This window comes from Streptomyces sp. NPDC097107 (assembly GCF_044762405.1).
GTDB lineage: Bacteria > Actinomycetota > Actinomycetes > Streptomycetales > Streptomycetaceae > Streptomyces > Streptomyces thinghirensis.
The window spans coordinates 1-57,671 of record NZ_JBIWEF010000010.1 but is presented as its reverse complement, the minus strand read 5'-3'; the positions used below and the strand labels follow the sequence as shown (position 1 = coordinate 57,671).

38 protein-coding genes and 1 rRNA gene (1 of these 39 running past the window's edge) are annotated in these 57,671 nt (G+C 72.8%); 23 read left to right on the top strand and 16 right to left on the bottom strand.

The window, feature by feature from the left end; all coding sequences use genetic code 11:
• Positions 1-509: the beginning of a serine/threonine-protein kinase gene (locus ACIQ1J_RS23880; protein ID WP_403559812.1), read on the bottom strand. The gene continues 1,216 nt to the left of window position 1, outside the view; 509 of the gene's 1,725 nt are visible here — the first part of the coding sequence; its start codon is at positions 507-509; the stop codon falls past the left edge of the window.
• 443 nt (positions 510-952) lie between these two features.
• On the opposite strand from ACIQ1J_RS23880, the gene ACIQ1J_RS23875 reads away from it, so the two are divergent.
• The 9 genes from ACIQ1J_RS23875 to ACIQ1J_RS23835 all read left to right on the top strand — a co-directional run bounded on the left by ACIQ1J_RS23875 (position 953) and on the right by ACIQ1J_RS23835 (position 18,853).
• Positions 953-4,978 carry an FHA domain-containing protein gene (locus tag ACIQ1J_RS23875; RefSeq protein WP_403560228.1) on the top strand — a complete coding sequence of 1,342 codons (4,026 nt, stop codon included), beginning with the start codon at positions 953-955 and terminating at the stop codon, positions 4,976-4,978.
• 178 nt (positions 4,979-5,156) lie between these two features.
• On the top strand, positions 5,157-6,554 hold the full coding sequence (locus ACIQ1J_RS23870) for an ABC transporter substrate-binding protein (RefSeq protein WP_403559810.1): 1,398 nt from the start codon (positions 5,157-5,159) through the stop codon (positions 6,552-6,554).
• Positions 6,555-6,558: 4 nt separating this feature from the next.
• Positions 6,559-7,905, top strand: a complete 1,347-nt coding sequence (locus ACIQ1J_RS23865; protein ID WP_403559808.1) for a carbohydrate ABC transporter permease — start codon at positions 6,559-6,561, stop codon at positions 7,903-7,905.
• Positions 7,902-8,819, top strand: a complete 918-nt coding sequence (locus ACIQ1J_RS23860) for a carbohydrate ABC transporter permease (protein WP_403559806.1) — start codon at positions 7,902-7,904, stop codon at positions 8,817-8,819. Before ACIQ1J_RS23865 ends, ACIQ1J_RS23860 begins: the two co-directional genes overlap by 4 nt.
• Positions 8,820-8,997: 178 nt before the next feature.
• Entirely contained in the window at positions 8,998-11,259 is a 2,262-nt protein-coding gene (locus ACIQ1J_RS23855; protein WP_403559804.1) for a CDP-glycerol glycerophosphotransferase family protein, read from the top strand.
• A 194-nt stretch (positions 11,260-11,453) separates the two neighbouring features.
• A complete protein-coding gene (locus ACIQ1J_RS23850; protein ID WP_403559802.1) occupies positions 11,454-13,658 on the top strand; it encodes a CDP-glycerol glycerophosphotransferase family protein in 2,205 nt (734 codons plus the stop codon).
• A gap of 7 nt (positions 13,659-13,665) precedes the next feature.
• Positions 13,666-15,924, top strand: a complete 2,259-nt coding sequence (locus ACIQ1J_RS23845) for a CDP-glycerol glycerophosphotransferase family protein (protein ID WP_403559800.1) — start codon at positions 13,666-13,668, stop codon at positions 15,922-15,924.
• On the top strand, positions 15,921-17,198 hold the full coding sequence (locus ACIQ1J_RS23840) for a hypothetical protein (RefSeq protein WP_403559798.1): 1,278 nt from the start codon (positions 15,921-15,923) through the stop codon (positions 17,196-17,198). Before ACIQ1J_RS23845 ends, ACIQ1J_RS23840 begins: the two co-directional genes overlap by 4 nt.
• Before the next feature lie 101 nt (positions 17,199-17,299).
• The gene (locus ACIQ1J_RS23835) at positions 17,300-18,853 is read left to right on the top strand and encodes a hypothetical protein (protein ID WP_403559796.1); all 1,554 of its coding nucleotides are present in this window, start codon (positions 17,300-17,302) and stop codon (positions 18,851-18,853) included.
• 18 nt (positions 18,854-18,871) lie between these two features.
• Here the strand turns inward: ACIQ1J_RS23835 and ACIQ1J_RS23830 are convergent, their stop codons facing one another.
• Positions 18,872-19,285, bottom strand: coding sequence for an organic hydroperoxide resistance protein (locus ACIQ1J_RS23830; RefSeq protein ID WP_403559793.1), 414 nt, complete (start codon positions 19,283-19,285; stop codon positions 18,872-18,874).
• 128 nt (positions 19,286-19,413) lie between these two features.
• Between ACIQ1J_RS23830 and ACIQ1J_RS23825 the strand changes: the two genes are divergently transcribed.
• Entirely contained in the window at positions 19,414-19,884 is a 471-nt protein-coding gene (locus ACIQ1J_RS23825; protein ID WP_403559790.1) for a MarR family winged helix-turn-helix transcriptional regulator, read from the top strand.
• A gap of 82 nt (positions 19,885-19,966) precedes the next feature.
• Positions 19,967-20,947, top strand: coding sequence for a UDP-glucose 4-epimerase GalE (gene galE, locus ACIQ1J_RS23820; RefSeq protein WP_210960769.1), 981 nt, complete (start codon positions 19,967-19,969; stop codon positions 20,945-20,947).
• A gap of 196 nt (positions 20,948-21,143) precedes the next feature.
• Here the strand turns inward: galE and ACIQ1J_RS23815 are convergent, their stop codons facing one another.
• Positions 21,144-21,764, bottom strand: a complete 621-nt coding sequence (locus tag ACIQ1J_RS23815) for a TetR/AcrR family transcriptional regulator (RefSeq protein ID WP_403559786.1) — start codon at positions 21,762-21,764, stop codon at positions 21,144-21,146.
• A gap of 164 nt (positions 21,765-21,928) precedes the next feature.
• Here ACIQ1J_RS23815 and ACIQ1J_RS23810 point away from each other — a divergent pair, with 164 nt between their 5' ends.
• From ACIQ1J_RS23810 to ACIQ1J_RS23795, 4 genes are all read left to right on the top strand, one after another.
• Positions 21,929-22,861: an ABC transporter permease gene (locus tag ACIQ1J_RS23810; protein WP_403559783.1), complete on the top strand. Its 933-nt coding sequence runs from the start codon at positions 21,929-21,931 to the stop codon at positions 22,859-22,861.
• 16 nt (positions 22,862-22,877) lie between these two features.
• The gene (locus ACIQ1J_RS23805; protein ID WP_403560226.1) at positions 22,878-23,726 is read left to right on the top strand and encodes an ABC transporter ATP-binding protein; all 849 of its coding nucleotides are present in this window, start codon (positions 22,878-22,880) and stop codon (positions 23,724-23,726) included.
• Between the two features lie 134 nt (positions 23,727-23,860).
• Complete coding sequence (locus tag ACIQ1J_RS23800; RefSeq protein ID WP_403559780.1) at positions 23,861-26,080, top strand: CDP-glycerol glycerophosphotransferase family protein; 2,220 nt, start codon at positions 23,861-23,863, stop codon at positions 26,078-26,080.
• On the top strand, positions 26,077-27,768 hold the full coding sequence (locus tag ACIQ1J_RS23795) for a glycosyltransferase family 2 protein (protein WP_403559777.1): 1,692 nt from the start codon (positions 26,077-26,079) through the stop codon (positions 27,766-27,768). Before ACIQ1J_RS23800 ends, ACIQ1J_RS23795 begins: the two co-directional genes overlap by 4 nt.
• A gap of 27 nt (positions 27,769-27,795) precedes the next feature.
• Here the strand turns inward: ACIQ1J_RS23795 and ACIQ1J_RS23790 are convergent, their stop codons facing one another.
• The 4 genes from ACIQ1J_RS23790 to ACIQ1J_RS23775 form a co-directional block, all read right to left on the bottom strand.
• Positions 27,796-29,241 (bottom strand): hypothetical protein, encoded by a 1,446-nt coding sequence (locus ACIQ1J_RS23790; RefSeq protein WP_403559774.1) that lies wholly within the window; start codon positions 29,239-29,241, stop codon positions 27,796-27,798.
• Positions 29,242-29,345: 104 nt separating this feature from the next.
• The gene (locus tag ACIQ1J_RS23785) at positions 29,346-34,295 is read right to left on the bottom strand and encodes an NAD-glutamate dehydrogenase (protein ID WP_403559771.1); all 4,950 of its coding nucleotides are present in this window, start codon (positions 34,293-34,295) and stop codon (positions 29,346-29,348) included.
• 772 nt (positions 34,296-35,067) lie between these two features.
• Positions 35,068-35,739 (bottom strand): HAD family hydrolase, encoded by a 672-nt coding sequence (locus tag ACIQ1J_RS23780; RefSeq protein WP_403559769.1) that lies wholly within the window; start codon positions 35,737-35,739, stop codon positions 35,068-35,070.
• Positions 35,740-35,819: 80 nt separating this feature from the next.
• Entirely contained in the window at positions 35,820-36,335 is a 516-nt protein-coding gene (locus ACIQ1J_RS23775) for a DUF6912 family protein (RefSeq protein WP_403559766.1), read from the bottom strand.
• 355 nt (positions 36,336-36,690) lie between these two features.
• Here ACIQ1J_RS23775 and ACIQ1J_RS23770 point away from each other — a divergent pair, with 355 nt between their 5' ends.
• Positions 36,691-37,515: an Rv3235 family protein gene (locus tag ACIQ1J_RS23770; RefSeq protein WP_403559764.1), complete on the top strand. Its 825-nt coding sequence runs from the start codon at positions 36,691-36,693 to the stop codon at positions 37,513-37,515.
• 102 nt (positions 37,516-37,617) lie between these two features.
• Here the strand turns inward: ACIQ1J_RS23770 and secA are convergent, their stop codons facing one another.
• Positions 37,618-40,464, bottom strand: coding sequence for a preprotein translocase subunit SecA (gene secA / locus ACIQ1J_RS23765; RefSeq protein WP_403559762.1), 2,847 nt, complete (start codon positions 40,462-40,464; stop codon positions 37,618-37,620).
• Between the two features lie 275 nt (positions 40,465-40,739).
• Here secA and ACIQ1J_RS23760 point away from each other — a divergent pair, with 275 nt between their 5' ends.
• Both ACIQ1J_RS23760 and ACIQ1J_RS23755 read left to right on the top strand, forming a co-directional pair.
• Positions 40,740-41,306 carry a GNAT family N-acetyltransferase gene (locus ACIQ1J_RS23760; protein ID WP_403559760.1) on the top strand — a complete coding sequence of 189 codons (567 nt, stop codon included), beginning with the start codon at positions 40,740-40,742 and terminating at the stop codon, positions 41,304-41,306.
• A 372-nt stretch (positions 41,307-41,678) separates the two neighbouring features.
• Positions 41,679-42,854, top strand: a complete 1,176-nt coding sequence (locus ACIQ1J_RS23755) for a winged helix-turn-helix domain-containing protein (protein ID WP_403559757.1) — start codon at positions 41,679-41,681, stop codon at positions 42,852-42,854.
• 71 nt (positions 42,855-42,925) lie between these two features.
• Here the strand turns inward: ACIQ1J_RS23755 and ACIQ1J_RS23750 are convergent, their stop codons facing one another.
• The 7 genes from ACIQ1J_RS23750 to mtnA form a co-directional block, all read right to left on the bottom strand.
• Positions 42,926-43,684: a response regulator transcription factor gene (locus ACIQ1J_RS23750; RefSeq protein WP_210960781.1), complete on the bottom strand. Its 759-nt coding sequence runs from the start codon at positions 43,682-43,684 to the stop codon at positions 42,926-42,928.
• Between the two features lie 225 nt (positions 43,685-43,909).
• A complete protein-coding gene (hpf, locus tag ACIQ1J_RS23745) occupies positions 43,910-44,602 on the bottom strand; it encodes a ribosome hibernation-promoting factor, HPF/YfiA family (RefSeq protein ID WP_403559754.1) in 693 nt (230 codons plus the stop codon).
• Between the two features lie 313 nt (positions 44,603-44,915).
• Positions 44,916-45,773 (bottom strand): ComF family protein, encoded by an 858-nt coding sequence (locus ACIQ1J_RS23740; protein ID WP_403559751.1) that lies wholly within the window; start codon positions 45,771-45,773, stop codon positions 44,916-44,918.
• A 133-nt stretch (positions 45,774-45,906) separates the two neighbouring features.
• On the bottom strand, positions 45,907-47,748 hold the full coding sequence (locus tag ACIQ1J_RS23735) for an LpqB family beta-propeller domain-containing protein (protein ID WP_403559748.1): 1,842 nt from the start codon (positions 47,746-47,748) through the stop codon (positions 45,907-45,909).
• The gene (gene mtrB / locus ACIQ1J_RS23730; protein ID WP_403559745.1) at positions 47,738-49,822 is read right to left on the bottom strand and encodes an MtrAB system histidine kinase MtrB; all 2,085 of its coding nucleotides are present in this window, start codon (positions 49,820-49,822) and stop codon (positions 47,738-47,740) included. Before mtrB ends, ACIQ1J_RS23735 begins: the two co-directional genes overlap by 11 nt.
• A 1-nt stretch (position 49,823) precedes the next feature.
• Positions 49,824-50,513 (bottom strand): two-component system response regulator MtrA, encoded by a 690-nt coding sequence (gene mtrA, locus ACIQ1J_RS23725; protein WP_193776289.1) that lies wholly within the window; start codon positions 50,511-50,513, stop codon positions 49,824-49,826.
• 4 nt (positions 50,514-50,517) lie between these two features.
• Positions 50,518-51,660 (bottom strand): S-methyl-5-thioribose-1-phosphate isomerase, encoded by a 1,143-nt coding sequence (mtnA, locus tag ACIQ1J_RS23720; RefSeq protein WP_403559741.1) that lies wholly within the window; start codon positions 51,658-51,660, stop codon positions 50,518-50,520.
• Between the two features lie 140 nt (positions 51,661-51,800).
• On the opposite strand from mtnA, the gene ACIQ1J_RS23715 reads away from it, so the two are divergent.
• From ACIQ1J_RS23715 to ACIQ1J_RS23695, 5 genes are read left to right on the top strand one after another with little or no spacing between them, the layout of a single operon-like run.
• On the top strand, positions 51,801-53,174 hold the full coding sequence (locus tag ACIQ1J_RS23715; RefSeq protein ID WP_403559738.1) for a glycerophosphoryl diester phosphodiesterase membrane domain-containing protein: 1,374 nt from the start codon (positions 51,801-51,803) through the stop codon (positions 53,172-53,174).
• A 7-nt stretch (positions 53,175-53,181) separates the two neighbouring features.
• Positions 53,182-53,964 carry a DUF4129 domain-containing protein gene (locus ACIQ1J_RS23710; RefSeq protein WP_403559735.1) on the top strand — a complete coding sequence of 261 codons (783 nt, stop codon included), beginning with the start codon at positions 53,182-53,184 and terminating at the stop codon, positions 53,962-53,964.
• Complete coding sequence (locus ACIQ1J_RS23705; RefSeq protein ID WP_403559732.1) at positions 53,961-55,181, top strand: DUF4350 domain-containing protein; 1,221 nt, start codon at positions 53,961-53,963, stop codon at positions 55,179-55,181. The genes ACIQ1J_RS23710 and ACIQ1J_RS23705 overlap by 4 nt, the downstream gene beginning before the upstream one ends.
• Positions 55,181-56,170 (top strand): MoxR family ATPase, encoded by a 990-nt coding sequence (locus ACIQ1J_RS23700; protein ID WP_210960804.1) that lies wholly within the window; start codon positions 55,181-55,183, stop codon positions 56,168-56,170. The genes ACIQ1J_RS23705 and ACIQ1J_RS23700 overlap by 1 nt, the downstream gene beginning before the upstream one ends.
• Complete coding sequence (locus ACIQ1J_RS23695; RefSeq protein WP_403559729.1) at positions 56,170-57,480, top strand: DUF58 domain-containing protein; 1,311 nt, start codon at positions 56,170-56,172, stop codon at positions 57,478-57,480. The genes ACIQ1J_RS23700 and ACIQ1J_RS23695 overlap by 1 nt, the downstream gene beginning before the upstream one ends.
• 103 nt (positions 57,481-57,583) lie before the next feature.
• Here ACIQ1J_RS23695 and rrf read toward each other — a convergent pair.
• Positions 57,584-57,671 (bottom strand): 5S ribosomal RNA (rrf, locus tag ACIQ1J_RS23690); the annotation flags it as partial.

Sequence of the window (57,671 nt, the reverse complement as noted above, 5' to 3'; positions counted from 1 at the left end):
GCGAGGCGGGCGATGCCGAAGTCGGTGAGCATCGGGTGCATCTCGCCGCCGGTCTGCTTCAGCAGGACGTTGGCCGGCTTCAGGTCGCGGTGGACGACGCCGTCGGTGTGGCTGGCGGCGAGGGCGTCGGCGATCTGGGCGGTGAGCAGGGCCGCGGCGACCGGGGTGAAGGGCCCGTTCTCGCGCAGGTAGCGGTGCAGGTCGGGGCCGTCGACGAGGTCCATGACGAGTGCCAGCAGCTCCCCCTCGACGACCAGGTCGCGGACCCGGACGATGTTGGGGTGGGTCAGCCGGAGCAGGACGGAGCGCTCCCGCAGGAAGCGCATCACGATGTCGGGATCGCTCGCGAGCTCCTCCTTGAGGACCTTGATCGCGACGGTCTCGCCGGGCTGTCCGGCCACGGCCGCCTCGGCACCCGCGGTCTCCCGCTGACGGGCCCGCCAGACGGTGCCCGTGGCGCCGCGGCCGAGGGGCTCCTCGAGGAGGTACTTGCTGCCTACCGGCCGCACGTCATGCGCTCCCTGTTGCTTGCTGGCTGTTCCGACCCACTGTAGTGCCGTGGTCCCGGCACCGGGTTGTCGTCGTTCTGTGGGGTTCCCATTGGTCCGCAGGTACGTCTTGCGTTCCGTGTCCGGTACCCGTTCAGGTGCATATTCGAGGGAAAGACGCTCGACCCGGTCCCTTGGTTGCCGGGCCCGGACGTGACCGATCTCAAGCGAACGCCATTCGATCACCGGGACGCCACCTGTCAGGCACTTTTGCGGGCAGAGGCGACCAATCAAGATCATTTGATGACGGGCGACGGGCGTGTTGTCAGTGGCAGGTGCGAGGATGCGTGCAGTACTGGCCGACGTGCTCGTGTGGCGGTGGGGGAAGTCCGCGGTGGGGGACCGTGGTAGACGGCTTCTGTTCCCGGCGCGCGGGCGCCCGCGCGAAGGGACCGCTGACGGCGATGCAGATCCGGCTGACCGTCGTAGACCCGCTGGGCCCGCATGCTTCGGTGGGGGGCCGCGCCGCGAGCTGCGACGTGCTGGTCACCGCACCGGCCGGCACGGCACTGGCCGCGGTCGCCTCCGCGCTGGCCGCGGCGCTCCCCGGTGGTGAGGGCACGGGCTCCGGCCAGGTGGTGCTCCACGCCGGCGCGCAGCGGCTCGACGCCCAGCGCAGCACCCTGGGCGAGCCCCCGCTGACCGACGGCGCCGTGCTCTGCCTGGGCGCCCCGGGCGAGCCCGACCCGCACACCGAGCCGGCCGACGTCCCGGCCCAGCTCCACGTGGTCGCCGGTCCCGACGCCGGCGGCGTCCACCTGCTGCACGGCGGCCAGATCCAGCTCGGCCGCTCGGCCGACGCAGACGTCGCGCTCGACGACCCGGACGTCTCCCGGATGCACTGCGCCGTGACCGTCGCCTCCGACGGCCACGTCTCGGTCGCCGACCTCGGCTCCACCAACGGCACCACTCTGGACGGCACCCGCGTGGGCACCCGCCCGGTCCGCCTCGTGCCGGGTGCGCTGCTGCGGATCGGCGAGTCGGCCCTGCGGCTCGTACCGGTCCCCCGGGGAGCGCAGGCGCGGGTGGCGACGACCCCGGACGGCGAGGGGCACGTACGGCTGTCCGGTGCACGGACACTCCCGTCCGCCGCCGGGACGGGCGCCGGCGACGAGGTGGTCCACGCGCGCGTGGCCGACGGGGAGCAGGGAGACGCGCCCTTGGGGGACGCGAGCACGGCGCACGGTCCCGCGCGTAAGGCGGGCGGCACGGACGATTCCCCGCACCCGACCCCTGCGACGGACGGCCCCGCGCGCACGACCGGGAGGGCGGGCACGCACCCACGCACGGCGGGCGGGACGGACGGGGCCCCGCACACGGCGGGCACGCCGGACGGCTTCGCGAGCAGGTCCGGCAGGCCGGACGGCCCGGCACGCGGAGCCGGGACCGACGGGTGGGACGGCCCCGCCGCCCGGACGCACCACGCCTACGGCACGGCGGACCACGGCACCGGTGCGGCGCCGGCCGAGCGCCAGGTGCCCGGTCAGGGCGGCGCGCCCCGCATCGAGAGCCACGGCACCGGCCCCACGGCGGGCACGCCCCGACCGGCCCCCGCCGGCGGCGACACGCACGGCGGCGCGTACGGAGCGGGCGCGTACGGAAGCGACGCTCCCGGCGCGGACGCCGCCGGGACCGCCCCCTCCGACGAGCCCGGACCCGCGGGTGCCCCCGGCCCGCACCCCGGCACCGGGCGCAAGGGAACGCCCCTGCGGGGCACCGACGTACCCCAGGGCGTGCGCAGGCGCGGTGGGCTCGGCGCGTGGGCGCGACGGCTGGCCGGCGGGCTTGGCTCCGCCCAGGACACCACCGGGTCCGGCACGTACGCGTCCGACGAGCCGCCCGCCGGACCGGCACCGACGGCCCCCGCGGGCACCTCCCGCGCGCCGGAGACCTGGCCGGACCCCGCCTCGTTGCTGCTGACGGCGCTCGGTCCGGGTCCCCGGCTGTGGGAGCGCGGCCCGGACCACCCGGAGGCGCTCACCGTGCGGCTCGGCACGGCCGACCGGGTGGCGCCCGGCGACGGCGCTCCGCTGCCCGCGGTCCCGGTGACCGCCGGGCTGCGCGAGGTCGGGGCGCTCGGGCTGGCGGGCCCGCGCGCGCGGCTCTCCGGGCTGGCCCGCGCGGTGCTGGCCCAGCTCGCCGCGCTGCACTCCCCCGACGTCCTGGAGATCGTCCTGATCAGCGCGGACCGCTCCCGTCCGCTCGACGAGCGGGTCGCCGAGTGGTCCTGGCTGGGCTGGCTGCCGCAGCTGCGCCCGGGACACGGCCAGGACTGCCGCCTGCTGCTCGCCTACGACCGCGAACAGGCCACGGCCCGCGCCCACGAACTCCTCCGCCGCTTGGAGGACCACCTGACGGACACCCGGACCGGAACACGGCCGACGGCCCCCGCCGGCACGATCCCGGCCCAGCCGGCGGCTCCGTCGCAGGGCGCCCACGGGGCGGGTCCCGCCGCCGGGCCCACTGCCGGGCGGACAGCAGCCACAGGCACCCCGCCGGCAACCCCCACGCAAGCCGCCCACCCGGCCGACCCCACCACCGGACGGGCAGCAACCGCGGACACCACCCCGCCGGCAACCCCCACACAGGCCGCCCACCGGGCCGACCGCCCCGTATCCGACCCCACCACCGGCCGCTCAGCAGCCACAGGCACCCCGCCGGCAACCCCCACGCAAGCCGCCCACCGGGCCGGCCCCGCAGCCGCCCCGGCAGCAGCGGGCGCCGCCGCCCGGCAGCCCTCCTGGGCGCGGCCCGACGACGGGACCGGACCGGCCGGCGGCTTCGCCGGGCCCCGCACCGTGGTCGTCGTGGACGGGGACCCCGGCGGTGCCGACGTGCGCGAGGCGATGGCGCGGCTGGCCCTGGAGGGTCCGCGGGCCGGCATCTACGTGGTGTGCCTCGCCGAGACCGCCGCGGCCTCCCCGACCTCCCCGGTGACGGAGACCTACGAGGCGGCCTGCGCGGTGTCGCCGGTGTTCCGGCAGTGCGGTGCCGTGGCGCTGCTCAGCGGCGACGTGGCGACGGCACTGCGGTTGCTGCGCATCGCGCGCACCGGCACCTCCCCCGGCGCCCCGGGTGCCCCGGGTGCTCAGGGCGCTCAGGCCGCTCAGGGCGCTCAGGCCGTTCAGGCCGCCCCCGCCGGCCCGGTCGGGCACGGCACCCTCGGCACGGTCGACGCCGTCTCCCTCGCCTGGGCCGAGCGGTTCGCGCGCGCACTGGCACCGCTGCGCACCGACGGCGCGACCGGCGAACGCCACGCGCGCGTGTCCGCACCACTGCCCCAGGCGGCCCGGCTCCTCGACGAACTGGGCCTCGCCCGGGCCACCCCCGCCTCCCTGATGGCCAGGTGGGCGGCCGCGGCCGACGACACGGAGGCCCTCGGCGGACGAGCGCAGGCCGTCCTGGGCGCCGGGCCGCGCGGCCCGGTCACCGTCGACCTCGCGGCCGAGGGACCGCACCTGCTGGTCGAGGGTCCGCCCGGCAGTGGACGCACCGAGCTGCTGCGGGCACTGGTCGCCTCGCTCGCCTCCGCCGAACGCCCCGACCGCCTCGGGATCGTCCTGATCGACGGCCGGGACGGCGTCAGCTCGGGCGGCGGGCACGGCGAAGGGCTCCGTGTCTGTACGGAGGTACCGCACGTCACCACCCACCTTGCCGCCAACGACCCCGTCCGCATGCGGGAGTTCGCCCAGTCCCTGAGCGCCGAGCTGAAACGGCGCGCCGAGCTGCTCGGACGGTCGGACTTCGCCGAGTGGCACACCGGGCGGGAGGTGTCGGGCCGGATGGTCACCCAGCGCACGGCGGCGGGCGCGGCCGGCCCCGGGGTGATATCGGACGCCGGGGACGTCGACTCCCCGCCCAGCTCCACCCTGCGGCTGCGTCCCGGTGCCGCCCGGCGCCGGGCGGCAGCCGTGCCGCCGCTGCCGCGGCTGGTCGTGGTCGTGGACGACCTCGACGCGCTCGTCACTCCCCCGCTCGGCTCGCCCGGGCGGCCCGCGGCCGGGTCGGTGATGCGGGCGCTGGAGGCCGTCGCGCGGGAGGGCGAGCGGCTCGGGGTGCACCTGGTGGCCGCCACCGGTCCCGGCGGGCGTACGGAACAGACGGAGCCGGCCCGCCGGGCGGCGCTGCGGGTCACCCTGGAGGCGCCGGTGCCGGGGCCGGACGAACCGGCGCCGGGGCGCGGGCGGCTGGCCTCCGCCGAGGGGCGGTCCCTGGTGTTCCAGGGCGGCCGGGTCACCGGGCGCATCCCGCGGACGGCGACCCTGCGGCCCACCGTCGTCCCCCTGGAGTGGCACCGCATGGGCGACCCGCCCACCCGGCGCCCGGTACGCGAGCTGGGCAACGGTCCGACGGATCTGGCGCTGCTCGCCAGCGCGTTGGAGCGGACCGCGCGCGAGGTGTCGGCGGCGGAGGTGCCGTCGCTGCTGTGACGCCGGGCGGACACCGCCCCTTCGACGTGCCCCGTCCGGCGTACCCACCTGGTCACGACGCGGTCACGATCCCCCGCTTGACAGCGGACGCGCTCTTGCCGCCCTCACCCCCCTGGCGTACACCAGATCGCACGGGACAGCGCCGAACGTTCGACGAGGAACGAAGAACGGGGCAGTGATGCGCACGAGCAGCACCATCCGATCAGGCAGGACCGTCAAGAGGACCACTCGGGCCGCCGCCGCCCTCGCCGCGGGAGCGCTCGCGCTCTCGCTCACGGCATGCGGTGGCGACGACGACAACGGCGGCGGCGACAACGGCGGTCAGGGGAGCGGCGACAAGGAGCCGGCCGCCGCCGTCACCCTCCCCGAGCTGGACGGCGAGAGCCTGGAGGTCGCCGCCGTCTGGACCGGCGCCGAGCAGGAGAACTTCAAGAAGGTCCTCGCCGAGTTCGAGAAGCGCACCGGCGCCAAGGTGACCTTCGTGCCCGCTCAGGACCCGATCATCAACTTCCTCGGCTCGAAGATCGCGGGCGGCGCCCCGCCGGACGTGGCGATGCTCCCGCAGCCCGGTGCCATCAAGCAGGCCGTCGACAAGGGCTGGGCCAAGCCGCTGGGCGCGGAGGCCACCAAGGAGCTGACGGAGAACTACTCGCCGGGCTGGCAGGAGATCGGCAAGGTCGACGGCAAGCAGTACGGCGTCTACTACAAGGCCGCGAACAAGTCCCTGATCTGGTACAACGCCCAGGTCTTCGAGAACGCGGGCGCGGCCGAGCCCAAGACCTGGGACGAACTCCTCACCACCGCCCGGACGATCTACGACTCGGGCGTCACGCCGTTCTCCGTCGGCGGCGCGGACGGCTGGACCCTCACCGACTGGTTCGAGAACGTCTACCTCTCGCAGGCGGGCCCGGAGAAGTACGACCAGCTCGCCGCGCACGAGATCAAGTGGACGGATCCGTCCGTCAAGGAGGCGCTCACCACCCTCGCCGAGATCTGGGGCAAGAAGGACCATGTCGCGGGCGGCGCGTCCGGCGCGCTGCAGACCGAGTTCCCGGCCTCGGTGACGCAGACCTTCACCGGCGGCGACCAGCCCAAGGCGGGCATGGTCTACGAGGGCGACTTCGTGCAGGTCAACATCGCCGAGACGGACGCCGAGGTCGGTACGGACGCGAAGGTGTTCCCGTTCCCGGCCGTCGGTGACACCGCGCCGGTGGTCTCCGGCGGCGACGCGGCGGTGATCCTGGAGGACTCGAAGGCGGCGCAGGCACTGGCCACCTGGCTGGCCTCGCCGGACGCGGCGACGATCCAGGCGAAGCTCGGCGGCTACCTCTCGCCGAACAAGAACGTGGACGCGTCGGCGTACCCGAACGACGTGCAGAAGAAGATCGCCGAGGCGCTGGTCGCGGCCGGCGACGACTTCCGCTTCGACATGTCGGACCAGGCCCCGCAGGCCTTCGGCGGCACGCCCGGCAAGGGCGAGTGGAAGGCGCTGCAGGACTTCCTGAAGAACCCGAAGGACATCGCGGGCACGCAGCAGCGGCTGGAGGCGGACGCGGCCGCCGCCTACGGAGGCTGACGCGATGACGTCGGACACGGCGGCAGGAGCCTCACGGGGCCCTGCCGCCCCCAAGTCGCGCAAGAGCGTGACCGGCACCCGCAGAACCGTGGCGGCCCTGTTCCTGCTGCCCGCCCTGGTGCTGCTCGGCGCGCTCGTGGTCTACCCGATCGGGTACTCGCTGATCCGCAGCTTCTACGACCAGTCCGGCGACGGCTTCGCCGGATTCGACAACTACCAGGCGCTCTTCACCGACGACGGCATCCGCACCGCCCTGAAGAACAACATCATCTGGGTGGTGTTCGCGCCCACGGTCGCCACCGCGCTCGGACTGATCTTCGCGGTGCTGACCGAACGGGTGCGCTGGGGCACGGCGTTCAAGCTGGTCGTCTTCATGCCGATGGCGATCTCGATGCTGGCGGCCGGCATCATCTTCCGCCTGGTCTACGACCAGGACCCGGACAAGGGCGTCGCGAACGCGGTGTGGGTCGGGGTGCACGACACGTTCGCCGAGTCGTCGGCGTTCCCGAAGGCGCACCCGGGCCGCGAGTCGCCGCTGGAGCCGGCCGGCGGCGGCGCGTTCATCACCAAGGAGCCGGTGAGCGCGGGCGGGACCGTGGTCCTCCCCCTCGTCGGTGTCGCCCCCGACATGATGCCGGACGGCGCGGAGAAGGCCGTACCCGCGAAGCCCGAGGACGGGAAGATCACCGGCACCACCTGGCAGGACTTCACCCGCGGCAAGGGCGTCGGGAAGCTCAACGGCGTCGACGGGGCCGAGCTGGGCTACGCCGGGATGAAGATCGAGGCCGTCAGGGACGGCGAGGTCGTCGCTCGGACCACGGCGTCCGGCGACGGCACGTTCACCCTGCCCGCCGCGGCCGACGGGGCGCAGCTCAGACTCCCCGCCGACAACTTCAAGGAGCCCTACAACGGCCTGAACTGGCTCGGCCCCTCGCTCGTCACGCCGGCCATCATCGGGTCGTACGTGTGGATGTGGGCGGGCTTCGCGATGGTGCTGATCGCGGCGGGGCTGGCCGGAGTCCCGCGCGAGCTGCTCGAAGCGGCCCGGGTCGACGGCGCCAACGAGTGGCAGGTCTTCAGACGGGTCACGGTGCCCCTCCTGGCGCCGGTCCTGGCGGTCGTGGCCGTCACCCTGATGATCAACGTCCTGAAGGTCTTCGACCTGGTGTTCATCATCGCCCCCGGCTCCTCCCAGGACGACGCGAACGTGCTCGCCCTGGAGCTGTACCGCAAGGGCTTCGCCTCCGACCAGCCGGGCATCGCCAGCGCCATCGCGGTGTTCCTGCTGCTGCTGGTCATCCCGGTGATGTGGTTCAACGTAAGGCGGCTGCGGCGGGAGGTGCGGCGATGACCACGGACGCGGGCTCCCCCACGAAGACGGCGCCGGCACCACCCGGGACGGCCCGCGAGGCGAAGCGGTCGCTGGGGTCACGGCTCGCCGAGGGCGTCAGCGGCGGGCTGGTCCGGGTGTTCCTGATCGTCGTGGGCCTGTTCTGGCTGGTCCCGACGATCGGCCTGCTGCTGTCCTCGCTGCGCACGCCCCGGGACATGGCGGCGAGCGGCTGGTGGGAGGTCCTCACCAAGCCGTCCCAGCTCACCTTCCGGAGCTACGAGGAGCTGCTGAGGAACGGCGACATCACCTCCTCCCTCCTCAACACCGTGATGATCACGGTCCCGGCGACGGTCCTGGTCGTGGTCATCGGGTCGCTGGCGGGCTACGCCTTCGCGTGGATGGACTTCCCGGGCCGCGACTGGTGGTTCCTGGCCGTGGTCGGGCTGCTGGTCGTCCCGGTGCAGGTGGCGCTGATCCCGATCGCCGAACTCTTCGGCAAGGTCGGCCTGTTCGGGTCGGTCCTCGGCGTGATCCTGTTCCACGTCGGCTTCGGCCTGCCCTTCGCCGTCTTCCTGCTGCGGAACTTCTTCGCGGAGATCCCGAGGGAGCTGCTGGAGGCGGCCCGGCTGGACGGCGCGGGTGAACTGCGGCTCTTCCTGCGGGTCGTGATGCCGCTGGGCGGGCCCGCGATCGCGAGCCTCGGCATCTTCCAGTTCCTGTGGGTGTGGAACGACATGCTGGTCGCGCTGATCTTCTCGGACTCCGGGAGCCAGCCGATCACGGTCGCCCTGCAGACGCAGGTACGGCAGTTCGGCAACAACATCGACGTACTGGCGCCGGGAGCGTTCATCTCCATGGTGATCCCGCTGGCCGTGTTCTTCGCGTTCCAGCGGCAGTTCGTCTCCGGAGTGATGGCGGGCGCCGTCAAGTAGTCGCCGCGACAGCACCCTTGAGGGGGCGGGCCGAACACCGGCCCGCCCCCTCCTTCGTACGGGGGCTTCCCGCGGGCACGGGGTCCCCCGAATGCCGCAGGAGCCGTAACCAAGTCACTCCATCGGCCGTTCCCGGGCCGAGCGCCCGCGCCGACCCCGCCGACCCATGGATGTTCCCGTGCCCAGGTTCAGTGTCATCGTCCCCGCGTACCAGGTTCAGGCGTATCTGCACGAGTGCCTGGAGTCGGTGCTGTCCCAGTCGTATCCGGACCTCGAACTGATCGCGGTCGACGACTGCTCGCCGGACGCCTGCGGCGCGATCGTCGACGAGTTCGCGGCCCGCGACCCGCGCGTACGCGCCGTGCACCTGCCCGAGAACCAGGGCCTCGGCCCCGCCCGCAACGCCGGGATGGAGCGGGCGAGCGGCGACTACCTGGTCTTCCTCGACGGCGACGACACCCTCGCCCCGGACGCCCTGCGGGCCATCGCCGACCGGGTGAAGGAGACCGGGGAGCCGGACGTCCTGGTCTACGACTACGCGCGCACGTTCTGGTCGGGCGACGCGGTCCGCAACCGGGCCGCCCGGCACCTCACCGAGCGGGGCCCGGCGCCGTTCCGGCTCACCGACCGGCCGGGGCTGCTGAAACTGCTGATGGTGGCCTGGAACAAGACGGTGCGGCGGGAGTTCGCCGAGCGCGAGGGCTTCACCTTCCCGCCCGGCTACTACGAGGACACACCGTGGACCTACCCGGTCCTGCTGACGGCGGACTCCATCGCCACCCTGGACCGGGTCTGCGTCCGCTACCGGCAGCGCCGGCGGGGCAGCATCCTGGGCACGCCGAGCGAGCGTCACATGGACGTCTTCGAGCAGTACGACCGCGTCTTCGCGTTCCTGGAGACGCACCCGGAACCGGCCCGCTGGCGGCCGGTGCTCTACCGCCGCATGGCCGACCACCTGACGACGGTGTTCACCCGCCCCGACCGCCTCCCGCGCTCCCTGCGCGGCGAGTTCCTGCGCCGGGCCCGCGTCCACTGCCGCCGCTACCGGGTCCCCGGCGCCCCCGCCCCGCTGCCGGTGCGCCTGCGCCACGCCCTGCTCCGGCTGGGCCTGCGCCGCACCTACGAGGCCCTGCGACAGGCGTCGGCCCTGCGCCGCCGGACGGTGAAGGGCGCCGCCAAGCTGCTGCGCACCGCGCGGACCGCCGCCCTGCGCCTGCACTACCGCGTCCAGCGCCGCCTTCCCCTGCGCGCCGACCGTGCCGTCTTCGCCGCCGACGGGGGCCGGGGGCACGGCTGCAACCCGGGCGCGCTGGAGGAGGCGCTCCGCGACCTCGCGCCGCACATCCGCACGGCGTGGGCCGCCGACCCCGCGCACCACCACACCGTCCCGACCGGCACCCGGCGCCTGACGCCCGGCACGGCCGCCTACTGGACGGCGCTGGCCCGCTCCCGCTACCTGGTGCACAACGCCTCCTTCGACGCCGGCCTGGTCAAGCGGAGGGGCCAGGTGCTGATCCAGACGCAGGCCGGGACGCCCCTCAAGCACATGGGCCTGGACCTCCAGGAACGCCCTGCCGCCGCCGTCGGCACCGACTTCGCCCGGCTGCTGCGCGACGTCGACTCCTGGGACTACGTCGTCTCCGCCAACCGTCACTCCACCCTGACCTGGGAACGCGTCCACCCCGGCGGCTACACCACGCTGGAGTACGGCCAGCCCCGCACCGACGTCCTCCAGCGGGCGACGCCCGCGGACGTGGCCCGGCTGCGCGAGACGCTCGGGATCCCCGAGGGCACGGTCGCGATCCTCTACGCGCCCACCCACCGCGACTACCGGCGCACCCAGCGCGCCGCCCTGGACCTGGAGCGCGTCCTCACCCGCCTCGGCCCCCGCTTCATGGTGCTGGCCCGCGCGCACCCCCGCCACGGCGGTCCGCTCGCCGAGCCCGGGGGCCGGATCCTCGACGTGAGCGGCCACCCGAGCGTGGAGTCGCTCTGCCTGGCCTCGGACGCCCTCGTCACCGACTACTCGGCACTGATGTTCGACTACGCGGGTCTGGACCGGCCGATCGTGATCCACGCCGATGAGCCGGAGGCCTACGAGGCGACTCGCGGCACCTACTTCGACCTGCGCGCCTTCCCGCCGGGCGCGATCGCGCGGGACGAGGACGAACTGATCGGCATCTTCGCCGGCGGCCAGTGGCGCGGCTCCCGGTCCGCCCGGCTCAGGGCCGCTTTCCGGGAGCGGTTCTGCCCGCACGACGACGGCCGCGCCGCAGAGCGCGTCGTACGCCGCGTGGTGCTGGGCGAAACGGACCTCCCGCGGGTCGTGCCGCTCGCCGAACGGCACCCCGCGCCCTCGGCCGCCGCGGCCCTGGCCCGCACCCCGCTGGCCACGGTGCCGCAACCCGCCGGCCCCCGCACCGTCACCGACAGCCTCTGATCGCCGTTTGCCCACCGGGAGTTCGCATGCCCCGCAGTCCGTCGCGGCCCACTCCGACCCGGCCGCCCACCTGGCGGCCGACGGGACGGCCGGGCCGCCGGACGGCACGAGCGGCGGGGGCGGCTTCCGCCGGGCGGGGGCTCCCGTCCGACGGGTGACTCCCGCAGGACCAGTGGAACGAGAGAAAGAGCAGTATGCCCCGCTTCAGCATCATCGTCCCGTCCCATGGGGTCGCGGGGCGGCTGTCCCAGTCGCTGGACTCGGTCCTCGCCCAGTCCTTCGGCGACTTCGAGCTGATCCCGGTCCACGACGCCCCGGACCTCGTCGCGGCGGACGTCGCCGTGGAGCGCGCCGAGCGGGACTGCCGGGTGGCGCCCGTGCACTCGCCGCCGTCGGCCGGGCTGGCCGGAGCGCGCAACGCCGGGATGCGGGCGGCGACCGGCGCGTACCTGCTGTTCCTCGACGGCGACGACGTCCTCGCGCCGGGCGCGCTGGCCGCGCTGGACGCTCGGCTGGCGGACACCGGCGGCGTCGACGTGCTGCACTTCGAGCACGAGCGGGTGCCCTGGTGGGAGGGCGAGCCGACCAACCCGGCCGCCCCGCTGCTGGCCAAGGCACCGGACGGCGTCTTCGCCCCCGGCCGCGCCCCGCACCTCACCGGCGTGCGGCTGCCCGCCTGGAGCGCGGTGTACCGCCGTACCTTCCTCACCGAGCGGCGGCTGGACTTCCCCGACGGGCACTTCACCGACGTCGGCTTCGGCGCCCTGGTCGCGGCGCGCGCCGAGCGCGTGGCCGTGCTGCGCTCCGTCGTCGTACGGCATCTGGTGCGGCGGCAGGGCAACCGGCTGAACCTGCCCGGTGAGCACCACGCCGACCTCCTCGACCAGGCCGAACTGGCGCTCGCGCACGCCGCCGGGCGGGGGCTGCCGGACGAGCGGCGCGGACCGCTGTTCGAGCAGCTCTTCGCCGCCATCCTGAAGACGGCCACCCATCCGCGGCGCCTGACCCGCCGGGAGCGCCGCACCTTCTTCCGCCGGGCGAGCCGCCTCTACCGGTGCCACCGCCCCGCCGGTTTCCGGCCCCCGGGCGGCCGGCTCGGCGTGCAGCACCGGCTGCTGGCGTCCGGTTCGTACGCGGGCTTCCGCGCCCTGCGCGCCGCCAACCGGGCGGCGACCGGCGTCCTGCGGCGCCTGCCGCGCCCGCACGGACTGCGCACCCGCCTGCGCTACCGGCGCGCGCTGCGCCGCCCGCTGGACGCGGGCCTCGTCGTGTACTGCGCGTACTGGGGCCGCGGCTACGCCTGCAACCCGGCCGCGATCCACGCCAAGGCCCGCGAACTCGCCCCGCACCTGCGCTCGGTGTTCCTGGTCGAGCCCGACCAGGCGCACACGGTCCCCGACGACGTCGAGCACGCCGTCATCGGCAGCCGGCGCTACTGGGAGGTGCTGGCCCGCGCCAAGTACCTGGTCAACAACGCCAACTTCGCCGAGGGCGTCGTCAAGCGCCCCGGCAGCGTGCACGTGCAGACGCAGCACGGCACCCCGCTGAAGACCATGGGCGTCGACCAGTCGACGTACCCGGTGGTGGCGGCGGCGAGCGGCAGCTTCGCCAAGCTGCTGGGCCGCGTGGACCGCTGGGACCACAACATCTCGTCCAACCGCCACTCCACCCAGGTGTGGGAGCGCGCCTTCCCGGGTTCCTACGAGCACCTGGAGTACGGCTATCCGCGCAACGACGTCTACTGCACGGCGACCGCCGGCGACGTCGCCCGCGTCCGGCGCGAGCTGGGCGTCCCGGAGGGGAAGACGGCCGTCCTGTACGCGCCCACGCACCGGGACTACGAGAGCGGCTTCGGCGCGGGCGGCCCGGACCTGGAGGCCTTCTGCGAGGCGGCGGGCGAGGACGTGGTGGTGCTGCTGCGCGCCCACTACTTCTACGACCGGGGCGGCAGGCGGGGCAGCGGCCGGATCATCGACGTGACCTCGCACCGTTCCTCCGAGGACGTGTGCCTGGCCGCCGACGCGCTGGTCACCGACTACTCGTCGATCATGTTCGACTACGCCAACCTGGACCGTCCGATCGTCGTGTACGCCGACGACTGGGACGTCTACCGGGAGACCCGCGGCGTCTACTTCGACCTGCTGGCGGCGCCGCCCGGACCGGTGGCGCGGACGCCGGAGGAGCTGGCCGGCGTCTTTCGCGACGGCTCGTACGCGGGTCCTCAGTCGGCGGCGCTGCGGGCGGCCTTCCGGGAGCGGTTCTGCGAGTTCGACGACGGCCGGGCCGCCGAGCGCGTCGTGCGCCGGGTGCTGCTCGGCGAGCCGCCCGAGGCGCTGCCGCCCGTGATCCCGCTCGCGGAGCGCGTCCCGGCCCCCGCCGCCACCCTTGTAAGGAGCTGACCCCGCCGTGCCCCGCTTCAGCGTCATCATCCCCTGCTTCAAGGTGCAGGGCTTCCTGCGCGAGTGCCTCGACTCCGTCCTGGACCAGTCCTACCGGGACATCGAGGTCATCGCCGTGAACGACTGCTCGCCGGACGGCTGCGGCGCGATCCTCGACGAGTACGCCGCCCGCGACGAGCGGGTGCGGGTGCTGCACCTGGAGGAGAACGTGGGCCTCGGCCGGGCCCGCAACGCCGGGCTGCCGCACGCCACCGGCGACTACCTCTTCTTCCTCGACAGCGACGACACCCTCACCCCGGGCGCCCTGCGCGCGATGGCCGACCGGCTCGCGGAGACGGAGGACCCGGACGACCCGGACGGCCCGGACGGCCCGGACGTCCTGGTGTTCGACTACGCGCGCACCTACTGGTGGGGCGGCACACGGCGCAACGTCCTGGCCGAGGTGCTGGCCGAGGCGGGCGACGGCACCTTCACGGCCGCCGAGCACCCCGGGATCCTCGACCTGCTGATGGTGGTCTGGAACAAGGTCTACCGGCGCGGCTTCGTCGAGCGGGAGGGCTTCACCTTCCCGCCGGGCTACTACGAGGACACGCCCTGGACCTTCCCGGTCATGTTCAGCGCCGGGCGGATCGCCACGCTGGACCGCATCTGCCTGAACTACCGGCAGCGCCGCCAGGGCAACATCCTTTCCACCACCAGCCGCAGGCACTTCGACGTCCACGCGCAGTACGAGCGGGTCTTCGCGTTCCTCGACGCCCGCCCGGAGCTGGCCAGCTGGCGGCCGTTCCTGCACGCCAAGATGGGTGAGCACTGCCTGGACATCCTGTCCAAGCCGGACCGGCTGCCCCCGTCGGACAAGGCCGAGTTCTTCCGCCGCACCGCCGAGATGTTCCGCGCGTACCGGCCGGAGGGCGCCGAGATCCCGGCCGGGCTGCGGGTACTGAACGGCGGATACGCCGCCTACCTGGTGCGGCGGCAGTCCGGGCGGGCCGGCCGGGAGCTGGAGCGGCGGGCGCGGCAGGCGCGCGCGGTGGCCGCCGGGCGTGCGGGGCGGGTGCGGACCGCGGTGAACCGCCGCCGCCCGCTGGACGCCGGCCTCGCCGTGTACTCGGCGTTCTCCCACCGGGGTGTGCTGGGCGACCCCGCGGCGGTCTACCGCAAGGCCCGCGAGATCGCCCCGCACCTGCGCGGGGTGTGGGTGGTGCGCGACGAGGAGTGCGCGGCGGACACGGCGGCGCTGCCGCCGGACACGGAGCACGTCATCCTGGGCAGCGCCGCCTACCGCCGGGTGACCGAGCGGGCCACGTTCTTCGTCAACAACGTCAACTGGCCCGGTGCCGTGGCCAAGCGTCCCGGCAGCGTCCACATCCACACCCATCAGGGCACCCCGCTCAAGTACATGGGCGCCGATCTGCTGGGGCGGCCCGGCGCCCGGTACGGCGTCGACGTGCCGCAGATGCTGCGCCGGGCCGACCGCTGGGACTACAGCCTGGTCGCGGGCCGGTACGCGGAGCGGGTGTGGGAGCGGGCGTACCCGTGCCACTTCACGTCCGTGCACACCGGCAGCCCGCGCAACGACGTGCTGGTCGGCGCCGCCCCGGAGGACGGCCGCCGGGTCCGCGAACGGCTGGGCGTCCCCGAGGGGCACACCGTCGTGCTGTACGCGCCGACCCGCCGCGAGTACCGGCGGGGCGGGCACGTGGAGCGGATCGACCTGGCCCGGCTCGCCGCCGACCTCGGCGACGGCCACACCCTGGTGGTCCGGCTGCACCCGTCCCTCGCCACCGGCCCGGCGCGCGGCATGGGCCTGACCGAGCTGCACCGGCGGGGCGTCCTGATCGACGCGACGGACGAGCCGCACGTCGAGGAGCTGATGCTCGCCTCCGACCTGCTGATCACCGACTACTCCGCCCTGATGTTCGACTACGCCGTCCTGGACCGGCCGATCGTGATCCACGCCGACGACTGGGGCGCCTACACGGCGAGCCGCGGCGCCTACTTCGACATCACCGCCGAGGCACCGGGCCATGTGTCGCGCTCCTACCGGGAGCTGGCGTGGCTGCTGGCGTCCGGCGCGTGGCGGGACGAGGAGGCGGCGCGGCTGCGGTCGGCCTTCCGGGCCCGGTTCTGCGAGTACGACGACGGGCTGGCCGCCGAGCGGGTCGTCCGGACGCTGATGCTGGGCGAGCAGATGCCGGAGCCCGTCGGCGTGCCCGGTGCCCGGGCCGTCCCGTCCGCCGTCCGCTCCCTGCTGACCTCGTCGTGAGGCCGCGCACCTGGGTGCTGCTCCTGGCCGCGGTGTTCGCCCTGCTCCAGCTCGCGAACGTCACCGGCCGGGACACCCCCGACACCAAGAACTACCTGTCGTACGCCCTGAGTCTCGGCGGCGGGAGCAAGCGCGGGGTGGCGGCGGCCACGATCGACTACGTGTGCACGAGCCAGGCGTCGACGGCCCGGCGGAACCAGAGCGTGCACGTGGTCCACTTCCACCGCCCCGACCCCACCGACCGGGTCGTGGACGAGTGCCGGGAGCGGGAGTGGCGGCACGTGGAGCCGCGGCTGGAGGCGGGGCAGACCGGTGGGCACACCGTGCCGTACATGGAGGAACGCTTCATGCGGATCTTCGAGGCGCGGCCCGGCTACCCGGTGTTCCTGGTGCCGTTCGTCCTGGCCTTCGGGGCGACGTGGGGGCTGTGGGCGGCGAGCGTCGTCATCGCGTGCGCGGGCGGCGTCCTCGCCTTCCTGGTCCTGCGCACCCTGTCCGTGTCGGTACCGCTCGCCCTGGCCGGGCAGGGCCTGTACTACGTGCTGCCGTGCGGGACGACCGCCATGCGCCCGATGACCGAGGGGCTGCTGATGGCGCTGACCCTCGCGGCGGTGTGGGGTTGTGCGCTGGTGCTGCGGGCGGGGCGCGCGCGGGCCGGGTACGCGCTGGTCGCCGGGTCGCTGCTCGCGCTCTTCACGGTCAAGCACTCCCAGGCGCTGTTCCTCGGGGCGTGCCTGGCGGCGACGGGCGCGCTGATCGCCCTGCGGCGGCACCGGCGGGGCCGGCCGCTCGGCCGGGACGTGCCGGCGCTCGCGGCGGTGGGTCTGGCAGGCGCCGTCGTCACCATGGCCCTGGCCCGGCTGCTGCACTACCCGTCCGTGTCCGACAGCCTCCAGGACCTGCTGACCGGCCACTTCGCCCGGCCCGACCGGGCGGACCCGTGGCCGGAGTTCTGGCAGTTGCAGGGCAACTTCTGGGTGGAGTGGCTGCGCCGGCAGGCGTGGGAGCCGCTGTTCGTCGCGGCCCTGGCCGCCGGGGCGTGGGGCGCGCTGCGGCGCGGCGGCGCGGTCGGCGGTTTCGTGGTCGCGGCGGCGTTCACCGGGATCCTCACCCAGGCCGGGCATCCGGACATCGACATCTGGGGCGGGCGGCTGATCGTGCTGGCGTGGCTGCTGCCGGTGGTGGGGGTGCCGCTGCTGCTGGAGCCGGTGGTGCGGGGGCGGGTGGCGCTGCCGTCGCAGGGGCACGCGGACCGGGCGCGCGCGACCAGCTGACCCGCACTCGATGGGGTGACGCGAGGTCAACTCGTTGACGCCGGCGGGATCATCGGGAACATACGCCAAATGTCCCGAATGCCCCACCCTTCGACCGTCCCGTGAGCGCCGGCGTCCTCGTCCGGCGTTCCGTGCGCGGAGCGACGGCGCTGCGCGGCGGCCGTGTCTGGCGTCCCACCCCGTACCAGAGTGCGGGTTTCCTCTTCTTCCTCCTGATGACGCTGGCGTACTGGGCGGTGCCGCTGTGCTGTGACGCCGGCCAGCACGCGGCCGTCGTCGAGCGCCTGAAGGCCGACCTCCTCCGCCCCCGCCACCCGATGGCCGACCTGCCGGGTGCCGGAAGCGCGTACTACTCGCCGTACGCGCTGGCGCAGGGCCTGTTCGCCCGGCTGACCGGGCTGGGCGGCTGGGAGGTGGTGCGGCTCGCCGGGCCGGTGAACCTGCTGGTGCTGCTGACGGGCCTCGGCCGGTTCGTGCGGGTGCTGTCCCCGCGCCCGTGGGCACCGGTGCTGGCGCTGGGCGCGATGACGCTGCTGTGGGGGACCGAGCGCGCCTGGTGGAGCGGCTATCTCGGGCTGATGTCGATGACGGGCAACCTGGGCTACCCGTCGGCCTTCGCGATCGGGCTCACCTTCTGGGCCTGGGCGCTGACCGGGGCGCGGGCGCGGGATCCGCGCCGGGTGCGGTACGTGGGCCCGAGCGGCCTGCGCGGCCTGCCCGGATACGCGGGACTCGGCCTCCTCTACGGCCTGATCCTCCTCGTCCACCCGATCACGGCGGTGGCGGCGGCGCTCGGCGCGGTGTCGCTGGTGGCCGGATGGCAGCGCGGGTGGCGCGGGGCGGTCGCCGGACGGTGGGCGCTGACGGGCGGCGTCGCGGTGGCGTCGGCGGCGGTGTGGCCGTACTTCGACGTGTTCGCGCTGGCCGGCGACGACAGCGTGGACGGGATGCACCGGATCCTGTACCTGGACCTGCCCGGGGAGTTCTGGCTCGCCCTGCTCGGGCTCCCGGCGCTCTGGCTGCGCGGACGCCGGTCGGCGCGGGATCCGCTGGTGCTGCTGTTCGCGCTGGACTGCGCGGTGGTGGCGTACGGCTGGTTCAGCGGCCACTACACCTACGGCCGGATCCTCGGGCTCACGCTGGTGCCGCTGCAGTTCGCCCTGGCGGTGGAGCTGGCGGCGCCCCGGCCGTGGGGGCGGTGGCGCAGGGCGCTGGGGTCGGCCGCCACGGCGGGGGCCCTGCTGGGGTTCCTCACGGTCCACGCCGGGGCGGTGCTGCCGCGCGCGCTCGATCCGGTCGGCTTCGAGCAGCCGCCGAACTGGCCGGCGTACGAGTGGGCGGCCCGGCACATCGGCCCGGGCGAGGTCGTGATCACCGACGGCTACTACGCCGGTCACGCCATCGCCGGGTACGGGCCGAACCTCGCGGCGCCCGCCTGGCCGGACCCGTCGCTGGACGAGCGGGCGCGCGGGCGGCGGGCGGCCGACGTCGAGGCGTATCTCGCGCCCGGCTCGACCCGCGCCGAGCGCGCCACCGTCGTCCGCCGCCACCACGTCCGCTGGCTGCTGCTGACCCGCTGGCGGCCGGTGCCCGAGGAGGCGGTGGTGGTGGCGTGGAGCGAGCGGACCGGGGAGGTGCTGGCGCGGGTCGGGTGAGCGCCGGCCCGGCCGCGACTACTCGATGACGAGGTCGACCGGGATGTTGCCGCGGGTCGCGTTGGAGTAGGGGCAGACCTGGTGGGCCTGCTCGACCAGCTTGCGGCCGGCCTCCGCGTCCACACCCTCGGGCAGTTCGACCCGGAGGGTGACGGCGAGCGCGAAGCCCTCGCCCTGCTTGCCGATCCCGACCTCCGCGGTCACCGCTGCGTCGCTGACGTCGACCTTCGCCTGTCGGCCGACGAGGCCGAGGGCGCTGCCGAAGCAGGCGGCGTACCCGGCGGCGAACAGCTGCTCGGGATTGGTGCCCTGCCCGCTCCCGCCCATCTCGACGGGGACGCCGAGCGCGAGGTCGAGCGTGCCGTCGGAGCTGACGGTGCGGCCGTCGCGGCCGTGGGTGGCGGTGGCGGCGGCGGTGTAGAGCGCGTCCATGGGAAACCGTCCCTCTCTGGGTTCTGTGGAGGAGTGTCGCGGTGACTTCCGACGGCACCCAGTAGAGCACTCAATTCAATTGTGCACAACTAAATTGCACGCAAAGGCCGTCGGCTACCCTGGGAACCATGACCACGCCCGCAACGGACTGGCTCCGCCTGGACCAGCAGATCTGCTTCTCCCTGAACGCCGCCTCGCGCGCCTTCAACGGCGTCTACCGCGTGGTCCTCAAGGACCTCGGCCTCACCTACCCGCAGTACCTGGTGATGCTGGTGCTGTGGGAGCACGGCGAGCTGCCGGTCAAGAGGCTCGGCGAGCACCTGCGCCTCGACTCCGGCACCCTCTCGCCCCTGCTCAAGCGGCTGGAGGCGGCCGGTCTGGTCCACCGGGAGCGCAGCGCGCGCGACGAGCGGTCGGTGGAGGTGCGGCTGACCGGGGAGGGCGTGGCGCTGCGCGAGCGGGCCGTGGAGGTGCCGCGCCGGATCGCCGCGGCGACCGGCCTGGACCTGGCGGAGGCCCAGGACCTGCGTGCCCGTCTCGACCGGCTCACGGCGGCCGTCGACGCGTACGGCACCGAGCCGGCCTCCGCCTCGTCCTGAAGGGTGCGGTGCCCACCTGGCACCGGAATGACGGATCATGACTACCCAGCACCGAGGACCACTGACGAGGGGACGGCCGCACATGACCTGGCTGATCACCGGCGGCGCCGGATACATCGGGGCGCACGTCGTAAGGGCGATGACCGAGGCGGGCGAGAAGGCGGTCGTGTACGACGACCTCTCCACCGGAATCGCCGAGCGGGTGCCCGACGGCGTCCCCCTGGTCGTCGGCTCGGTCCTGGACGGCGAGCGCGTCGCGCGCGCCCTGGCCGACCACTCGGTCACCGGCGTCGTGCACCTGGCCGCCAAGAAGCAGGTCGGCGAGTCGGTGGATCTGCCGCTGCACTACTACCGGGAGAACGTCGAGGGCCTGCGCGTCCTGCTGGAGACGGTCACGGCGGCCGGCGTCCCGTCCTTCGTCTTCTCCTCCTCCGCGGCCGTGTACGGCATGCCCGACGTCGACCTGGTGACGGAGGAGACGCCGTGCCTGCCCATGTCGCCGTACGGCGAGACGAAGCTGGCCGGCGAGTGGCTGGTCCGCGCCACCGGCCGGGCGTCCGGCCTGTCCACGGCCTCCCTCCGCTACTTCAACGTGGCGGGCGCGGCGAGCCCGGAGCTCGCCGACACGGGCGTATACAACCTCGTCCCGATGGTCTTCGAGAAGCTGACGGAGGGCGCCGCCCCGCGCGTCTTCGGCGACGACTACGCGACCCCGGACGGCACCTGCGTCCGCGACTACATCCACGTCGTCGACCTGGCCGAGGCCCACGTCGCCGCGGCCCGCGCCCTCCAGACCTCCCCCGGGAGCGCCCTCACCCTCAACATCGGCCGGGGCGAGGGCGTGTCCGTCCGCGAGATGATCGACCGCATCAACTCCCTCACCGGCCACGACCACCCCCCGACGGTCACCCCCCGCCGCCCCGGCGACCCGGCCCGCGTGGTGGCCTCGGCCGACCGCGCCGCCGTGGAACTGGACTGGAAGGCCAAGTACGACGTCGAGGACATGATCACCTCGGCCTGGGCGGGCTGGGTACGCCTGCATCCGGGAGCGGCGCGCGACTAGGTGTGCTGTCCCAGGAGGTCGGTGACGCCCGGGCTGGGTGCCGTCATCGCGGCGGGTCCTGCGCGGGGCGGCACGGCCGCCCTCGCCCGGCGACTGCGCGGCTGAGCGTCGGGGGCGGTGTCAGGTCGTCCGCTGAACGATCGCCGAAGGTGTCGGGCGCGTCCCGACAGGAGCCGCCGACAAGTACCGGCCGGTATCAGAGAGCCTTGAGCCCCGCCGCCGTCGCCCGCGCCAGCGCCGCCAGGTAGCCCTTCGGCAGCTTCGGGCTGCGGATGACCACCGAGCGCCAGTACAGCGGGCCCGAGATCAGGTCGAGGGCCAGGTCGGTGTCGACGGCGGGGCCCAGCTCGCCGCGTTCCGTCGCCGCCGCGAGGATCCTGCTGGCGACTCCGTCCTGGCCCTCCCGCAGGGTCTTCCGCATGGCCTCGGCGATGTCGGGATTGCGGGCCGCCTCCGCCTGGAGGTCGGGGATGATCTGGGACGCCACCGGGTGGCGCAGAGCACGGGACGTCACCTCGTACAGCAGCCGCAGGTCACCCTCCAGGGACCCGGTGTCGGGCGCGGGCAGGCCCTGCACGGCGAGCGCGGAGACGATGTCGAGCACCAGGTGCAGCTTGGAGCGCCAGCGCCGGTAGACGGCCGTCTTGCCGACCCCCGCGCGGCGCGCGATCCCCTCGATGGACATCCGCGCGTAGCCGACCGCCGCGAGCTCCCCGAAGACCGCCGCCCGGATGGCTTCCGTCACGTCCTCACGGAGCACGGCCGCCCCGGCGGGGGCCCGGCGGCGCGGGCGCGGCTCGTCGGCGTTGGTCGTCATGCGAGCCAAGCATAGGGGCGTTACGACGAAACGGTTGCGTTCCGTCGCAACCAAGCCCTACGCTCACGTTACGACGATACGGTCCCGTCCCGACGTAAGTGAACGCTCCCGGTCACCCCGGTGAACGACGGGCGCACCTCCACCCCCGAGCGAAAGCAGCGGATGTGAGTCAGGTCCTCCACACACCGCCCCCGACACCGGACGCGGTCGCCCCCGTCCCCGCCGACCACGACCCGGCGGCCCTCGCCGCCCGCCACGGTCTGTCGGTCAGCGGCGCCCGCCCCTCCCTGCCCGAGTACGTCCGTCAGCTGTGGGCGCGCCGGCACTTCATCACCGCCTTCGCCACCGCCAAGCTCACCGCCCAGTACAGCCAGGCCAAGCTGGGCCAGGTCTGGCAGGTGATGACGCCCCTGCTCAACGCGGCGGTGTACTACTTCATCTTCGGCATGCTGATGAACACCAGCCGGGGCGTGGAGGACTTCGTCCCGTTCCTGGTCACCGGCGTGTTCGTGTGGACGTTCACGCAGAGCTCGATCATGGCGGGCACCAAGGCCGTCTCCGGCAACCTCGGCCTCGTGCGCGCCCTGCACTTCCCGAGGGCGGCACTGCCGGTCTCCTTCTGCCTCCAGCAGTTGCAGCAGCTGATGTTCTCGATGGCCGCCCTGGTCGTGATCCTGCTCGCCTTCGGCGTACCGCCCGCCGCCTCCTGGGCGCTGGCCGTCCCGGCGCTGGCGCTGCAGTTCGTGTTCAACGCGGGCGTGGCGCTGGTCATGGCCCGGGTGGGCTCCAAGATCCCCGACATGGCCCAGCTGATGCCGTTCCTGCTGCGGACCTGGATGTACGGCTCGGGCGTCATGTTCAGCATCCATCACATGACCGGCCCGGACAGCGGCCTGCCCTCATGGGTCGGCCCCCTCCTCCAGGTCAACCCGGCCGTCGTCTACATCGACCTGATGCGCTTCGCGCTGATCGACAGCTTCGGCGGCGGCATGCTGCCGGACCACGTCTGGGCGATGGCCGTGGGCTGGGCCCTGGTCGCCGGGATCGGCGGCTTCATCTACTTCTGGAAGGCCGAGGAGACGTACGGACGTGGCTGACAACAACGGCAACGACATGGGCAAGCAGGCGGACGAGCGCGTCCCCACCGTCGTCGCCGACGGCGTCGACATCGTCTACCGGGTCAACGGCACCGGCGCCGGCCGCGGCTCCGCGACCGCCGCCCTGAACCGCATCCTGCGCGGCAGGAAGGCCGAGAAGGCGGCGGGCGTGCGCCGGGTGCACGCAGTGAAGAACGTGTCCTTCGTCGCGTACCGCGGTGAGGCGATCGGGCTGATCGGCACCAACGGCTCCGGCAAGTCGACGCTGCTCAAGGCGGTCGCCGGCCTGCTCCCGGTGGAGAACGGACGCATCTACACGGACGGCCAGCCCTCCCTCCTCGGCGTCAACGCGGCCCTGATGAACGACCTCACCGGCGAGCGCAACGTCCACCTCGGCGGCCTGGCGATGGGCATGTCCCGCGCGCAGATCAGGGAGCGCTACCAGGAGATCGTCGACTTCTCCGGCATCAACGACAAGGGCGACTTCATCACCCTGCCGATGCGCACGTACTCCTCCGGCATGGCGGCCCGGCTGCGCTTCTCCATCGCCGCCGCCAAGGACCACGACGTCCTCCTCGTCGACGAGGCCCTGGCCACCGGCGACCGCTCCTTCCAGAAGCGGTCCGAGGAACGCATCCGGGAGCTGCGCAGGCACGCCGGCACGGTGTTCCTGGTCAGCCACAGCAACAAGTCCATCCGCGACACCTGCGACCGGGTGCTGTGGCTGGAGCGCGGTGAGCTGCGCATGGACGGGCCGACGGAGGAGGTCCTGAAGGAGTACGAGAAGTTCACCGGCGGCCCGGACAGGGCGGCGAAGCCCAAGCCGGCGGCCAAGCCCGCCCCGAAGGCGAAGACGGCCGCCTGACCTCGCCCCGAGCGCGCCCCCTCCCCCGGGAGGCGTACGCACGGTTAACCCTTTTGCCCGATTAGTGCCACTATGGCCGAACGACCGAACAGGAGAGCGCCGGGAGCGACGACGACGGCGAAGGAGTCCCCGCGATGCCCGAGACCCCCGACCTCAGCGTCATCGTCCACGGCCCCAACGTCCAGGACCACCTGCCCGCCCTCCTCGACACCCTCGACGCCCACCCCCTCACCGGCGTCGAGGTGATCGTCGCCGCCGTCGGGGACTGGGCACGGGAGGCGGCCGAGCGGCACACCCCGGCGTTCACCGTCCTGCCGCTGCCGGACGGGGCGGGCGACGCCGCGGCCCGCGCGGCGGGGGCGGCGCGGGCGTCGGGCCGGTGGCTGCACTTCGTCCACGCCAAGGACGGGCTGCCTCCCGGCGCCCCGCGCACCATCGCCGAGCACGCCGCGAACCTCCCCGACACCGGGCACGGCACCGTGGACGTCCTGCTCTTCGACCACGTCCGCAGCACCTGGCGAGCCTGCGGCCTGCCCTCCCCGGACGGGCCCCGCCTCGCCCGCGCGGGCCGCGCCGGCCTCGCCCTCGACGACCGCGCGGCGCTGCTCGGACTGACCCCGCTGCTCGGCAACCGCGCCGTGCGCGCCGGCTTCTGGCGGGCCCACGAGCGCCTCCTCACCACCGACGACGAGCCCTTCGCCGCGTACGCCGCCCTGCTGCTCGCCGATCGAGTGGCCTGTCTGCCCCACCCCGCGTACGAGCAGCGCCGGCTGCGCCCCGAGAGCCTGCCGCCGGTCACGGCGAAGCAGCGCTACGCCCTGGTCGAGCGCTACGAGACGCTCCTCGACCTGGCCGCCGGCCGCCCGGCCGTCCACACCGTCCTGTACGACCTGATGGTCCGCGACTGCCTGCGCACCTTCGCCCGCGCCGGGATGCCGGACGGCGTGGCGCGGGAGTTCTTCCACCGGGCGTCCCTGGCCGCCCGGCGCCACCGCCCCGAAGGCCACCGGCGCCCGGCCGGCCTCGAAGGCGTACGCCGGTCGCTGCTGGAGCGGGACGCCCGCGCCGAGTACCGCGCGCTCCAGGCCGCCAACCGCACGCGCCGCAGGATGCGGTCGGCGGCGCGCACCGGCCGGCACCGGGCCGGGACGCGGCTGCGCGCCCTCCAGTACCGTCGGGCGCTCGCCGAGCCGGTCGATCCGCACCTCGCCGTCTTCTCGGCGTACTGGGCCCGCGGCGTGGCCTGCAACCCGGCCGCCATCGCCGCCAAGCTCGCGGAACTCGCGCCGAGCGTCCACCCGGTGTGGGTGGTCACCGCCCCGGGCGCCGCCCTGCTGCCGCCCGGCACCGACCACGTCGTGCCCGGCACCCGCCGCTACTGGGAGGTGCTGGCGCGCGCCAAGTACCTCGTCAACAACGTCAACTTCCCGGACGCGGTCGTCAAACGCCCCGGCACCGTGCACGTCCAGACCCACCACGGCACCCCGCTCAAGCGCATGGGCCTGGACCAGATGCCGTACCCCGCCGCCGCCCGGGGCCTGGACTTCCAGGCCCTGCTGGAACGCGTCGACAAGTGGGACTACAGCGTCTCGGCCAACAGCCACTCCACCCGCATGTGGCAACGGGCGTACCCGTCCCGCCACACCTCCCTCGACCACGGCTATCCGCGCAACGACGTCTACTACACCGCCGGCGCCGCCGAGGTCCGCGCGGTCCGCGAACGCCTGGGCATCGCGCCCGGCCACCGGGCGATCCTCTACGCGCCCACCCACCGCGACTACGAGGCCGGCTGGACCCCGCGCCTGGACCTCGCCGCCCTCGCCGACCGACTCGGCGAGGAAACGATCCTGCTGGTGCGCGCCCACTACTTCTACGAGACCGCCGCCTCTCCGCTGGCGGGCCTGCGCCGCACCGGCCGGATCATCGACGTCTCCTCCTACGACCCCGTCGAGGAGCTGTGCCTGGCCGCCGACGCGCTGGTCACGGACTACTCGTCGATCATGTTCGACTACGCCAACCTCGACCGCCCGATCGTGATCCACGCCGACGACTGGGAGACGTACCGCACCACCCGGGGCGTCTACTTCGACCTGATGGCCGAGGCCCCGGGCCCGGTCGCCCGCGACCAGGCGGAGCTGTCGGAGATCCTCACCACGCACGCCTGGCGCGACGAACGCGCGGCGAAGGCGCGGGCCGCCTTCCGGCGCCGGTTCTGCGAGTACGACGACGGCCGCGCCGCAGAGCGCGTCGTACGCCGGATCTTCCTCGGCGAGGACGAACGGACGCTGCCCCCCGTACTTCCGGTCGAGGAACGCACCCCGGCACCGAGCCCCGAGGAGGCGACCGCGTCATGAGCACGTCCATGACCACTTCCGCGAGCACGCCCGACGTCACCGTCACGGTCATCGTCTACAACGACGCCGAGCGCCTCCCCCGCGCGGTCGCGTCCGCCCTGCGCCAGACCCACGCCAACATCGAGGTCGTCATCAGCGACGACCACTCGACGGACGCGACCGAGGACGTGGCCCGCGGACTCGCCGCCCGCGACCCCCGCGTCGTCCACCTCCGCCTGCCCGAGAACAGCGGCGGCTGCAGCGCCCCGCGCAACCGCGCCCTGGAGATCGCGCGGGCGCCGTACCTGATGTTCCTGGACAGCGACGACGAACTCCCCGAGCGCGCCGTCGAGGTCCTGCTCGCCGCCCACCGCGAACGCGACATCGACTTCGCGATGGGCGCGGTGCACCGGATACGCGTGGACGGCGGACGCCGGACGACGTGGATGCCGCACCTGGTCGCCGAACGCCGCACCCTCGACGGCGTCGAGGCCGACCCACGGCTGTTCTTCGAGCACCTGTCGACCAGCAAGATGTACGCCCGCGCCTTCCTCGACCGGCACGACCTGCGCTTCCCCGAGGGCATCCACTACGAGGACCAGCTCTTCTCGGCGCAGGCGTACTGCCTGGCCAAGACGTTCACCGTCGTCCCCGAGCCGGTCTACCGCTGGTACGTCGCCCCGTACGCCGCCTCCGAGACGGCCTCCATATCCAACCAGCGGCACAAGCTGACCAACGTCCGCGACCGCGTCCACGTGCAGCGTCTCATCGACGCGTTCCTGGCCGAGAGCGGGCACGTGTCGTTGCGCGAGGACAAGGACTTCAAGTTCCTCAAGCACGACTTCCGGATGTACGCCGGTGACCTGCCGTACCGGGACGACGCGTGGCTCGCGTCCTTCGCGGACATCGTGACCCCGTACCTCGACACACTGGCCCCGGGCGCCTACGCCCGACTCCCCCGCGCCGAACGGGTCGTCCTCCAACTGGTCCGCGACCGCCGCCTGTCCGACGTACGCCTCGCCGCCCGGGGCCTCGGTCACGAGGTCGCCCCGCGCCGGACCACATCGGACCCGGCGGACGGCCGCACCTACTGGGGCGAGGAGGTCCCGCACTCCGAACAGGCCCGCCGCGAACTCGACCTGACGGGCCTGGACCTGGACACCCGCCCGTTCTTCACCGCCCGGCTCCGCCACGAGGTGACCGGGATCGAGCGGGGCCCCGGCGCCTCGATGGACCTGACCGTCCGCACCTACGACCCGGCCCTGCGCCTGCCGGTCGGCCCCCAGCGCGCCACCCTCCACCTCAGCCCCGGCCGCCGCCGCCTCGCGGTCCCCTTCCGCCTCTGCCCCGTCCGCCCCGGCGTCTTCGAGGGCCGCGTGCGCCTGGACCTGGCGTCGGCCCGCCTCCCCCTCCAGGGCTTCGAGGGCGTCCGCCACCCCGTACTCCGCCTCCGCCACCAGGGCCAGACCCACACGGGCATCCTCCTGGCCCCGCTCGCCTTCACCCCCCTCGCCGCCCGGGTCCCCTACCACTCGGGCGCCCTGCCCCACCGGGTCACGGTGGAACCGGAGGGCCACGACCCGGGCCGGCTCCAGATCCGCTGGCAGCCGGTGGGCCCGGCGGCGGTGCTCATCCACCCGGCGGTACGCCGCCTGGCCACGCCACGTGTGAAGCGGGCGGTCCGCCTGGCGGCGAGCGTCCTGCGCTGAACCCGCCCGCGGCACCCCGCCCGGCTCTCACCCCACCACCTCGTACAGGATCTGCCCGTCCGGCCCCCGCGTCACCACCCGCAGCCCCCCGGCACCCCGGAGCCCGTCCCCCCGATCCACCACCCACCGCACCCCGTACTCCCGCGCGATCCCGCGCCGCACACCGCCGGCCGCCCCCTTGGAGAAGTACGTCCGCGCCGCCGCCACCCGCTCCTCCTCGTCCCGCAGGAAGAAGTCTGGATACCCGGGAGCCACGGTGTACGGCCCGTAGGCCGGGATCTGCCGCGACGGAAACGTCCTCGCCATGACCACGTCCCCGTACCCCACCCACGGCGTGATCCAGTGGTATCCGGTCCAGGGCTCCCGGTACTTCGCCTCGACCACTCCCGGCAGCAGCCCCCGGTCCACCACGTACCCAAGCGTCCCCGCCTGCGCCCACGCCCCCACGACCAGCGCCGCGCCCAGCACGCACGCCCACCCGGCCCGCACCGCCCGCCGCCCGGCCTCCACCACCTCCAGCGCCACCGCGAGCTGCGCCGGAATCAGCGCGGCGGGCAGCACCCGCCCCCACGACCAGTGCCCGCTCACCCCGCCCGCCGCGAACAGCACCGCTCCCAGGACGAAGAACAGCACCAGCACGTCCCGCCGGTCCCGCCACCACCGCACGCCCAGCGCCGCCACCCCCGCCAGCACCAGCCAGTACCGCCCGGGCAGGTCCCGGTACAGCGACCGGTGCACCGCGTTCATCCCGTCCCCGGCGCCGAGCAGCGCGAAGAAGTAGTAGTACGGCCAGACCCACAGCACCCCCACCCCGAGCGCCAGGCCCACGGCGAAGCGCCCGGGCGCCCGCCACCCGGTCCGCGCCGAGCACACGACGGCGAGCGCGCCCAGCGAAGCCACGACGCCGGAGAACTGGTGGACGAGGAGGATCACCGCCCACAGCACTCCGCACCCGAGCCGGGCACCCCACCCCTGCGCCCGCGACAGCCACGCCCACAGGTGGAAGGCGAGACCGAGCGCGAACACGCTCGGATACGCCACCGTCAGCGCGAGGGAGTGGAGCCCGAGGAAGCCGCTCCAGCTGACCTGTGCCGTGCCCCACAGCAGGACCAGGCTGAGGAGCGCGAGCGGAGGCGCCGCCGGACGCGCGCTCAGCACCCGCACGTACCGCCACACCCCTGTCACCAGCACCCCGATTCCCACCAGCGCCCCGAGCCGCAGCACGACGAAGACGGAGAACCCGGTCGCCTTGGCCGCACAGCCGAGCAGCACCGTCCACGGCGAGTAGTACGGGCTGGGCGTGTCCGCGTCGACCAGCGGATTGCCGGGGTCGAGCAGGCTGTGCCGCAGACGCTCGACGGTGGCCGCGTGGATGCCCAGGTCACCGGCCCAGGGCAGCCGGACGACGGCCAGGAGCAGGAGTAGCAGGAGGACGAGCGCGGCGACGCGTACGGTCCAGAGACGCCCAGTCACTCCGTCACCTTATGCGGAGTTTCCGGACAGAGCGGACATGAAGGAGCCCCGGGTCGAGTGACCCGGGGCGCCTCGCACGGCTGTGCGGCTACGGCATCACGCCGTCACGAATGCGTACGCAGCAGCGTCCGCATCGTCCGCATCGCCACCGACAGGTTGGAGAGGTCGAAGTCCTCCGAGTTGTGGATCTCCTCCAGCGTGGTGCGGGCCCGGCCGAGGATCGCCGCGTTCTGCTGCTCCCACGCCTTGAACCGCTGCTCCGGTGTCGACGTGCCGTTGCCCGCCGCCAGGACGTCGGCGGTGAGCGCCGCGTGCGCCGCGTACAGGTCCTCGCGGATCGCCGCGCGGGCCATGGACTGCCAGCGGTCGTTGCGGGGCAGATCGCTGATCCGGTCCATCAGCTGGGTGACGCTCAGCCGGTCGGCGAGGTCGTAGTACACCTCGGCGACGTCCAGCGGCTCCTTGCCCATGCGGTCGGCCACCGACACGATGTCCAGCGTCGGGAAGGCCGAGGAGAACCCGGCCACCCGCGTGGCCGGCTCGTCCGGGACACCGGCGGCGGTCAGCTCGTCGTGGATGTGCTGGTACCACTCCGCGTCCGCGCCCCGCAGCAGCTTCGGCAGCTGCGACCAGACCTGCTCGACGCGCTCGGCGAAGAACTCCACCGTCTCGGCCAGCTCCAGCGGCTGCGGCCGGTTGTTGAGCAGCCAGCGCGTGCCCCGCTCGACCAGGCGCCGCGAGTGCAGCCGGATGCGGGTCTGCACGGCGGCCTCGACCTTGGTGTCCAGCGCCTCCACCGCGTCCCACACCGGGGAGGAGCTGAAGATCGCCCGGGCCGCGGTCTGCGCCCGCACGATCTCCTCAAGCGACGCGCCGGTCTCCTCACGCATCCGGTGCAGATAGGTCGTACCGCCCGTGTTGACCGTGTCGTTGACCAGGACGGTCGTCGTGATCTCGCGGCGCAGCGGGTGGCCGTCGATCCGGTCGGGGAACTGCTCGCGCAGCGCCGTCGGGAAGTACGCGTGCAGCAGGCCCTTGAGGTACGGGTCGTCGGGCAGCGAGGTGTGCAGCAGTTCCTCGGCGACCGTGATCTTCGTGTACGCCAGCAGCACGGCGGTCTCCGGGCCGGTCAGGCCCTGTGCGGCGCCGAGGCGTTCGCGGATCTGGCGGTCGGTGGGCAGGAACTCCAGGGCCCGGTTGAGATGGCCCTCCCTGACCAGGTGGCGCATGAAGCGCTGCTGGGCGTGGAGCATGTCCTTGGACTGGGCCAGCGCGTTGGCGATCGCCGTGTTCTGCGCGTAGTTGTTGCGCAGGACCAGCGCGCCGACCTCGTCGGTCATCTCGGCGAGCAGCTTGTTGCGCTGCTTGACGGTCATGTCGCCGTCCTTGACGAGACCGTTGAGCAGGATCTTGATGTTCACCTCGTGGTCGGAGGTGTCCACGCCCGCGCTGTTGTCGATGGCGTCGGTGTTGATCCGGCCGCCGTGCAGCGCGAACTCGATCCGGCCCAGCTGGGTCAGGCCGAGGTTGCCGCCCTCGCCGACGACCCGGACCCGCAGGTCCTTGCCGTCGACGCGGATGGCGTCGTTGCCCTTGTCGCCGACGTCGCCGTTGGACTCGGTGGACGCCTTGACGTACGTACCGATGCCGCCGTTCCACAGCAGGTCCACCGGCGCCGACAGGATGGCCTTCATCAGGTCGGCCGGGGTCATCTTGGTGACGCCGGCCTCGATGCCGAGGGCTTCGCGGACGTGCGCGTTGACCGGGATCGACTTGGCCGTGCGCGGGAAGATCCCACCGCCCGCCGAGAGCAGCTCGGTGTTGTAGTCCTCCCAGGAGGAGCGCGGCAGCTCGAACAGGCGGCGCCGCTCGGCGTACGAGGTGGCCGCGTCCGGGTTCGGGTCGATGACGATGTGCCGGTGGTCGAAGGCGGCGACCAGGCGGATGTGCTCGCTGAGCAGCATGCCGTTGCCGAAGACGTCACCGGACATGTCACCGATGCCGACGACCGTGAAGTCCTGGGTCTGGGTGTCGACGCCCAGCTCCCGGAAGTGCCGCTTGACGGACTCCCAGGCGCCGCGGGCGGTGATGCCCATGCCCTTGTGGTCGTAGCCCGCCGAGCCGCCGGAGGCGAAGGCGTCGCCGAGCCAGAAGTTGTAGGACTCGGCGACCTCGTTGGCGATGTCCGAGAACTTCGCGGTGCCCTTGTCGGCCGCGACGACGAGGTAGGTGTCGTCCTCGTCGTGCCGGACGACGTCGGCGGGGTGCACGACCTCGCCGGCCACCATGTTGTCGGTGATGTCGAGCAGCGCCGAGATGAACGTCTTGTAGCTGGCGATGCCCTCGGCCATCCAGGCGTCGCGGTCGGCGTTCGGGTCGGGCAGCTGCTTGGCGACGAAGCCGCCCTTGGCGCCGACCGGCACGATGACGGTGTTCTTCACCATCTGCGCCTTGACCAGGCCGAGGATCTCGGTGCGGAAGTCCTCCCGGCGGTCCGACCAGCGCAGACCACCGCGCGCGACCTTGCCGAAGCGCAGGTGCACGCCCTCGACGCGCGGCGAGTACACCCAGATCTCGAACGCCGGGCGCGGCGCGGGGAGGTCCGGGATGGCCTGCGGGTCGAACTTCATGGAGACGTAGTCGTGGGGCTTGCCGCCCGCCGCCTCCTGGAAGAAGTTCGTCCGCAGCGTCGCCTTGATGACGGTGAGGAAGGACCGCAGGATCCGGTCCTCGTCGAGGCTCGCGACCTGGTCGAGGGCCGCGTCGACCTCTTCGAACAGGGCGTCGACGATCTCGCGCCCGGCACGCTGGCGCTCGGGAGCCATCCGCGCCTCGAACAGGGAGACGAGCAGCCGCGTGGTGTGGACGTTGTTGCGGAGGGTGTCCTCCATGTAGTCCTGGCTGAACGTCGACCCGGCCTGCCGCAGGTACTTGGCGTACGCGCGCAGCACCATCGCCTGCCGCCAGGTGAGCCCGGCGCTGAGCACGAGGGCGTTGAAGCCGTCGTTCTCCGCCTGACCGGTCCAGGTGGCGGCGAAGGCGTCCTGGACGCGCTCGCGCGCGTCGTCGCCGAGGTAGTCGGCGCCGCCCGCCACCGACTTGGGCATGCGCAGCCCGAAGTCGTAGATCCAGGCGGTCGTGCGGTCCGAGCAGCGCAGCTCGTACGGCCGCTCGTCGGTGACCTCGACGCCGAGCCGGCTGAGCACCGGCAGGACGGCCGACAGGGAGACCTGGCCGCCCTTCTGGTAGATCTTGAAACGCCGCTCCTCGGGCGCGGCGCCGACCGGCTCGTACAGGCTCAGCGCGAACGTCCTGTTCTCGTCGAGCCGCTCCAGGTGACCGAGGTCGGCGACCGCGGAGCGCGGGCCGTGGTCCGCCTTGTAGCCCTCGGGGAAGGCGCTCCCGTAGTAGCGCAACAGCTCCGCGGAGCGCTCCTCGCCGACCTCGGCGGTCAGCGCCTCGGCGAACCCGTCGGCCCAGGAACGGGCGGCCTCGACGAGACGGGCCTCGATGCGCTCCTTGTCCGCGTCGGACAGCTGCGGCAGCTCGGTGCCCTGCGGCACGCGGACCACGAAGTGCAGCCGGGACAGGATCGACTCGGTGTTCCAGGCCGTGAAGTCGACACTGGTGCCGCCGAGCTCCTCCTTGAGGATCTCGATGATCCGCAGCCGGACACCGGTGGTGTAGCGGTCGCGGGGGAGGTACACGAGGGCCGAGTAGTAGCGCCCGTACTCGTCCTGCCGCAGGTAGAGACGGAGACGGCGCCGCTCCTGGAGGTAGAGCACGGAGGTGACGACCGGCTCCAGCTCCTCGACCGGCATCTGGAACATCTCGTCGCGCGGGTACGTCTCCAGGATCTGCAGCAGATCCCGTCCGTCGTGGCTGTTGGGCGAGAAGCCTGCCCGTTCCAGCACCTCCTCCACCTTGCGCCGGACGACCGGCACCCGGCGGACGGACTCGGTGTAGGCGGCGGAGGAGAACAGGCCGAGGAAGCGGCGCTCCCCGACGACGTTGCCCTGCTCGTCGAACTTCTTGACGCCGACGTAGTCCAGGTACGACGGCCGGTGCACGGTGGCCCGGCTGTTGGCCTTGGTCAGCACCAGCAGCCGGTGCTCGCGGGCCTTGGCCCGGGCGTCGGCGGGCAGCCGCTCGAAGGACGGGCTGACCGGGTGGCTCTCGTCGGCCGCGTGGTGCGGGTCGGAACGCAGGATGCCGAGGCCGGTACCGGCGACGGCGGCGAGCGAGTCGTCGCCACGCAGCTGATACTCGCGGTAGCCGAGGAAGGTGAAGTGGTCGTCGGCCAGCCAGCGCAGCAGCTCGCGGGCCTCCTCCAGCTCCCGCGGGGGGAGGTCGTCGGGGACCGGCTCCGTCGGCAGCTGCTCCGCGATGCGGACGGCCGCGTCCCGCATCTTGCCCCAGTCCTCGACCGTCTCGCGGACGTCGTTCAGGACGCGCAGCAGGTCGGCGGTGATCTGCTTGAGGTCGCCGCGGTCGGTCTCGCGGTCGAACTCGACGTGGATCCAGGACTCGACGTGCGCGTCGTGCGGGAGGTCGTCGGAGGGCCCGCGGGTGAGTACCTCGACGAGCTTGCCGGTCACGTCGCGCCGCACCACGATCAGCGGGTGGACGACGACGTGGATGCCGCGCCCCTGCCGGGTCAGCTCGTTGGTCACGGAGTCGACGAGGAAGGGCATGTCGTCCGTGACCACCTCGACGACGGAGTGGCTGCACGTCCAGCCGTTCTCCTCGACCGTCGGGGTGTGCACCCGCACGTTCGCCGTGCCCTGCGGGCGGTTCCCGGCCAGCCGGTAGTGCGAGACGGCGGCTCCGAAGACGTCGACCGGGTCGCGGTCGGCCAGGTCCTCCGGGGCGGTGTGCCGGTAGTAACGCCGGAGGAACGCGAACACGGATGCGTGGTCCGGGGTGCCCGGGGCGTCCGGCGTGCCCTCGTCCGTCGTCCCAGTCGGTAGGTGCCCCCCGACCGGGCTGTTCTCAGCTACCCGCGCAGCCCTTTCGAGCAGCTCGGCCTTGGCTTCGTCCAGCTTGGTCTGCATTGTCCTCTGGCTCCTGTCGCGCGCCGTTGCGTGACGTAGAAGGAAGTACGGTCTCCTGCCTTCCGGCATGACGTCGAGACGCGGGGTGTCCGGTCTGTTCCGACGCTATGCCGCAAGGCGAGAGGAGCGGGGGCATATCAGCCAATGTCGCCGCACTCGCCGGGTGTGACGTCGCTCTCGCCGCCATCGTCCGGGGGGTGCGCGGCGCCGTACCGGGGGCCTTCGATGCCCCGTCCCGCCCGCGAAGAACAGCGACCGCCGCCCGGGCACGGATGTCGTCCGTGCGTACCGGGCGCAGAGCGGGGGCGCCGGTGCCCCCGCGAGCTATCGCGCTGATCACGCCACAAGGCTATCGCTCCTTGCGGGGCCCCCGTCACGAGCCGCATGTGTACAAAACCGGAACCTGAACTTTGACGTTTTGCACAGAACCGCCGCCGTCCCCGCGCCGCTGCGGGCAGTCGCCCGCGCCCCCGACCAGCTGCGGGAGTCGTGCCTCCCCCGTGCCTGAACGGCCTGGGAGGTACCCCCAGGAGCGGTACGGGTGGGCGGTGGGGGCACCCTCCCGCTCATGGGGCCCCCGCCCGAGCGCAGCCGAGCGTGGGGGAGAAGCCGAGCGCGGGGAGGCACCCCCGACGCCGGGCCGCGACACCCACCCCGGGCCCCCACCAGCACGAGTCACCGTCCCAGCACAGGTCACCGTCACGGCACAGAGCCACCCTCACCGTGCAAGCCACTGTCACCGCACAGAGCCACCGTCACCGCACATCCGACGTCACGCCGCCAACCGCGCCGCCTCCGCCACGGCCTCCCCCAATGTGTCCACCACCGGCACCCCGACCCCCTCCAGACTGGCCCGGCTGTGCGACCCCCCGGTGTACAGCACCGCCCCCGCCCCCACATGCCGCGCGGCCACCGCGTCATCCGCGGCGTCCCCGATCACCACCGTACGAACGGGATCCACCCCGGCCAGCGCCAGCTCCGCGAGATGCCGCACCATGTGCTCGGCCTTGCTGCCCCCGGACGGCCCGATCCGCCCGTCGACACGTATGAAGTGCGTCTCGATCCCGAACCCCTTGACCAGCGGCACCAGCTCGTCATGGCCGTACATGCTGAGGATCGACTGACTGCGCCCCGCCGACCGCCAGCCGTCGAGCAGCTCCGCCACGCCCTCGGTGAGCCCGCACCGCACCCGGTGCTCGGTGTAGTGGCGGTGGAAGGTCGCGTCCATGACCTCCCACTCGGTGTCGGTGGGCAGCCGCCCCATCAGCCGCTCGTAGAACTTCGGCACCGGCACGCAGTACAGCGCCCGGTATTGCTCCAGCGTGATCGACGCCAGTCCCAGCTCGGCGAACGCGGCGTTCGTCGCCCCGATGATCGCGTCATTGTCGTGGAACAGCGTCCCGTTCCAGTCCCAGACGATGTGCGCCCCTGTCTGCATCCCCATGCCCGAAAACGTACCCGCCGCCACTGACAATCAAGACGGGGGCCGAGACGGCCCACGGGGGACGGCCGGCCGGCGGAACGTCAGTGACCGGGGTCCACCAGGTTCGGGATCTCCTGCGTCGCGTACCACAGCAGCTCGTGGTCCTCGGCCCCGTCCACGACGAACCGGGCGTCGTCGTCCCCGCCCTCCGCCGCCGCGAGGGCCTCGGCCGCGGCGGTCACATCCGCCTCCGCGTCGGCCGAGTCGACGTGCACCGAGGCCGCCTTGGCCAGCCGCAGGGGCCCGGCGAGCCGCACCTCGCCCAGCGCAACCGGATCGGGCCCCCGGTCCGGGGCCGCCGAGGCCGCGCCGTCGGACACGTCGGCGGCGACCACGACCCGGCGCCGCGGCGCGCCGGCGTCGGCCGCCAGCAGTCGCAGCGAGGCCAGCGCGGCCCGGTTCAGGGCGGCGTACTCCAGTTCCTCGATGTCGTCCGAGAGGTACCACTCGCGCAGCGCCGGTGTGACGGCGTAGGCGACGAGCGGTCCCGCCCCCAGCTCTCCCGTCCTGTGCGCCTCGGCGAGGCCGGAGAGGGTCACGGGGACGTAGACGCGCATGAGACTTCCGCTTTCGTGGTCGGGAGCGCCACCGAGGCCCGGGACGGCCTGGATGGCCTGGATGGCCTGGATGGCCTGGGAGAGCCTTCAGGATACGGGCGGGTGTCCCCTTTCGGGTCCCCACCCATGACGCCGGACGCGTCCACCTACGGCCGCGGACTCACCCGGTACAACCGCTCCACCCCGGGCTTTCCGGCCGTCCCGGCCACTCTGATAGGTGAACCCTCCAGCCCCTCGGCCAGGCCACCGTCCTCCTTGCCGTCCCGCCCCGCCGGCCCGTACAAGATCCCCAACCGCTAAGTTACTGCCCGGTATCACCCGGGCCGCCGAACGGGGAGCCCCTATGCGCAAGGTCATGACCAGGTCCCAGCTCACCCCGAGCAGCACGCCGCTCCGCACGCCCGACCGCCCGCTCGCACCCACCCCGCCCCGCGGGCCCAACGGCGACCCCACGCCCCGGCCGCCCGGCACCGCACCGCTGCACACCCCGACCACCACCCCTGCCCGCACACCCGGCGGCGTGCCGCCCCGCACACCCGGGACCTCCCCGTCCCGCGCACCCGGCGGCGTGCCGCCCCGCAGGCCCGGCGGACGTGTCGTGCGGGCCGGGGCGCCCGGTGGCCGCCCGCCGGGCGCCCCCGGCAGGTCTCCGCGGGCCCGTACGCGGCCGGCGGACACCCGCCCGCCCACGGCCGGCCCGGGCGGGGCCACCGGGACGGTCCCGCGCGCGGAGGCGGGCGCCCTCGTGACGGCCCCCGCCGTCCCGGCCGTACACCCGGCCGCCCCGGACACGGCAGCGCCTCTCGTCCCCGCCCAGACCCCTCGCCGTCCCGTCCCGCAGCTCCGCCCCACGGACCGCTTCGCCGAGCTCCTCCTCAACGTGCTCAGCGGCCGGCGCCCCGTCCATTCGATGCTCCGCCACACCGCCGGCCGCGCCTACGACGATCTGGCCCACCTCGCCGAACGCGGCCCCCTGCGCACGCGCGGCACCTTGCCCGTCGTCCGCGACATCGGCTACTTCGAGCCCCGGCCGGGCGCCCTGGAGGTCTTCGCCCGGATCGGCGCGGGCGACCAGCTGCGCGCCATGGCCTTCCGGCTGGAACAGGGCCGCGACCTGCGCTGGCGCTGCACGGCGGTGGAACTGGGCGGTCCCCGCCGACCGCACACCGACGACGACTGAGACCGACGACGACCGGCGCCGCACGCCGGGACAGGCCGAAGGGCCGGGCACCCGGAGGTGCCCGGCCCTTCCACCGCTACGGCGCCCGAAGGCACCGCGTTGTCACTTCTTGCGGCGACGTCCGCCCTTGGCCTGCTTGCGGCGCTCCGCGCGCGTGAGCCCGTCGGACTGGGGCTGCGCGGGCTCGCCGTCGGTGGTGAAGTCGCCCTCGACGACACCGCCCTCGCCGTCCACGGTCGGGGCGGAGAAGTGCAGTCCCCGGCGCTGGGGGGCGTCGAGTCCCTTGGCGCGGATCTCCGGACGGGCGCCCGCCTGAGCCGGAACGGCGTCCTGCTTGCCCTTGTCCAGCGACGGCCCCGCGTCCTCGACCGGGACCTCCTCGACCTGCTGCTCGACCTGGACCTCCAGGTTGAACAGGTAGCCGACGGACTCCTCCTTGATGCCGTCCATCATGGCCTGGAACATGTCGAAGCCCTCACGCTGGTACTCGACCAGCGGGTCCTTCTGGGCCATCGCGCGCAGGCCGATGCCCTCCTGGAGGTAGTCCATCTCGTAGAGGTGCTCGCGCCACTTGCGGTCCAGGACCGAGAGCACGACCCGGCGCTCCAGCTCGCGCATGATCTCGGAGCCGAGCTGCGCCTCACGCGCCTCGTACTGCTCCTGGACGTCGTCCTTGATGGACTCACTGATGTAGTCGGCGGTCAGCCCGGCCCGGTCGCCGGCCGCGTCCTCCAGCTCCTCCACGGTGACCTTCACCGGGTAGAGCTGCTTGAAGGCGCCCCACAGACGGTCGAGGTCCCAGTCCTCCGGGAAGCCCTCGGCGGTCTCGGCCTGCACGTACGCGTCGATCGTGTCGTTCATGAAGTGCTGGATCTGCTCCTGCAGGTCCTCGCCCTCCAGAACGCGGCGCCGCTCGCCGTAGATGACCTCGCGCTGCCGGTTGAGGACCTCGTCGTACTTCAGGACGTTCTTACGCGTCTCGAAGTTCTGCGTCTCCACCTGCGACTGGGCGGACGCGATCGCGCGCGTGACCATCTTGTTCTCGATCGGCACGTCGTCCGGGACGTTCGCCATCGACATCACGCGCTCGACCATCTGGGCCTTGAACAGCCGCATCAGGTCGTCGCCCAGGGAGAGGTAGAAGCGGGACTCGCCGGGGTCGCCCTGACGGCCGGAGCGGCCGCGCAGCTGGTTGTCGATACGCCGCGACTCGTGCCGCTCGGTACCCAGCACGTAGAGGCCGCCGAGGTTCTTGACCTCTTCGAACTCCGCCTTGACCGCCTGCTCGGCCCGCTCCAGCGCCGCTGGCAGGGCCGCGGCCCACTCCTCGATGTGCTCCTCGGGGTCGAGGCCGCGCTGGCGCAGCTCCGCCTCGGCGAGGTCCTCGGGGTTGCCGCCGAGCTTGATGTCCGTACCACGGCCGGCCATGTTCGTGGCCACGGTCACGGAACCCTTGCGGCCCGCCTGGGCGACGATCGTGGCCTCACGGTCGTGCTGCTTGGCGTTGAGCACCTCGTGCTGGACACCGCGCTTGCTGAGCTGCTGCGAGAGGTACTCGGACTTCTCGACCGAGGTGGTGCCGACGAGGATCGGCTGGCCCTTGCCGTGCTTCTCCTCGATGTCGTCGACGACCGCCTCGAACTTCGCGACCTCGGTGCGGTAGATCAGGTCCGACTGGTCCTTGCGGATCATCGGCCGGTTGGTCGGGATGGGCACCACGCCGAGCTTGTAGATCTGGTGGAACTCGGCGGCCTCGGTCATGGCCGTACCGGTCATGCCGGACAGGCCGGGCAGTTCCTTGCCGTTGTGGTCGTGGCGCTTGTAGAGACGGAAGAAGTTCTGGAGCGTGATCGTGGCGAGCGTCTGGTTCTCGTCCTTGATGTCCACCCCTTCCTTCGCCTCGATCGCCTGGTGCATGCCCTCGTTGTAACGGCGGCCGGCGAGGATACGGCCGGTGTGCTCGTCGACGATCATGACTTCGCCGTCGATGACGACGTAGTCCTTGTCCTTCTTGAAGAGTTCCTTGGCCTTGATGGCGTTGTTCAGGTAACCGACGAGCGGAGTGTTCACCGACTCGTAGAGGTTGTCGATGCCCAGCCAGTCCTCGACCTTGGCGACGCCGGACTCATGGATGGCGACGGTGCGCTTCTTCTCGTCGACCTCGTAGTCGCCGGTCTCCTCGATGCCCTTGAGGGTGTTGCCCGCCTCGCCCTTCTTCAGGCGGGTGACCAGCTTGGCGAAGTCGCCGTACCACTTGGTGGCCTGGTCGGCCGGACCGGAGATGATCAGCGGCGTACGGGCCTCGTCGACGAGGATGGAGTCGACCTCGTCGACGATGGCGAAGTTGTGGCCGCGCTGGACGAGTTCGTCCTTGGACCACGCCATGTTGTCGCGCAGGTAGTCGAAGCCGAACTCGTTGTTCGTGCCGTAGGTGATGTCGCAGCCGTACATCTCGCGGCGCTGGGCCGGCGTCTGGTTGGCGAGGATGCAGCCGACGTTCAGCCCGAGGAACTTGTGGACGCGGCCCATCATCTCGGAGTCGCGCTCGGCGAGGTAGTCGTTGACCGTGACGATGTGCACGCCTTCGCCGGACAGGGCGTTGAGATAGGCGGGCAGTGTGCCGACGAGGGTCTTGCCCTCGCCGGTCTTCATCTCGGCCACGTAGCCCATGTGCAGGGCCGCGCCGCCCATCATCTGCACGTCGTAGTGCCGCTGTCCCAGGACGCGCTTGGCGGCCTCACGGACGGTGGCGAAGGCTTCCGGAAGCAGGTCGTCCAGGCTCTCACCATCGGCGTAGCGCTGCTTGTACTCATCGGTGAGGGCCCGCAGCTCGGCGTCGGAGAGGTCGACGAAGTCCTCTTCGATGGAGTTGACCTGGTCCGCGATGCGGTGCAGCTTGCGCAGGATCTTGCCTTCGCCTGCACGCATGATCTTCGAGAGGACGGACACGGGGGTTGGTCTCCTTGCCGGTCGGGCCTGGGACGGTCGTTTTCCTGTGACGGACTGAGCAACGGCCATCGTATGCGAGGACCCCGCCGCCCCGGGAGCCTGCTGTAACGGGGACCGTGCTCCTTCATCCAGCTTCCGGTCTGCTGTCATCGAGTTCAACGTCCGGGCACCGCGGATGGTGCCGCGCCCGCCGACGAATCACGCGAAAAGTGACCGTCCGTTCACACACGGCAAAAACATGGCGTCCGCCGCGGACCGCCGCGCAGAATCGGCCGATGGAACCCCTCACGCTCACCACCGACCGCCTCGTCCTGCGCACGGTCGGCCCCCGGGACACCGATTCCGTGTACGCCGCCTGCCAGGATCCCGGCATCCAGCGCTGGACCACGATCCCCTCGCCCTACCTCCAGGAGCACGCGCGGGGCTTCACGGAGCAGATGGTCCCCGACGGCTGGGCGAACGCCTCGATGTTCACCTTCGGCGTCTTCCTCCCCACCGGGGACCTGGCCGGGATGCTCGGCATCACGATGATCTCCCTGGGCGTCGGCGAGATCGGTTTCTGGGGCGCCAAGGAACACCGCGGCCACGGCTACGTCACCGAGGCCGCCGTCGCCGTGTCCCGCTGGGCCTTCACCGACCGGGCGATCGACCGCCTGGAGTGGCGCGCCGAGGTCGGCAACACGGCCTCCCGCGCGGTGGCCCAGCGCGCGGGCTTCACCATGGAGGGCACATTGCGCTCCGCGATCAACAACAACGGCGTCCGCCGCGACGCCTGGATCGGCTCCCTCCTCCCCTCAGACCTCTCCCTTCCCTCAACGTCCCCGTACCTGCCGGCCCCATAGCCACGCCCCGCGCAACTGCGGGCAGCCTCACCGCACAGCTCCCGCTCATGGGGGTCCCCCGCGCGAGCGAAGCCGAGCGTGGGGAGAAGCCGAGCGTGGGGAGAAGCCGAGCGTAGGGAGAAGCCGAGCGTAGGGAGAAGCCGAGCGTAGGGAGAAGCCGAGCGTAGGGAGAAGCCGAGCGTGGGGGAGAAACCGAGAGTGAGGGAAGCCAAGCGTGGGGGAAGCACCTCAACGTCGGGCTGCGCACCCACCCCCGGCCCGCACCGACGCAGGGCGCCCTGCGAACCGGCCCTCGCAACCACGCCCACACCCCCGCCCACACCCCCGCACGCCACCCCTCACTGTCAGACCCACCCCTTATCGTGCGGACGTATGACGACCCTCCCGCCCCCCGCCACGGAACTGTCCGCGCAAGAGGCCCGCCGCCTCGCCCTCCGCGCACAGGGCTTCCTCGGCGCCCCCGACCGCCGCGCAGGCGTCCGCGGTGTCCTCCGTCACCTGGGCGCGGTGCAGCTCGACACCATCTCGGTCCTCGCCCGCTCCCACGAACTCATCCCGTACGCCCGCCTCGGCGCACTGGGCCGCAAAGCGGTCGAAGACGCCTACTGGCAGGACACGCACGCCTTCGAGTACTGGTCCCATGCCGCCTGCATCCTCCCCATCGAGGAGTGGCCGCACTTCGCCTTCCGCCGCCGCGCCTACCGAAACCGCCCGCACTGGAACCACTCCCTCCCCGACGGCGCCTACGACCAGGTCGTCAAGCAGCTCCGCACCGAGGGCCCGCTCACCGCGACGGACCTGGGCGGCGCGAAGAGGACCAGCGAGTGGTGGGACTGGTCGGGTACGAAGGTCGCCGTCGAGCGCGCGCTCATGTACGGCGAGGTGGTGTGCGTCGAGCGCCGCGGCTGGAAGCGGGTGTACGACCTGGCCGAGCGCGCGGTCCCGGCCGCGCTGCTGCACGACGAGCTGGACGACGCCGAATGCCTGCGCCGCCTGGTCCGCCTGGCCGGCCAGTCCCTGGGCGTCGGCACACGCGCGGACATCGCGGACTACCACCGTCTCAAGGGTGAGCAGGTCGACGCCGTGATCGCCGACTCGGGCCTGGTCCCGGTCACCGTGGAGGGCTGGTCCAAGCCGGCCTGGGCGGACCCCGCGGCCCTGGAGACGCCTCCGCGCGGCCGGCACCGCACGACGCTGCTCTCGCCCTTCGACTCCCTGATCTGGGACCGTGCCCGCACGGAACGGATCTTCGGCTTCACCCACCGCCTGGAGGCCTACGTGCCCAGGCAGAAGCGGGTGCACGGCTACTTCGCGATGCCCGTCCTGGCAGGCGGCCGGCTCGTCGGCCGCGTGGACCCGGCGCGCGAGGGGCGCACCCTGGTCGCCAAGCAGGTCACGCTGGACGGCCCCAAGGCGGCCCCGGCGGTCGCTCAGGCCCTGGTCGAGGCGGCGGGCTGGGTGGACTGCACGGACGTACGCGTGGAGCGGGTCGACGCCCGGGACCTGCGCGAGCCCCTCACGAGGGAACTGACCCGCCTGCTGGCCTGACCCGCGCAAGGCCGTCGGCGTCGGCCGTCAGCTCCTTCGGCTTCGGCCGGCTTCGGCTTCGGCTGCGGCCGTCAGCGGATCTCGAGGATCTTCTCCCGCATCGCGTACACCACGGCCTCCATCCTGGAGTGCAGCTGCAGTTTCTCCAGGATGTTGCGCACGTGGTTCTTCACGGTGTTCTCGGAGATGAACAGTTCCTTGGCGATGTCCCGGTTGTTCATTCCCGTGGCGACCAGCTTGAGGACCTCCAGTTCACGGTCCGTGAGCCGCGGCGCGGGAACGAGCCGGCGCTCGTCGGTCCGCTGGATCATCGACTTGAACTCGGTGAGCAGTTTCGACGCCATGGACGGACTGATCTGCGACTGTCCGTCGGCCACGGCACGAATCGCGGTGGCCACCTCGTCCGTCGAGATCTCCTTGAGGAGATAACCGGTCGCACCCGCCTTGATCGCGTCGTAGAGGTCGGCCTCCTCGTCGCTGATCGTCAGCATGATGATCTTCGCGCTGGGGGCCACCTCCTTGATGGAGGTGCAGGCCTCGATCCCGCCCCGCTTGGGCATCCGCACGTCCATCAGGACGATGTCCGGCAGCAGGTCGGCGGCCTTCTCCACGGCCTCGGCGCCGTCACCGGCCTCCCCGACGACCTGGATGTCCTCCTCGGCCGCGAGCACGATCTCCAGTCCGCGGCGGAACAGGGCGTGGTCATCCACGACCAGGACCCTGATCGGCTCCTTGCGCGCGGAGCCCGCGTCCGAGCCCATGCCGGCGACTCCGTCGTCGATCCCCCCGTCGACGCCCGCGCCCCGCATCGGTCCGAAACTGTCCGCCATCGTTCCTCCCCCTGAAGGCTGTGGCCCGTCGTCCTGAGCCATCGCCAACCCAGAGCAACGACCCACCGGTTGGGCCGTTGCCGCCATGATTCCATGCCCGGCCGACACGGGGGTGGCCGAGCGGGCCACGAAGGGGTCGCACACCCTCGCGCACCGTCGCACACCGGTGCCCCTGGGGGCGCACACGCGCTCCAGGGGCACCGGTTCCGCTGTCACCCGGCGTCGTCAGCCGCCGAGAGCGTCACCCGCCTCGGTGGGGTGCGCCTGGGTGACCATCGTGTCCGTGGTGAGGTGGATCACGCCGTAGTCGTAGGCGTGCCGCCGGTAGACGACGCTGGGCTCCTTGGTCTCGGAGTCGACGAACAGGTAGAAGTCGTGCCCGACCAGTTCCATCTCGTAGAGCGCCTGGTCGAGGGTCATCGGCGCGGCCGCGTGGGTCTTCTCGCGGACGACGAGCGGGCCGTCGCCCTGGACCTCCAGCGAGCCGATCTTCTTGGTGGGTACGCCGTCCTGCTTCTCCGGCGGGACGACGTCGCCGTTCCCGTTGAGCGTCGCCGCGCCGGGGACGTGGTCGGCGACCTCCGCCGCCGGGATCCGGCGCGCACCACGGCGCGAGAAGCGCTTGTCGTGCTGCTTGCGCAGCCGGGCACCGAGCTTCTCCGCCGCCAGGTCGAGCGCCGCGTACGGGTCGCTCGCCGCTGCCTCCGCCCGGATCACCGGACCGCGGGAGCGGAGCGTGATCTCCACTCGGTCACAGCGGTCGGCCTGCCGGGGGTTCGGCTCCTTGGACACCTCGACGTCGAGGCTGATCACCTTGCCATCGAGCTTCTGGATCTTCTCCAGCTTCAGCTTCTCGGCCACGTGCTTCCGGAACCGCTCGGGCACCTCGGTCTTGCGGCCCTTGACGACGATGTCCACGCAGAACTCCGTTCCCGGATCGCTCCGCTTCGATGGCGGAGCATCTCCCTTTTGCACCAGGCTCCGGTCTACCCCGGAACCTCGGACTCGGTGACTTCCACCTCCTCCCCCGCGGGCGAGATCTCCACTCCACCGGTGCGGGTGATGACGGTGAAACCCGCAGTACGGCATTCGGATTTGAGAGGTGTGGCCTGCGGCTTTGCCTCACAACCGAACATATCTCGCCCGGACGGATGTCGTCACCCTCTACCGCGACGCACCTCCGTTCCGGTGAATTGAGCCTCTCATTATCTGCAACGAAGCAATTTTCTAGTCAGTTCCGGTTTATTTCGAAAGAATCTGGTGAAGCCGCGACCACTGCCGCGCAGATCGCTTCACGGATCACGCCACCGCCTTCGTTCGGGCCCGCCATTCGGGGCCCGGCCTTCCGTTCCTCTCTGCCTTCCCCTGCCGACGCCGGATACACAGCGGATTTCGCCCCGGCCCCGGCCCCCGCCTCGCGCAGGGCACGCGCCGCCTCCGTCAGGGACGCCCCCGTCGTCATGAGGTCGTCGACGAGGACGACCGGCCCGCCCCCGCACAGCAGCCGGCCACCGCCGGGAGCCACCGCCAGCGCTCCGGCGAGATTGTGCAGCCGCTGCCGGGCCCCGAGCTCCGACTGGTCGGCCACGGCGTGCCGTTGCCGCAGCACGGCCAGCACCCGGGCGGACGTCCCGGCCCGCCGCAGCTCCCCCGCGGCCGCGAGAGCGATCCGCCGCGCCGGGTCGTGCCCGCGGGTGCGCACCGCCCGGGGCGCGGACGGCACGGGCACGAGCAGCACCGGCCCCCGCACGCGTACGGCCCCCGCGTCACCGGAGCCCCGCCGTGCCTCCCGGAGCCCGGCCCCCACCGCCCCTGCCAGCGCCACGCCGAGCGGTGCCGTAAGGGCCAGCACGCCGCGCTCCTTGTGTGCCAGCAGGGCGGCCCGTACCTCGTCCGCGTACCGGGCGGCCGCGTGCACCACCGGCAGCCCCGGCGGCTCCGGCACCGGCCGCACCCGGCGCGGTACGGCGCCGCTCAGGACCGTACGGCACCGTGGACACAGCACCGTGCGAGCCCTGCCGCAGCCTCCGCACTCGGCCGGCAGCACCAGGTCGGTGAGGTCCCGCCACCATTCCCGTAATCCCCGCATGGCCACCACTGTGCCAAGGCCCGCGGGGCTCGACCAGGCCTGTGGAAAACGCTGGTGAGCTCCTTGTGGAAAACTCCGAGCGCTGCCCGTCACCCGTCCCCCACACGAGTGCACGGCGGCGAAGCCGGATGCCTCACCCCGGATAGACCGGCGCCGTCCCCTCCGTGACCTTCTGCCACTGCAGCCCCGACGGCAGCCGCACGATCACGTCCTCCGAGTACGCCACCAGCGGCAACCGCTCGTCCTCGGTCGCGGCGATCTCCTTCACGCCGGTCAGCGCGGCGGGCACCGAGGCCTCCGGCGTGGAGCCGTCGACCTGCACGTATCCGATCTGCTGGACGCCCCCGCGCTCGCGCCCGACCACTACGAGCCGGCTGTCACCGGCCCACGACATGGCCGTGACCTCCTCCAGCTCCGGCGTCGCGGAGCGTAGTTCGAGGACGGTGACCGAGGACGGTTCGCCGGCCCCCCCGTCCCGTTCGATCCGTCCGATGAGCAGGGACCGCTCGCCGTCCTTCTCCACGATGAGCGCGATCCGCACCCCGTCGGCCGCCACCCGCACGGCCCGGATCCGCCCGTCCAGCCCCGGGGTCCGCACCTCCACGGGCCGGCCCTTGCCCTCCTTGAGCAGCAGCAGGCGGGGGTCGGCCGGGTCACGGTCGGCGATCCACAGATCGCCCTGTGCGTCCCAGCTGGGCGGCGTCAGCCGGTTCTCCTCCGTCTTGCCCTTGCTGACCAGCACGGGGTCACCGAGCGAACCACCCGACACCAGCGAGCCGACGTACAGCGACTTGTTGTCGAGGCGGATGCCGGCCGCGCTGTGCTCGTCCCGTGACACCGCCACCGACCGCAGGGCCGTCACGCCCTCGCCCAGCGCACCGGGGACCGGTTCCGGCCGGGTCCCGCTGCTGCCCGCGGCGATGCGCACCAGGCGTTCCTCGTCGTCGATGAAGTACAGGTAGTCGGGCCGCTGGGCCGAGCCGCGCGTCGCGACCGTCTCGGCCCGGTCCTCGGTGAGGGAGCACAGTCGCTCATCACCCGACCGCAGCTCGACCTCGTCCACCACCGGGGTGAGGTTCTGGAGCGTGAAGAGGAGCTGAGCCGCCATCTCGTCGCACGTGTCGTCGCCGACGCCGGCCGCCCGCTCGTTCAGCCGCACCGTCAGCTTGTTGCGGTCGTCGGGCGTCAGCGAGTCGGCGTCCTTCGCCAGCGCCGTACCGGTCGGGAAGCTCGACCTGACCACGGGCCCGAGCACGCTCGTCGGCCCGCTGATCAGGGAACGCACCACCTGGGTCATGGGGTCCACGAGCCGGCGCACGTAGACCGGATCGGCGACGGCCGCCGGCTGCGAGCTCGTACCGGCCTGGGTGACGGGAACGGTGTTCGAGGCGAAGTAGTACTTGTTGACGGACATGAAGGTGCGCTGGAAGTCCGACTTACCCATGATGACGCCCTGCGGCAGATCATCGATGCGCCACTGCCCGCTCTTGTTGTCCCGGGTGAGGTGCACCGGTTCCCGGTACTCGCCGTCCGCCGGCGAGTACGACCGCTGAGCGTCCACCGCGGCGACCCGGGTGCCGGTCAGCGTGACCGAGTAGTCGTCGGCGTCGTCGCGGCTTCCCGAGTGGTCGGACTCGGTACCCGGCCCACCCGTCAGCACCGTCGTGGACCGCTCCGGCCGCCAGGTCTTCGCCGCCTCGCCCGTCAGGTACTTGCGGGCGGTCTCGTACTCCGGCTCGTTGCTGGTCAGCGCCTCCAGGAAGCCCTGCACGATCTCCGTGGGCGAGTCGTCCTCCCGCGGCGGCATCGCGAACACCCGCACCTGCGGGTCCTGCCGCGGCGTGGACTCCACGCCCCGCAGGTCCCCGCTGTCGGGCATGGACGCACACCCCGCCAGCAGTACGACGCCACAGACGGCGTACGCCACCACGCGTGCCGGCCCCCGCCGACCGCTTCCCTCGCGGTCAGCGCCCACGAGATGCCTCCCCTTGCCTGCTCGAGTCCTCCGGCTGCTCCGGTCCGGCGTCCGGGTGGCTCGTCGCCTCCGGCGCGGGCCCGCCGTCCTGTCTCCGGGCGCCCGACACGGGCCGCGGCACCACGCGCGCGCCGTTGCCGGGCAGTGCCGTCGGATCGGCCGTGGGGGCCACCGTGGCCGACCGCGACGGGATCGGGCCCCGGGCGGGCCCCGAGGGCACCTGCCCGAGCGGCGCCTGCGCCGGAACGGTGGCCGTCTTCCCGTTGCCGTGCGGCGCACCGGCGTCATTGAGGCCGGCCTCGCCCAGCCCGCGGTTGCGCCGCGAGTCCGTCGGCTCCAGCGGTATCGGCGAGCCCCGCAGCGGCTCGTCCGCCGTCCTGGGCAGCGTCAGCCGGAACTGCGATCCGCCGCCCGGCTCGCCCCATGCCTGCAGCCAGCCTCCGTGCAGCCGCGCGTCCTCCAGGGCGATGGAAAGCCCCAGCCCCGTGCCTCCGGTGGTACGCGCGCGTGCCGGGTCGGCCCGCCAGAAGCGGCTGAAGACCCGGGTCGCCTCGCCCGGCTTGAGGCCCACGCCGTAGTCGCGCACCGCGACGGCGACCGCGCCGCCGGCCGCGGCGAGCTTGACGACGACGTCGTTGCCCTCGCCGTGCTCGACGGCATTGACGACGAGGTTGCGCAGCACGCGCTCCACGCGCCGCGCGTCCGCCTCGGCGACGACGGGCTGCTGATCGCCGGCGACGCGTATCCGCGTGCCCTTGCGCTCGGCGAGCGGTTCGGCTCCGCCCACGACCCGCCGTACGACCTCCCTGAGATCTATCGGCTCGGCCTCCAACGCCGCCGCGCCCGCGTCGAAACGGCTGATCTCCAGCAGGTCCGCGAGCAGCGTCTCGAACCGGTCCAGCTGGTCGGCGAGCAACTCGGCCGACCGCGCGGTCACCGGATCGAAGTCCACGCGCGCGTCGTGGATGACGTCGGCGGCCATGCGCACGGTCGTCAGCGGCGTCCGCAGCTCGTGCGACACGTCGGAGACGAACCGCCGCTGCATCCGCGACAGGTCCTCCAGCTGGCTGATCTTCAACTGCAGGTTCTGCGCCATCTTGTTGAAGGCCTCGCCGAGCCGCGCGATGTCGTCCTCGCCGGTGACCTTCATCCGTTCCTGCAGCCGCCCGGCGGACAGCCGCTCGGCGATACTCGCCGCCATCCGTACGGGCGTGACGACCTGGCGCACCACGAGCCAGGCGATGGCCCCGAGGAGTACGACGACGAAGAGTCCGGCCGTCGCCAGCGTGCCTCTGACCAGGCTGAGCGACTCCTCCTCCTGCGTGAGCGGGAAGAGGTAGTACAGCTGGTACGGCTCACCGTTCGGGTCGTTGACCTGCTTGCCGATGACCAGGCCGGGCTGCGAGGACTGGCCGGAGTCGTAGACGACCCGGGTGTAGCTCTGCGCCGCCGCCGTACTGCCGTCGATCCGCTCCCGCAGGTCCTCGGGCACGCTGGCCGACCAGTTGACGAAGCCCGAGGCGCGCGGGCCGCGCCCGCTGCCGCTGTCCCCGCCCATGGGGAGCGTGACCACGTCGAAAGCGCCCTGGCCGCCGCTGGAGAGCGACTTCACCAGTTCACTCATCCACTGGATGACGTTCTGCGGGGAACGGCCGTCCACGGGCACGCCCTCGTCACCGGTCACGCTGGCCGACTCCTCGGCCTTCTGCTTGGCCACCGCGAACCCGCCGGTGGCCTGGCTCTGGGAGGCCTTCACCTTGGCGTCCAGCAGTCCGTTGCGGACCTGCCCGATCACCACGAAGCCGAGCAGCAGCACCACACCCAGCGACATCAGCAGCGTGGTGACGACGACCTTGAGCTGGAGGTTGCGCCGCCACAGCCGCATGACGGGCAGCAGCGGACGGCGCACCCAGCGCAAGAACAGACGGAGCACCGGGCTGCCCTGCACCCCGCCGCGCAGCAGTCCACCCTCCAGCAGACGGCTCCAGCGGGAGCCTGCGGGCGGGTGGCCGACAGGCCGTCCGGCGCGGGCCCCGGACCGGCCGGGCGCCGAAGCGGCACTGTCCCTGCTCATGTCAGCTCGGTCCCGCCTTGTAACCGACGCCACGGACGGTCACCACGATCTCCGGCTTCTCCGGGTCCTTCTCGACCTTGGAGCGCAGCCGCTGTACATGCACGTTCACCAACCGGGTGTCGGCCGCGTGCCGGTAACCCCAGACCTGCTCGAGGAGCACCTCACGCGTGAACACCTGCCACGGCTTGCGGGCCAGCGCCACCAGCAGGTCGAACTCCAGCGGCGTCAGCGCGATCGACTGACCCTCCCGCTTCACGGAGTGACCGGCCACGTCGATGACCAGGTCGCCTATGGCGAGCTGCTCCGGCGCCGGCTCCTCGGACCTCCTCAGACGCGCCCTGATACGGGCCACCAGCTCCTTCGGCTTGAACGGCTTCACGATGTAGTCGTCGGCGCCCGACTCCAGACCCACCACGACGTCGACGGTGTCACTCTTCGCCGTCAGCATCACGATCGGCACACCCGACTCCGCCCTGATCAGGCGGCACACCTCGATGCCGTCCCGACCGGGCAGCATGAGGTCGAGCAGCACCAGGTCCGGCTTGGTCTCCCGGAAGGCTGCCAGCGCCTTGTCGCCGTCGGCTACGAAAGATGGCTCAAAACCCTCACCACGCAGCACAATGCCGAGCATCTCGGCCAGTGCTGTGTCGTCGTCGACGACAAGGACTCGTCCCTTCATAAACGACATCATCCCATTAGCTAATCGTTACCTGGCGTGACCTGGCACACAGCTCAGCGAGAGCCGCCGCCGTCACGGGCGAAACCGCGCCCTCCTCGGTGACGATCGCCGTCACCAGCTCGGGCGGAGTCACATCGAACGCCGGGTTGTACGCCTGAGTCCCCAGGGGTGCCACCGGAATCCCGCCTCCCGCTCCGGCCACCGGCACCCGTGGTGCTGTGACCTCGGTCACTTCGTATCCGGGACGCTGTTCCACCTCGATGGACGCCCCGTCCAGCGTGTCCGGATCCACCGTCGTGACCGGTGCCACCACGATGAACGGCACATGGTGGTACCTCGCGAGCACGGCGAGCGGATAACTCCCCACCTTGTTCGCCACCGAACCGTCGGCCGCGATGCGGTCCGCGCCGACGAGTACCGCGTCCACCTCACCCGCCGCGAACAGCGAACCGGCCGCGTTGTCGGTGAGCAAGGTGTACGCCATGTCGTTGCGGGCCGCCTCGTATGCCGTCAGGCGAGCACCTTGCAGCAAGGGACGCGTTTCGTCCACCCAGAGACGCCGCAGCCGACCCGACCGGTGCGCCGCGAGCGCCACCGCGAAGGCCGTCCCCTCACCGCCCGACACCAGCGCCCCGCTGTTGCAGTGCGTGAGGACCCGGTGCCCGCCGGCGGGCAGCAGCTCGTCCAGCAGCGCCAGCCCGTGCACGGCCATCCGGGCGCTGGCCTCGGCGTCCTGCCGGTGCAGCGTCCGCGCCGCGGCCAGCGCGGCCGCGGCGGCCTGGCGGGTGTCGCCGGTCCTGGCGAGCGCCTCCTGGTGAGCCGCCTGGGCCCGGCGCACACCGACGGCGAGGTTCACCGCGGTGGGGCGGGCCCCCGCCAGCGCGGCCGCGGCCTCCTGCACCTCGAAGCCGCGGACGGCGGCGAGCGCGACACCGTAGGCGCCCGCGATACCGAGCAGCGGCGCCCCGCGCACGGCGAGCGAGCGGATCGCCTCCACGAGCGCGGACGCGTCCGTGCAGACCAGTTCGACCTCCTCGGCCGGCAGCCTGGTCTGGTCCAGCAGGACCAGCACCGGGCCCTCGGGTGGTTCCTCCCAGCGCAGTGCCGGGATCTCGGTCGGCCGCTTGTCCTCGCCGCTTCGCGCGTCCTGATCAGCCATGCGGTCAGTCTGCCCCCTACCGGGCGGACAACTGAAGGTGCGCAGGCCATACCGCGCCCGGTCCGCACCCGACCACACCATGGCACGATGGCTGCCAACCTGCCGCCGCGACCGCGGACGGGCACCGTGAAGGAGCGACGATGAACGACACTCCGGGCTGGGCCTCGCCCGGATCCGCCCCGTCCGACGGGCGGGAGCCCGGCGCGTCCGGCCCCGCCGAGCCCGCCGACCGCCCCAACGGCCCCGATCAGCCCGCGCACCCCGCGGACCAGCCGGGAGCGGACCCGACGAGCCCCGGCACGAAGTGGTCCAAGGAGCAGCCGCCACCCGGCCAGTGGCCCGCACCCACCGGTCCCGGCCAAGCACCGCCGCCCCCGCCGCCGCAGCAAGGCTGGGGCGCCCCGCCCCCCGGCGGCGGCTACGGCGGCCCGGGCCCGTACGGAGGCCCCGGCGGCTACGGCGGCCAGGGCGGAGGCTACGGCCCGCCTGGCGGGCACGGCGGCTGGGGAGGAGGCTGGGGCGGCCCCCCGCCCGCGGCCAAGCCCGGCGTGATCCCGCTCCGCCCGCTCGGCGTCGGCGAGATCCTCGACGGCGCGGTCTCCACCATGCGCACCTACTGGCGCACGGTCCTCGGCATCTCGCTGACCGTCGCGGTCTTCACGGAGATCATCGTCGTACTGCTCCAGGGCCTCGTCCTGGACAACACCGGCAGCGAGGCCCTCAACGACCCCGACGCCACCCTGAGCGAACTCGGCGACGCCCTGACCGACACCACGATCAACTCGGGTGTCATCTTCCTGATCTCCCTGATCGGCACGGTCCTGGCCACCGCCCTGCTGACCACCGTCACCAGCCGCGCCGTACTCGGCAGGCCGGTGACCACCGGTGAGGCCTGGCGGGATGCCCGCCCGCAGGTGTCGAAGCTGTTCGGCCTAATCGTGCTGCTGCTGCTCATCGTCTTCGGCATCGTCATGGCCGGCATGGCTCCCGGTCTCCTCGTCACAGCCGCGGGAGGCGGCGACGCGGGCGTGGCCCTGACCGTTCTGGGATTCCTGGCGGCCGGCGTCGTCGCGGTGTGGCTCATGGTCCGCTTCTCGCTGGCGTCCCCCGCGCTGATGCTGGAGAAGCAGGGCGTCAAGAAGGCGATGGGCCGCTCCGTGAAGCTGGTGCGCGGCTCCTGGTGGCGGGTCTTCGGCATCCAGCTGCTCGCCACGATCATCGCGAACGTCGTCGCGTCGATCATCGTCATCCCCTTCGCCTTTCTCGCCGCGACCCTCGGCGGCGACGGCGTCGGCGGCTTCCTGGAGGGCACCGGGGACCTCGGCTGGACGTTCCTCGTCGTCCTCGGGATCGGCTCGGTGATCGGCTCGATGATCACCTTCCCGATCACGGCGGGCGTCGCCGTCCTGCTCTACATCGACCAGCGCATTCGCCGCGAGGCCCTCGACCTCGAACTGGCCCGTGCCGCCAACCTTCCGGGCACCGGCGCTCCCGGCACCACCCCGGGGAGCTGATGCGGCGGTGAGCCCGGCGGGGGGAGTTCTCACAGACGCGCTGTCACGCACCGCCGTACGGACGCTGTCGCGCACCGGCGAGGCCTCGGTGCTGTCGCTGCCGCGCTCCGGCGACGAGCCGCCGGTGACGATCCCGCGCGACCCCGCGCGGGAGGCAGCGCGGCGCGAGCTGTCCAAGCGGATGTACCACGAGAACGACCCCGGCTGGTTCCAGCGGGCCCTGAACGCCTTCTGGGACTGGATCGACGAACTGTTCAGCAGCGCGTCCACCGCGACTCCCGGCGGGACGTTCGGCCTGATCGTCATCATCGTGGCCGTAGTGGCGGCGCTGGGCGCCCTCTGGTGGCGCCTGGGCACCCCGCGCCGCCAACCGGCCACGGCCCCCGCCCTGTTCGACGACCGCCCCCGCAGCGCCGCCGACCACCGCGCCGCCGCCGAGGCACACGCCGCCCAGGGCCACTGGAACCAGGCCGTCCAGGAACGCATGCGGGCCGTCGTCCGCGCCCTGGAGGAACGCGCCCTCCTCGACATCCGCCCCGGCCGCACCGCCGACGAGGCGGCAACCGAAGCCGGCCGTTCAATGCCCGCCCACGGCGCCCCGCTGCGCGCCGCGGCCCGCGACTTCGACGACGTCACGTACGGCGGCCGCCCCGGCACCGAACAGTCGTACCGGCGCGTCACCGAACTCGACCGCGACCTGGAGCGCACCAAGCCGCGACTGGCAAGCAGCACGACCGCCAGTACGACCGACAGCGCGGCCTCGAACACCCGCCCGGGAGCCGCCGAATGACCACCGAGGCCACGCTCCCCACCACCTCGGCCTCGCCCACCGCACGCCAGGTGTGGACACGCGCGCGGGGCATCACGCTCGCGCTCGTCGCGCTGCTCGTCGCTGCCGTCGCGATCGCCGCCATCCGCTCCGACGCCCGGCACGGCGAACTCGACCCGCGCTCCGCCGACCCCTACGGCAGCCGGGCCGTCGCCGAACTCCTCGCCGACCGGGGCGTGTCCACGCGCGTGGTCGACACCCTGGACGACGCACGCGCCGCGGCCGGCCCGGACACCACCCTGCTGGTCGCCGTCCCCGACCTTCTGACCGAACGCCAGCAGACGCAGCTGCGCTCCGCGACCGAGGGCGCCGGCGGCCGTACCGTCCTCGTGGCCCCGGGCGGCCCCGCCGTCGAACGGCTCGCCCCCGGCGTCACCGCCGACCCCGCGCTCAGCGTCGACTCGACGCTGGCCCCCGACTGCGACCTGCCCGCCGCCCGCCGCGCGGGCAGCGCCGACACCGGAGGCATCCGCTACAGCAGCGCCCATGTCGAAGCCGAAGCCTGCTACCCCAGCCGTCGCCTGGCCACCCTGCTCCGCATCCCCGAGACATCCGGAGAGACGGCCCAGGAAGGCGCCCCGGGCGACACAGTCGTCCTCGGCGCCCCCGACATCTTCTACAACAACCACCTCGACGAGCACGGCAACGCCTCGCTCGCCCTCCAACTCCTCGGCTCCCGCGACCACCTGGTCTGGTACCTCCCCTCGCTCACCGACGCCACCGCCCCGGACGACGAGCGCAGCTTCTTCGACCTGCTCCCCTCCGGCTGGCTCTGGGCCACCCTGCAGCTCTTCGTCGCCGCCGCCCTCGCGGCCCTGTGGCGGGCACGCCGACTCGGCCCCCTGGTGTCCGAGAAACTCCCCGTCGCGATCCGCGCCTCCGAAACCGCCGAGGGCCGCGCCCGCCTCTACCGCAAGGTCAACGCCCGCGACCGCGCGGCCGCCGCTCTTCGCTCCGCCACCCGCACCCGTCTCGCCCCCCTCGTAGGCGTCCCCGTCTCCCAGGCGCACACGCCCGAGGCCCTGCTCCCCGCCCTGTCCGCCCACCTCCACGGCGAACACGGCGACGGACAATCCCCGCACGCCCTCCTCTTCGGCCCGCCGCCCGGCGACGACGCGGCCCTCATCGCCCTCGCCGACCAACTCGACGCCCTCGAAAGAGAGGTACGCCGTCCATGATGGACCCGACCACTGACAACGCCGGGCAGACCGGGGACCCGGGCAACGCCCGCGCCGCCCTGGAGGCACTGCGCGCCGAGATCGCCAAGGCCGTGGTCGGCCAGGACGCCGCCGTCACCGGTCTCGTCGTGGCGCTCCTGTGCCGCGGCCACGTCCTCCTCGAAGGGGTCCCCGGCGTCGCCAAGACGCTTTTGGTCCGCGCCCTGGCCGCAGCCACCGAACTCGACACCAAGCGCGTCCAGTTCACCCCCGACCTGATGCCGAGCGACGTCACCGGTTCCCTGGTCTACGACGCCCGTACCGCCGAGTTCTCCTTCCAGCCCGGCCCGGCCTTCACCAACCTGCTCCTCGCCGACGAGATCAACCGCACGCCCCCGAAGACCCAGTCGTCCCTCCTCGAAGCCATGGAGGAACGCCAGGTCACGGTCGACGGCACGCCCCGCCCCCTCCCCGAACCCTTCCTCGTCGCGGCGACCCAGAACCCGGTCGAGTACGAGGGCACCTACCCCCTCCCGGAAGCCCAGCTGGACCGCTTCCTCCTCAAGCTCACCGTCCCCCTCCCCTCCCGCCAGGACGAGATCGACGTCCTCACCCGCCACGCCTCGGGCTTCAACCCACGCGACCTGCACGCCGCCGGCGTACGCCCCGTGGCGAACGCCGCCGACCTGGAGGCGGCCCGCGCGGAGGTGGCCAAGACGACGATCACCCCCGAGATCACGGCCTACGTCGTCGACATCTGCCGGGCCACCCGCGAGTCGCCCTCCCTCACCCTCGGCGTCTCCCCGCGCGGGGCCACGGCACTGCTCTCCACGGCTCGCGCGTGGGCCTGGCTGACGGGCCGCGACTACGTCACCCCCGACGACGTGAAGGCCCTCGCCCTCCCCACCCTCCGGCACCGCGTCCAGCTCCGTCCGGAGGCCGAGATGGAGGGCGTGACCACGGACTCCGTCATCAACGCGATCCTCGCTCACGTCCCCGTGCCCCGCTGATGGCACTCACCGGACGCACCGCACTCCTCGCGGCCCTGGGCTCCGTGCCCATCGGCATCTGGGACCCCAGCTGGACGGGCATCCTCGCGGTCAACGCGCCGCTGGTCGTGGCCTGCGCCTGCGACTTCGCACTGGCCGCCCCGGTACGGCGCCTGCGCCTGGCCCGCTCCGGCGACACCTCAACGCGCCTGGGCGACACCGCCGACGTCACCCTGACGGTCACCAACCCGTCCGACCGCCCGCTCCGCGCCCACGTCCGCGACGCCTGGCCGCCCAGCAGCTGGCAACCCGGTACGGAGACGACGGCCTCCCGCCACCGCGTGACGGTCCCCGCCGGCGAACGCCGCCGAGTGATCACCCGTCTACGGCCGACCCGCCGCGGCGACCGCCGGTCGGACCGCGTCACGATCCGCTCGTACGGCCCCCTCGGGCTCTTCACCCGGCAGGGCACCCACCGGGCCCCCTGGACGGTACGCGTCCTGCCCCCGTTCACCAGCCGCAAGCACCTGCCGTCCAAGCTGTCCCGCCTGCGCGAACTCGACGGCCGCACCAGCGTGCTCACCCGCGGCGAGGGCACGGAATTCGACAGCCTCCGCGAATACGTCCCCGGCGACGACACCCGTTCCATCGACTGGCGCGCGACAGCCCGGCAGTCCACCGTCGCCGTACGCACCTGGCGCCCGGAACGCGACCGGCACATCCTGCTCGTCCTCGACACCGGCCGCACCTCGGCCGGCCGAGTGGGCGACGCGCCGCGCCTCGACGCCTCCATGGACGCCGCCCTGCTCCTGGCCGCGCTGGCCTCCCGCGCCGGCGACCGCGTCGATCTTCTGGCGTACGACCGCCGAGTACGCGCCCTCGTCCAGGGCCGCACGGCGGGCGACGTACTCCCTTCCCTGGTCAACACGATGGCGACCCTGGAGCCCGAGCTCGTGGAAACAGACGCCCGCGGCCTCACCGCCACTGCCCTCCGGTCGGCCCCTCGCCGCTCCCTGATCGTGCTCCTCACGACACTCGACTCGGCCCCGATCGAAGAGGGACTCCTCCCCGTCCTGCCACGACTGACCCAGCGCCACACGGTCGTCCTGGCATCGGTGGCGGACCCGCACATCTCCCGGATGGCAAAGGCCCGCGGAAACACGGACGCCGTCTACGAGGCCGCGGCGGCTGCACAAGCACAGGCGGAACGCGACCGCACCGCGGACCAGCTCCGCCGGCACGGCGTGACAATCGTCGACGCGGTCCCTGACGAACTCGCTCCGGCGCTGGCGGACGCCTACTTGGAACTGAAGGCGGCAGGCCGTCTGTAAGAGGAAAGGGGCGGGGCCGAAGCGGCCCCGCCGCCATATCGACTGGCCCTGAAACGCAGAAAACCCCGCACCGTTCCCGGTGCGGGGTTTCCTCGCAATGATTGTTCGGCGGCGTCCTACTCTCCCACAGGGTCCCCCCTGCAGTACCATCGGCGCTGTAAGGCTTAGCTTCCGGGTTCGAAATGTAACCG

Coding starts and splice junctions, on each gene's coding strand:
- ACIQ1J_RS23875 (WP_403560228.1), top strand. CDS start 953: ATGCAGATCCGGCTGACCGTCGTAGACCCGCTGGGCCCGCATGCTTCG.
- ACIQ1J_RS23870 (WP_403559810.1), top strand. CDS start 5,157: ATGCGCACGAGCAGCACCATCCGATCAGGCAGGACCGTCAAGAGGACC.
- ACIQ1J_RS23865 (WP_403559808.1), top strand. CDS start 6,559: ATGACGTCGGACACGGCGGCAGGAGCCTCACGGGGCCCTGCCGCCCCC.
- ACIQ1J_RS23860 (WP_403559806.1), top strand. CDS start 7,902: ATGACCACGGACGCGGGCTCCCCCACGAAGACGGCGCCGGCACCACCC.
- ACIQ1J_RS23850 (WP_403559802.1), top strand. CDS start 11,454: ATGCCCCGCTTCAGCATCATCGTCCCGTCCCATGGGGTCGCGGGGCGG.
- ACIQ1J_RS23830 (WP_403559793.1), bottom strand. CDS start 19,285: ATGGACGCGCTCTACACCGCCGCCGCCACCGCCACCCACGGCCGCGAC.
- ACIQ1J_RS23825 (WP_403559790.1), top strand. CDS start 19,414: ATGACCACGCCCGCAACGGACTGGCTCCGCCTGGACCAGCAGATCTGC.
- galE (WP_210960769.1), top strand. CDS start 19,967: ATGACCTGGCTGATCACCGGCGGCGCCGGATACATCGGGGCGCACGTC.
- ACIQ1J_RS23815 (WP_403559786.1), bottom strand. CDS start 21,764: ATGACGACCAACGCCGACGAGCCGCGCCCGCGCCGCCGGGCCCCCGCC.
- ACIQ1J_RS23805 (WP_403560226.1), top strand. CDS start 22,878: ATGGGCAAGCAGGCGGACGAGCGCGTCCCCACCGTCGTCGCCGACGGC.
- ACIQ1J_RS23800 (WP_403559780.1), top strand. CDS start 23,861: ATGCCCGAGACCCCCGACCTCAGCGTCATCGTCCACGGCCCCAACGTC.
- ACIQ1J_RS23795 (WP_403559777.1), top strand. CDS start 26,077: ATGAGCACGTCCATGACCACTTCCGCGAGCACGCCCGACGTCACCGTC.
- ACIQ1J_RS23785 (WP_403559771.1), bottom strand. CDS start 34,295: ATGCAGACCAAGCTGGACGAAGCCAAGGCCGAGCTGCTCGAAAGGGCT.
- ACIQ1J_RS23780 (WP_403559769.1), bottom strand. CDS start 35,739: ATGGGGATGCAGACAGGGGCGCACATCGTCTGGGACTGGAACGGGACG.
- ACIQ1J_RS23775 (WP_403559766.1), bottom strand. CDS start 36,335: ATGCGCGTCTACGTCCCCGTGACCCTCTCCGGCCTCGCCGAGGCGCAC.
- ACIQ1J_RS23770 (WP_403559764.1), top strand. CDS start 36,691: ATGACCAGGTCCCAGCTCACCCCGAGCAGCACGCCGCTCCGCACGCCC.
- ACIQ1J_RS23760 (WP_403559760.1), top strand. CDS start 40,740: ATGGAACCCCTCACGCTCACCACCGACCGCCTCGTCCTGCGCACGGTC.
- ACIQ1J_RS23755 (WP_403559757.1), top strand. CDS start 41,679: ATGACGACCCTCCCGCCCCCCGCCACGGAACTGTCCGCGCAAGAGGCC.
- ACIQ1J_RS23750 (WP_210960781.1), bottom strand. CDS start 43,684: ATGGCGGACAGTTTCGGACCGATGCGGGGCGCGGGCGTCGACGGGGGG.
- ACIQ1J_RS23740 (WP_403559751.1), bottom strand. CDS start 45,773: ATGCGGGGATTACGGGAATGGTGGCGGGACCTCACCGACCTGGTGCTG.
- mtrB (WP_403559745.1), bottom strand. CDS start 49,822: ATGAGCAGGGACAGTGCCGCTTCGGCGCCCGGCCGGTCCGGGGCCCGC.
- mtrA (WP_193776289.1), bottom strand. CDS start 50,513: ATGATGTCGTTTATGAAGGGACGAGTCCTTGTCGTCGACGACGACACA.
- mtnA (WP_403559741.1), bottom strand. CDS start 51,660: ATGGCTGATCAGGACGCGCGAAGCGGCGAGGACAAGCGGCCGACCGAG.
- ACIQ1J_RS23715 (WP_403559738.1), top strand. CDS start 51,801: ATGAACGACACTCCGGGCTGGGCCTCGCCCGGATCCGCCCCGTCCGAC.
- ACIQ1J_RS23705 (WP_403559732.1), top strand. CDS start 53,961: ATGACCACCGAGGCCACGCTCCCCACCACCTCGGCCTCGCCCACCGCA.
- ACIQ1J_RS23700 (WP_210960804.1), top strand. CDS start 55,181: ATGGACCCGACCACTGACAACGCCGGGCAGACCGGGGACCCGGGCAAC.
- ACIQ1J_RS23695 (WP_403559729.1), top strand. CDS start 56,170: ATGGCACTCACCGGACGCACCGCACTCCTCGCGGCCCTGGGCTCCGTG.